Here is a 56,772-nt window from a genome sequence, read left to right as displayed (position 1 = left end):
CGCGACCACAACGCCGATGATGGCGCCCGTTGACATGGAAAACCTCCAAGACAGGCAAACTCTCTGGCTGTCCGGGAGGCTTCCCGTTCACTCACAAGGGAAACATCAACCCTTGATACAAACCACCTGCTTGAGCTTGGCGACCACCTCGACCAGGTCGGACTGGTTCGCCATCACGGCGTCGATGTCCTTGTAGGCGCCCGGAATCTCGTCCACGACGCCGGAGTCCTTGCGGCACTCGACACCACTTGTCTGGTCGGCGAGATCCTGCGTCGTGAACGTCTTGCGGGCCTTGTTGCGCGACATCCTCCGGCCGGCACCGTGCGACGCCGACTCGAACGAGTCGGGGTTCCCGAGCCCGCGCACGATGTACGAACCGGTGCCCATGGAACCCGGGATGATGCCCAACTCACCACGGCCCGCGCGGATCGCACCCTTGCGCGTCACCAGCACGTCCTCGCCGAAGTGGTTCTCCTCCGAGACGTAGTTGTGGTGCGCCGAGATCGGCTCCTCGAAGGCGATCCGCGGGAACTCGACCCGCAGCACGTCGCAGACCAGGCGCAACATGACCGCGCGGTTGCGTCGCGCGTAGTCCTGAGCCCAGTACAGGTCGTGACGGTACGACGCCATCTCGGGCGTGCCCGAGAGGAACACGGCGAGGTCCGGGTCCGGCAGCTCGGCGTTGTGCGCGAGCGTGCGCGCCACCGCGATGTGGTGCTGCGCCAGCTCGTTGCCGATGCCACGCGACCCGGAGTGCAGCATGACCCACACCCGCTGGTCGCCGTCCAGGCAGACCTCGAGGAAGTGGTTGCCGCCCCCGAGCGTGCCCATCTGGTGCATCGCCTTGTCGGCGCGCGCCTTCACGACGGGCGTGAGGTCGTCGAACTTCCTCCAGAACGTGCCCCAGTCGGACGCGTCCCTCTCGGTGAACGCGGTCGCCTTGTGCTGGCCGAAACCGACGGGGACCACGGCCTCCATGCGGGACCGCAGCCCGCGCAGCGTGGCCGGCAGGTCGCTCGCCGTGAGCGAGGTGCGCACCGCGGTCATGCCGCAGCCGATGTCCACGCCGACGGCCGCGGGGGAGACGGCGTCGCGCAACGCGATCACCGAACCCACCGTGGCGCCCTTGCCGTAGTGCACGTCGGGCATGACCGCGATGTGCTTGAACGCCCACGGCAGCGAAGAGATGTTCTGCAACTGCCGCATGGCGAACTCCTCGACCTCGTCCGGTCGAGTCCACATTCGGATGTCCACGTTCTGGCCGCGGACCACGGTTGCTGCCATGCCCACGAGGTTAGGCGGCGTTCACCTTGCTCCACAAAGGAGTTTCGCGGGGAGTTTCCGCGCCAACGAACTCCCACGCGCCCTTGCGCACCTTCGCCTTGCGCATGTCGCCACCGATGTTCGTGACGAACGCCCTCACGGTCGGCAGGTCGTCGACACCAGCGATGAGGATCGCCTTGTCCTGCAACGTGACGCTGCCGCCACCGAGCTTCTCGCGCGCGACGGCGTCGTTGAGCAGGCCGGTGCGGACCTGCTGAGCGGTGATGCCGTCGACCTCGACCTGCACGGCGTCGACCGCGGGCGAGTTCGCGGGCAGGAAGCGGAACGTCAGCACCGACTCCTGCCGGAACTGCTTGCTGATCGTGGACGCGGTGTGGCGCAGGCTCTCCTCGTTCAGCGTGACGTCGAACCTGCGGGAACGTTCGAACGTCGTCTGCTGCAGGTCGCTCGACCAGAACACGCCGTCGAGCAACGTCGACCGGGTGGTGTGGCCGCCGTTGGCGCGCACGATCCCGCGGACCTCGCGGTCGAACCGCACCAGCCGGTCCCGCAGCCGAGGGTCGGCGGGGTCGGTGATGATCGCCGTGTTGTTCGTCGCGAAGATCTCCGGGCACGGCAGCGGCGCCCCTGCCGCCGTGCCGGTGGAGACCGCGAACGCCAGTACCGTCGTGACTGCCACGAGAAGATTTCGCATGGGCCACAAGGTAAGGGGCGACAGCGGCGCCCACACCCGATCCCACATGATTGACAGCCGCACTCAACGTGAAAATACTTCAGCCCATGGAGCGCGTGTGCGTCATCGGGGCGGGGTCTTCCGGCATCGCCGCATGTCAGGTGCTCGGCGCCCGAGGCATCGAGTTCGACTGCTTCGAGACCGGGTCGGAGATCGGCGGCAACTGGCGCTATCTCAACGACAACGGAATGTCGTCGGCCTACCGGTCGCTGCACATCAACACCTCGCGGCAGATGATGGAGTTCAAGTCCTTCCCGATGCCGTCCCGCCTGCCCTCGTACCCGTCGCACTTCCAGATCGCCGAGTACTTCGACGACTTCGTGAAGCACCACGGGTTCCGCGACCGCATCCGGTTCCGGACCGAGGTCACCTCCGTGTCCGTCGCGCCGGGCGGCTACTCCGTCACGACGCGCGATCGCGACACGGGCGAAGAGACCTCGGGCGTCTACCGGTCGGTGATCGTCGCGAACGGGCACCACTGGTCGCCGCGACTGCCCGAACCCGCGTTCCCCGGCTCGTTCGACGGCGAACAGCTGCACGCGCACTTCTACAAGACGCCCGAGCGGTTCGCGGACAAGAAGGTGCTGGTCCTCGGCATCGGCAACTCCGCCTGCGACATCGCCGTCGAGTCGTCCCGCGTCTCGGCGCGGACGTTCCTGGCGATGCGCCGCGGCGCGCACATCATGCCCAAGTACCTCTTCGGCATGCCGACCGACCACCTGACGACCTCGCCGCTCGCCCGCTTCGCGCCGGCATGGATGCAGGCGTTGTCGCTGCGGGTGATGCTGCGGCTGGCCCGCGGCAGGCTCACGGACTACGGCCTGCCCCAGCCCGGGCACGCCATCCTCGCCGCGCACCCGACGGTGTCCGACGACCTGCTCACGAGGCTCGGGCACGGCGACATCACCGTGAAACCGAACGTCGAACGGCTCGACGGGTCCGGGGTCGTGTTCTCGGACGGCTCCCGCGAGGACGTCGACGTGATCGTCTATTGCACCGGTTACAAGGTGGAATTCCCGTTTCTGGATGTAACGGAGTTCCCGGCGGTGTCGTCCGCCGACAACGAGGTGTCGCTGTACCGGCGGGTCGTGGACCCGGCGCACCCCGGGCTGTACTTCCTCGGCCTGATCCAGCCCCTGGGGGCGATCATGCCGCTGGCCGAGGCCCAGGCCGAGTGGATCGCGGACCTGGTCTCCGGCCGCGGCGCGCTGCCCCCGGTGCCGGAGATGAAGGCCGAGATCACCTCGTACCGGGAGGGACTGCGGCGCAAGTACGTGAAGTCGAAGCGGCACACGCTGGAGGTCGACTTCCTCGGCTACCAGCGCGAGTTGCTTCAGGAACGGCGCGCGTGGGTACGGTCGGAGCGTGTCGTCTAGCGCTCAGGTGATCGTCCTCAACGGCGGGTCCAGCTCCGGCAAGTCGGGTATCGCGCGGTGCCTGCAGGCCGTGCTGCCGCAGGTGTGGCTGGCGATCGGCGTCGACACGCTGATCGACGTGATGCCCGCGCGGTTGCGGCTCGGGTCGGAGGGCATCGGGTTCCCAGAAGACCTCGGCGGCGACGTCAGCGTCGGCGCCGAGTTCCGGCTGCTCGAGGACGCGTGGATGGCCGGCGTCGCCGCGATGGTGCGCGCCGGGGCACGGGTGATCGTGGACGACGTGTTCCTCGGCGGGGTCGAGTCGCGGCAGCGGTGGGAGAAGGCGCTGGACGGCCTCGCCGTGCTGTGGGTCGGGGTGCGGTGCGACGCCGAGGTCGCCGCGGGCCGGGAACTCGCCCGTGGTGACCGGGTCGCCGGGATGGCCGAGGCGCAGGCCGAACTCGTGCACCGCGGGATGAGCTACGACGTCGAGGTCGACACCGCGAAAGCCGAGTCGGTCGAGTGCGCGAGGGTGATCGCCGCCCGAGTCGTCTGACGACGAAGAACGGGGCCGCCGACATCGAGTCAGCGGCCCCGCTCATCCAGGAAACTCTCAGTGCACGCCCAGCACTCCGTCGATCCGGCGCGGGATGCCCAGCGGGTTCGCGTCCTGCAACTCCGCGGGCAGCAACGCGTCCGGCCACGACTGGTACGTCACCGGCGCGATCCAGCGGCGGATCGACGTGGCGCCCACCGACGTGTGCAGCGGGTTCGTCGTCGACGGCCACGGGCCACCGTGGTGCTGACCCCACGCCACGGCGACACCGGTCGGCCAGGCGTTGAAGATGATCCGGCCCGCCACGCGCCGCAGGACCTCGGCGACCTCACCGGCCTCCGCGTGGTCCGACTCGGCCGCGTGCACCGTGCCGGTCAGCGTGCCCGGCAGCTTCGCCAGCACCGAGTGCAGCTCCGCCGGCGACGAGTACGTCACGACCAGCGCGGCCGGGCCGAAGTGCTCCTCGGTGAGCTTCTCGAGGTTCTCCTCGAACACCTTCACCGACGTGCTGAACAGCAGCGGCGCCACGGCCCACGCCTCGTCCGGGCGGGTACCCGTCGACACCACGGAGACGAGGTCCGACGCCGCCAGCGCGTCCGTGCCCGCCTTGTAGGAGTCGCACATCCGCTCGTTCAGCATCGCGCCACCCGACGACGCGGCGACCGCCTCGCCCAGTGCGGGCACGATCGACTCCGGCGCGAACACGAGACCGGGGTTCGTGCAGAACTGCCCGACACCCATCACCAGCGACTGCGCGAAACCGGCGGCGATGTCCGGGGTGGCCGCGCCGGGCAGGATCACCGTCGGGTTCACGCTGCCGAGCTCGCCGTAGAACGGGATCGGGTCCGGCCGGCCCTGCGCCAGGTCGAACAGCGCCCGGCCGCCCCCGGTGGAGCCGGTGAAACCGACCGCGCGCACCGCGGAGTGCTTCACCAGCGCGACACCGGACTCGGTGCCGTACACGATCCCGAACACGCCTTCGGGCGCACCGGCCTCGCGCAGCGCGTCGATCACGACCCGCGCGGTCTCGCGCGACGTCGACGGGTGCGCCGAATGCGCCTTCACCACGACGGAACAACCGGAGGCCAGCGCGGACGCCGTGTCGCCACCGGCCACCGAGAACGCGAACGGGAAGTTCGACGCGGAGAACACCGCGACCGTCCCCAAAGGACGGAGAACGCGCCGCAGCACCGGCCGCGGCGGGATGATGTCCGGGTTCGCCGTGTCCAAAGTGGCCTCGACGTAGCTGCCCTCGCGCAGCACCTCGCCGAACAGCCGCAGCTGGTTCGTCGTGCGCTTGAGCTCGGTGGTCAGCCGCGGCACACCCAGCGCCGTCTCGCCGTCCGCCGTCTCGACGAGCAACGCCGACTCGGCGTCCAGCGCGTCCGCGACCTTCTCCAGCACCACGGCACGATCCGCCGCCGGAACGACCGACCACGCCGAGAACGCGATGGCCGCCGCCGTGGCGATGCGGTCCACCTCGCTGTCGGGGGTCTTCGCGACCGGTTCGCCGTACGGCTCACCGGTCCGCGGGTTGTATCCCTGCACGCCGTGGCTCAACGCCCTGCCTCCTTGACTGCCGTGTCGAAATCGGGGCCGCACCAGACCCCGCCCACGTACCTCGCCGCGGGCGACGAGGGGTCGAGCTCGCCGTGCTGCTCCAGCACGGCGGCCGCGTACACCTCGGAGTCGTCCTGCGGCTCGTAACCGAGAGCGCGGGCCTCGTCGAGCGAGAACCAGCCGCGCTTGTTGTCCGAAACACCCCACACCACGCGGAAACCGGGTGACGGGGCGGAAAGACACGCCTCGAACAGGCGCGCGCCGTCGTCCGGCGACATCCACGTCGACAGCATCCGCACGTCCTTCGGCTTCTCGAAGCACGAACCGATGCGGATCGCGATCACGTCCATGCCGTAGCGGTCGGCGTACAGCGAGCCGAGCGCTTCCAACGCCACCTTGGACACACCGTAGTAGGTGTCCGGGCGGGGGAACGCGTAATCACCCGCCTCGCCATCGGCCCGTTCGACGTAACCGACGGCGTGGTTCGAGCTGGCCAGGATCACCCGGCGGACGCCGGAACGCCGTGCGGCCTCCAGGACCGTGTGCGTGCCGTCGATGTTGACGCGCAGGATCTTGTCCCACGACTCCTCGAGGCTGTGGCCACCGAGGTGGATCACCGCGTCGACGTCCTTCAACGCCGCTTCCATCGCGGCCATGTCGGTCACCGACGCCTCGACGAGTTCGACGTTCTCGCCGTCGGCGGCCGCGGGGAGCTCCGCGATGTCCAGCAGCCGCAGGAGACGGCCCTCCGCGGCGAGACGGGAACGCATTAGCGTTCCCACCCCGCCACCGGCGCCGGTGATCAGGATGCGTGCGGTCACGGGTGGGAACCCTCCGTCTTCGTTCGGGTGTGTCTGCACAAGCTCAGCGACCGAACTGGCGGAGGAGTTCGGTGATGGTCCTGGCGGCGTCGAGCAGGGCGGAGATGACCTGCCGCTCGTGCTCCGGGGTGAGCCTGCCCAGCGGGACCGAGCAGCTCATGGCGTCGAGAACGGGGTTGCGGTAGGGCAGCGCCACCGCGAAACAGCCCAGGCCGGGAGTGTTCTCCTCGCGCTCGTGGGCGTAGCCGACGTTGCGGAACCCGGCGAGCTGCTCGTGCAGCGCGGGCCGTTCGACCACGGTGTTGGGCGTCAGCGGCGCCAGCACCTCGGGGAGGAGCAGGTCCACCTCCTCCGGCGTGCGCGTCGAGAGCACGGCCTTGCCCAGCGACGTGGAGTGCGCGGGCAGCCGGCGGCCGACGCGCGAGACGACGCGCAGGTGGTGCTCGGACTCGCGGCTCGCGAGGTAGACGACGTCACCGCCGTCCAAACGGGCAAGGTGCACGGTCTCGTTGATGTCCTGGCGGACCTGTTCCATCACGCGGATCGCCGCCCGCACAACGGGGTCGTGGTCCAAATAGGACGTACCGACGAGCAGCGCGCGCACGCCGATGCCGTAGGTGCCCCGGTCCGCGTCGACCTCCACCCAGCCGCGCGCCACCAGCGTCTGCAACAGCATGTACAGGCTGGACTTCGGATAGCTGAGCTCGCGGTGCAGCTCGGTGAGCGTCAGCCTGCGGTCTGACGCGGACAGCACTTCGAGCAGCTCCACCGTGCGGTCGGCCGACTTCACCGCGCCCGGACGAGCTGTGCCCTTGTCGATCGGCGACGCCACCTGACCTCCTCGAAACAGGAAAGCAACTTGCCCTTGACACGTTGCTGTCCTGATTCTTACAGTCCTGCACCAGGTTCACAAGTACGACCCAGGTTCACATATCTGAACGCGAAGGGCTTCGACGATGCGCCGTAGAACTGCCACAACACTTGCCACGCTGGGCGTGGCCGCGCTGCTCGCAGGCTGTGGCAGCAGTGGCAACACGGCGACGTCGAGCAAGGACCCGAACAAGCCTCTGGAGGTGTGGACCCGCTCCACCGAGGCCACCGCGAAGGTCTACGAGAAGATCTTCAAGTCGTTCACCGAGAAGACCGGTGTGCAGGTCGACTACAAGCCGATCTTCAACGACTTCGACAAGCAGGTGCAGCAGCGCGCCGCGTCGAAGGACCTCCCCGACGTCGTCATCACCGACACCGGCTCGCTCGGCAACTTCGTCAAGCAGGGCTGGACGACCGAGGTCAACCGCGACGACATCGCGGGCGGCGCCGACGTCGTCGACCGCGCGTGGAACAACGGGAAGGGCTCGGATGGCAAGTTCTACGCCATCCCCTACTCCACCCAGGCGATGGTGACGCTCGTCCGCAAGGACTGGCGCGAGAAGCTCGGCAAGCCGATCCCCACCACGTGGGAGGAGCTCGACGACCTCGCGAAGGCCTTCACCTTCGGCGACCCCGACGGCAACGGGCAGAACGACACCTACGGCATGCTCGTGCCCGGCACGACCGACCGCGGCTACCTCGCGTGGTGGGCGTCCAGCTACATCTGGCAGGGCGGCGGCGACATCCTCGAGGACGAGGGCGACGGCAAGTTCCGCGTCGGCATCGACTCGCCGGAGTCGACCAAGGCCGTCGACCGGCTGCGCAAGCTCTTCTGCGAGGACAAGGTCATGCAGCCCGGCTCGCTGACCCTCGGCACGAACGACGCGCACCCGCTGTTCGAGTCCGGCAAGAGCGGCATCTACCTCACCGGCCCGTACATGATCGGCCGCTTCGACAAGTCGATCGGCAAGGACAAGTACGAGGTCATCGCGTCGCCGAAGGGCCCGGCCGGGGCCACGGTGCTCGGCGAGGGCGAGAACATCTACCAGATGGCCGGCTCCGCGAAGACCGCCGACCAGAAGAAGCTCGCCGAGTACCTGATCACGTCCGAAGCGCAGCAGGCCGGCATGAAGGGCGACCCGCAGCCGGTCGTGCGCCTGCCCGTCAACAAGACCGTCGACGTCAACGCGACGTACAAGGACCCGCGCTGGGCGACGGTGGCGGGTGTGTACTCCAGCGAGGCGCGGCCGTTCCCCAGCGTCCCGAACTTCGCGCCGTTCCGGCAGAAGACCTCGGAGACCCTCAACTCCATCTTCGCGAAGTGCCCCGCTGACTCCTCGGCCGAGCTGAAGGCGCTGGCGGAGTCGCTCAAGAAGGAACTCGAGAACCAGAAGGCGTCGAAGTGACGGCTGTTCAGTCACTCGGCGACACCCGAGACGTGGGCTCGACGGCTAGTGGCGGCGGTGCCGTCGAAACCCACCCCGTGAGGCGGCGCCGCCGGCGCCGCCTCACGGGAGCCAACTTCATCCCCTGGCTCTTCCTGTTCCCCGCCGCGCTGATCTTCCTGGTCTTCAAGTTCATCCCGATGGCCGAGGGCATCCGGCTCTCCCTGTTCGAGGTCCGGCCGTTCCTCGGGGACATCTTCGTCGGGTTCAAGAACTACGCGACGATCCTGCAGGACGAGAAGTTCCTGACCGCCAGCTGGCACACCCTCGTGCTGGCCGGCGGTCAGACGATCGGCGCGATGGTGATCGGCTTCTTCCTGGCGTTGCTGCTCGAAGGCCACACCAAGTCGCTGTGGTTCGTCCGGTCCGCGGTGTTCCTGCCCGTCGTGGCGGCCACCGCGGTCATCGGTGAGATCTGGCGGCTGTTCTTCTACCCGGCACCGGAAGGCTTCCTCAACGAGCTCATCTCGTGGATCGGCCTCGGCCCCTGGGAGTACATCCACAGCACCGACACCTCGCTGGTGTCGGTCATGTTCGTCGGCATCTGGAAGCACGCGCCGTACGACATGGTGCTCATCCTCGCCGGGCTCGCCGGCATCGACCGCCAGCAGTACGAGGCCGCCGCGATCGACGGGGCCTCGACGCCGCAACGGATCTGGAACGTCACACTGCCCGCTTTGCGCCCGGTCATCACGATCCTCCTGACCCTGGCGGCGATCCGCGGCCTGCGCGTCTTCACCGAGGTGTACGTGCTCACCGGAGGTGGCCCGGCCGGATCGACCGACGTCTGGATGACCCGCGTCTACACCACGGCGTTCGAACAGTCCGAAGCCGGACTCGCATCGGCTGGTTCTGTGCTGTTGTTCCTGGTTACCTTGATTCTGACGGTCAGCGTGCAGTGGTACCGCCGCAGGAGGGAAGCGCGATGAGCACCGTGAACTCAAGCCGCTTCGACAGCGCCATCGGCTGGTCCGCCCGCCCGGACGCGTGGGTCAGCAAGGGCATCCGGTTTCTTTTCAGCGCCCTCGCTGTAATCCTTTTCTGTGGCCCGCTGCTGGTCATCTTCTCCGGCGCGTTCGACCACAACCCGGACCCGACCAAGCTGTCGGTGATCCCGGAGAACCCGTCGCTGATCAACTTCCAGGTCGCGGCGGAGAACAAGATCTGGCACTACCTGATGAACTCGTTGATCATCGCCGGTGGTGCGCTGCTGTTGCAGCTGTCGGTGAGCGTTTTCGCCGCATACGCGTTGGCGCGCAAGAAGTTCCGCGGTCAGGCCATCGCACTGTTGGTCATCCTCGCCACGATGATGTTGCCGGAGGAGGTCATCGCGATCCCGCTGTCGCTGGTGATCGGAGACCTACCGCTGGTGCACGTGAGTCTGAAGGGCACCCTGCTCGGCGTCATCCTCCCGCTGGGGGCTTGGGGATTCTCCATCTTCGTCATGACGGAGTTCATGAAGGAGATCCCCAACGAACTGGAGGAGGCGGCCAAAGTGGACGGTGCAGGGGAGCTGCGCCTCTTCGCGCAGATCATCCTCCCACTGTGCAAGCCCGCGCTCGGCGTCATCGCCGTGTTCGGCTTCAACATGATTTGGGAGCAGTACCTGCTCCCCCTGATCGTCGCCGCTGACCCCTCCGATTACACGCTCACGGTCGCACTTCTCGCGCTTCGGTCCGACGACATGGTCGGAACGGGCATCGTGCTGGCCGGTGCGTTGCTGGCGCTGGTACCGAGCTTGGTCGTGTACCTGTCGCTGCAGAAGTCCTTCCTGCGTGGGATCACCACCGGAGCGATCAAGGGATGAGTCTGGTTATGCAACTCGATGGTGTGCTGTTCTTTCCGGTGACCCCGTTCGACAGCGAGGGGAACATCGCGTACGACGTGCTCGCCGAGCACGTCAAGCACGGTGTCTCCGCCGGGCCGGGCGCGGTGTTCGCGGCCTGCGGCACCGGCGAGTTCCACGCGCTGGAGCTGGGCGAGTTCGAGCGGGCGGTCGCGGTCGCGGTCGAGGCGACCGCGGGCAAGGTGCCGGTGTTCGCCGGCGCGGGCGGCTCGGTCGCGCAGACCAAGCAGTTCGTGCAGGCGGCGGAACGCGCCGGTGCCAACGGCATCCTGCTGCTGCCGCCGTACCTGGTGACCAACCCGGCCGCCGGCCTGGTGCGGTACGTGGCCGAGGTCGCCGGCATCACCGAACTGCCGATCATCGTGTACCAGCGCAACAACGCGCGGTTCACGCCGGAGACCGCCGTCGAGGTGGCGCGGATCCCGAACGTCGTGGGCCTCAAGGACGGCCTCGGCGACCTCGACCAGATGCAGCGCGTCGTGCTGTCGGTCCGTGCCAACGTTGACAAGCCGTTCCAGTTCTTCAACGGCCTGCCGACCGCGGAGATGACGCAGCTCGCGTACCGGGCCATCGGCGTCGAGCTCTACTCGTCGGCGGTGTTCTGCTTCGCGCCGGAGATCTCGCTCGGCTTCTACAACGCCGTGCAGTCCGGTGACACGAAGCTCGTGAACCGGTACCTGTACGAGTTCTACAAGCCCCTGGTCGAGCTGCGGGACAAGGTTCCCGGCTACGCGGTCGCCCTGGTGAAGGCCGCGGTGCGCGCGAACGGCCTCGAGGTCGGCGGCGTGCGCCCGCCTCTGGTCGACCCGGCCGACGAGCACCTGGCCGCCCTGGACGAGATCATCGCCGCGGGCAAGGCCCTGCTGAGCTGAGAGGGCGTTCGGAATGAAGATCACCGAGATTGTCCTGACACCGATCGCGTTCCGGGACCCGCCGCTGCTCAACTCGGCCGGCGTGCACGAGCCGTGGGCGCTGCGCACGATCGTCGAAGTGCACACCGACGAGGGCATTTCAGGGCTGGGGGAGACCTACGGCGACCTCGGGCACCTGGAGCGCTCACGGTCCGTTGTGGACTCCCTGATCGGCCTCGACGTGTTCGCGCTCAACGAGATGCACGCGCGCGTCGCCGCGGTGCTCGGCGGTAAGGCGGGACCGGACAAGCACGGCCTGACCGGCAAGATCACGGCGGAGAGCACCGTCGACCGCGTGTACTCGCCGTTCGAGGTCGCGTGCCTGGACATCCAGGGCAAGGCGCTCGGACGTCCGGTGCACGACCTGCTGGGCGGCGCGGTTCGTTCCTCGGTTCCCTACTCCGCCTACCTGTTCTACAAGTGGGACGGGCACCCCGGCGCCGAGCCGGACGAGTGGGGCGAGGCGGTCGACCCCGCGGGCATCGTCGCGCAGGCGACGAAGATGATCTCGCGGTACGGGTTCGGGTCGATCAAGCTCAAGGGCGGTGTCTTCCCGCCGGAGCAGGAGATCGAGGCGATCCGGGCGCTGCGCGAGGCGTTCCCGGACCACCCGCTGCGGCTCGACCCGAACGCGGCCTGGTCGGTCGAGACGTCACTTCGGGTCGCCGCCGAACTCGACGGCGTGCTGGAGTACCTGGAGGACCCGACGCCGGAGATCTCCGGGATGGCGGAGGTGGCCGCGAAGGCGCCGATGCCGCTGGCCACCAACATGTGCGTGGTCGCGTTCGAGCACCTGCGGCCGTCGGTGGAGCAGGACGCCGTGCAGGTGTTGCTGTCGGACCACCACTACTGGGGCGGCCTGCAGCGGTCGCGTCAGCTGGGGATGATCTGCCAGACGTTCGGCATCGGCCTGTCGATGCACTCGAACTCGCACCTCGGCATCTCGCTGGCCGCGATGACGCACCTGGCCGCGGCGACGCCGAACCTGAACTACGCGTGCGACACGCACTACCCGTGGAACGCGGCCGACGAGGTCGTGGAACCGGGCGTGCTGTCCTTTGTGGATGGTGCGTTGCAGGTGCCCTCCAGTCCTGGGCTCGGTGTGTCGCTGGACCGCGACGCGCTGGCACGCCTGGCGGAGAACTACGTTCGTTGCGGCATCACGTCTCGTGACGACACGGGCTACATGCAGAAGTTCGACCCGAGCTACGAGAGGAAGCGTCCCCGGTGGTGAAGTCGGTTGTCCACGCCTACCCGTGGGACCTGATCGGAGATCCCGAGGCCGTCGCGCGGTACCGGGACCTGGGGGTCGGCGCGATCGCCCTGGCCGCGTCGTACCACACCGTGCGGGCGGCGACGCCGCTCCACCCGTCGCATCGTCTCGTCGACGCCCGGCACGCCGCGTTCTACCTGCCGGTGCGCCCGGAGAAGTACGGCCGGCTGGTGCCCGCCGAACCGTCCTGGGTGGACGGTCCGGACTCGTTCGGTGACGCGGCGGCCCTGGTTCGCGCCGCCGGGCTGCCGGTGTACGCGTGGACCGTGCTGACGCACAACTCGCGGCTGGGTGACCTGCACCCGGACGTGACCGTGGTGAACGCGTTCGGGGATCGCTACCCGTACGCGTTGTGCACCGCGCAGCCCGACGTCGTCGAGTACACGTCGGTGCTGGTGTCCGAGGTGCTGGAACTCGGCGCGCCGGACGGGATCGTCCTGGAGGCCTGCGGGCCGCTGGGGTTCTTCCACGGCGGGCACCACGAGAAGACCGACGGCACGGACTGGAACGCGGTGCAGCAGAAGCTGTTGTCGCTGTGCTTCTGCTCTGCCTGCACCGCCCTGTACGCCGACCCGGATGCCCTGCGTGAAGCGGTCCGGGCCGGGGTCGATCGCGGTGCACCCAGCGTTGAGGAAGCGTTGGGTGCTCTCGCGGACGACGTTCAGGCCGTGCGCACCGGCGTGGTGCGGTCGTTGCGGCAGAGGCTGGTCGGCGAGATCCGTGCCGCCGCGCCTTCGGTCCGGGTCGGCATGCACGTCACCGCGGACCCCTGGGGCACCGGGCCGTTCGCGACCGTGGCCGGTGGTGTCGGCGCGGACGTCGACGTGCTGACGACGATGTGCTGGCCCGGCCCCGACGTCGCCGTGCCCGGCATCGAGGCTCTTCGCGCGGCCGCTCCGGACACGCGGATCGCCGCGTACGTGCTGGGGTTGCCGCCGAAGCCGGCCGACGGTGCGGCGTTGTCGAAGGAGTGGCTCGCCTACGCGGACGCCGGTGTGGAGGAGTTCCACCTCTACCACGGGGGTCTCGCGTCCGCTGCACGGCTGGAAGCTTTGCGAGAGGCTGTAACTGCCGTTAGCCGGTAACTGTGAAGAGAAGTCCCAAGAGAGTCACTGCAACCCGTTGTGACCGCGGTTCCGTCCTCTTCACATGAGGCACATAGGAACCGTAGTTGGCACTGGCGCCCTGCTGCTCGTCCTCTCGGCCTGTGGCAGCGCGCAGAACGCGGGCACCGGAGCAGGTGGCGGTCAGGAACTGCCGACCGCCACCTCGTCCTCCGAGATCCCCCCGAACACCGCACCCGGAGAGATGCCGCCGGACGGCAAACCGGTGACCAAGCTCGACGCGAACGCCCTGCTGCCGGACCAGCCGCGCACGGTGTGGACAGTCGGCGACGGGAAGACCGTCGGAGTCATCGCTCAGGAGGGCGGCTGCGGCAAGGCGAGCGCGTCCGTGCTGGAGCAGAACGCTTCCACGGTGAAGATCGAGCTTCTCGAGACGCTGCCGCTGACCAAGCAGATGTGCACGATGGACATCCGCTTCCCCGCGGTGACGGTGCAACTGTCCGAGCCCCTCGGTGAGCGCACGGTCGTGCTGACGTCGCGGCAGGAACAGAAGTAGACCTTCCTCCCCCCACGGTGCCCGGCCGGCATCTGCCCCCGCCGGCCGGGCATCTCCCTTCGGTGCCCCGCGCGGTCCGCGAACATTCGACCGGACAAGCCGCAGGACATTTAACAGGGACTTCTTGTCCCGGTTTGCGAGGATGGAGCGCATGAGAAACGCCGTCGCTGCCGTTGCTCTCGCCGTCGTGCTCGTCGGCTGCTCGTCCGGCACGCAGTCGAGCGCGCCCGGCTCCAGTTCGTCGGGCACCTCACCCACGGCGACCACCGCGCCGGGCTTGAGCGGCACCCCGGGCTCGTCCGGCGCCAACCCCACCGCGCCCGTCCAGCCCCCGGTCTCCATCTCGGAGGAGAAGCCGGTCGTCCCGCCCAACGTCACGCCCGTGGCGAAGGAGAAGGTCGACACGACATCGTTGTCAGACACCTACCGCGACGAGGCCTACGTCTTCGGCGACGGCCGCGACATCGAGGTCTTCGGCGTGGGCGGCGGCTGCAAGGAAGCACGCGCCGAGATCGCCGGCCAGTCCGCCGACGTCGTCCAGATCACGCTGGTCACCATCACCAAGCAGCCTCCCGGCACCGTGTGCACGCAGGAGGTCCGCCAGGTGCCGCTGACCGTCCGCCTGGACGCGCCGCTGGGGAACCGCCGCCTCGTGCTGGAGGCGCGTGAGGAGACCGGCTGACCCGTCGCTTCCGGCAGGGCCTGGCTGCGCACCACACGCCCTCGCGCGCAGCCAGGCTCCCGGACCGGTCGACCGATGCTCACCATCGGTGGGCAGAAGTTCAGGACCACGCTGAGTTCACACACAATCAGTTGTTTTCGCCGTGGCGAGGAAAACACTCGCCGATGAAGCCGTGTGGGCTGACTGGTCTATTGTCCGAAATGAGACCTTCCGCGACCATGGTGCGGCACGCGTTTGTACGTGACTCGGGTCTGGGGGACCATGAGAAACATCAAGCCGGTTCATTTGGCGATTCCAGTCGTGTTGGTATTGGTCGCGGGCGGCACGCCCGCGTCGGCGGACATCACGGAGATCGGCGAGAAAGATCGAGCGCATCTGCTCTCGCTCTCCGGTCGTTATCTGCAGGATCGGGCCGATCGGCTCGCACAAGACGTTCGGAAGGCGGACCTGACCTCTGTTCCGGTCTCCGTTTCGCTCGACTCGAGACTGGCGGCGGACCGTGACGCGATCGATGAGCGCCGCGCGTTGTTGAAGCACGCCAACGGCGGGCACAAAGCGGCCGAAGTGGCGGTTCTCGCTCCGCGGGTCGACAGGAGCGGGGTGCGCGCGACGGTCCGGTTCACCGAACACACCAAGCTGTATTTCACCGCGCCCTCGCCGGGCGGTCCGCTGTACGAGGAGTACGGCCTGGGCCGGGAGCTGACCTTCGCGCTCGAGTCCGGTGAGTGGCGTCTGGCAGGGCTCGCCTCCGGCATCCGTCCTGGTTCGCTCGCTCCGGACACCGAGCCCAACGCGCCGGGAGCGATCAGGTCGACCGCGCCGAAGATCGGCAGTGTGGGCCCGCGCTCCTCCGCCACGACGCGGCCGAGCGCGGCGCAGCTCGCGGAGGCGGGGACGAAGGTGGTGGCGAAACCCGGCCTGGACGGGTCCGGCGTTTCCGCCTCCTACGACTACGCCGCGATGCTCAACTACGCCGTCCGCTACTGGGGGCCGACGAACAACGAGTACAACCAGGCTTACCGCACATATGGCGGCGTCGGTGGCGACTGCACGAATTTCCTTTCCCAGATCATGGGTGCCGGCGGATGGACCACAGTGGGTTCCTGGCCCGGTGACGACCGCACGGATGATTCGAAGTGGTTCTACGGAGACTTCACGTGGACGACGAGTTACACGTGGGCGGCTGCGGAGAACTGGTACTGGTTCGCATTGCACCGCTCGCAACGGACGTCGTTCGTCGACAACGTCTGGAAGCTGCTCGTGACCGACGTGCTGCAGGTCGACTTCGACCGCGACGACAACATCAGTCATTCGATGTTCGTGAGCGACCGGGTCGGCAATGGTGAGTGGGCGAGTGAACTCTGGCTCACCTACCATTCCAGCAACGATCACAACGAGCGTGCGAAGCCGCTCAGTTCCTTCATCGCGACCTATCCCGACTCCTGGTACTACGCACACCGGACCTGAGAATCGAGGACCATGCGCGCACGCGCCGGCCGGAGCCTGCAGGGGGTGATCGTCGCCCTCGCGGGCTTCGGCCTGCTCGCCGGATGCGGCGGACAGGAGACGGGAGCGGAGTCGCCAGGTGCCGCGGTCGACGCCTACGTGATCGCTCTCAACACGAAGGACGCCGCCGCGCTGGAGAAACTGGCGACGCCCGGCAACAACGCGGCCGCCGACATCAAGCAGCGGTTGGACGCCTACGGGGGCAAGGACATCAGGCTGGAGGAGAAGAACATCTCGTCCGACGTCGCCCAAGACGTCGCGAGCGCCCAGCTGCGCGGACGAACGGCGAGCGGCGCGTACGAGGAGAGGCTGACCCTGACCGTCAAGGACGACCGCTGGCACGTGGTGCTCGGCTCGGCGCGGCCCGATCCGGCCAAGCCGACGGCGGGGACGTCCCCGGGCTAGGGACGTCCCCGCCGTCGTGACCTACTTGCGGAAGCTGATCTGCAGGGTCGGGGTCGACGTCTCCGCGAAGAAGTCGTTGCCCTTGTCGTCGACCACGACGAACGCGGGGAAGTCCTCGACCTCGATCTTCCAGACCGCCTCCATGCCCAGTTCGGGGTACTCGAGCACCTCGACCTTGCGGATGCAGTCCTGCGCCAGCCGCGCCGCCGGGCCACCGATCGAGCCCAGGTAGAAGCCGCCGTGCGACGAGCAGGCGCTGGTGACCTGCTTCGAGCGGTTGCCCTTGGCGAGCATCACCAGCGAGCCGCCCGCGGCCTGGAACTGCTCCACGTAGGAGTCCATCCGGCCTGCGGTGGTCGGGCCGAACGAGCCGGAGGCGTAGCCCTCGGGCGTCTTGGCCGGACCGGCGTAGTAGACCGGGTGGTCCTTCATGTACTGCGGCATCTCCTCGCCGGCGTCGAGGCGCTCCTTGATCTTGGCGTGCGCGATGTCGCGTGCCACGACCAGCGGGCCCGTGAGGGACACGCGGGTCTTCACCGGGAGCTTGGTGAGGATGTCGCGGATCTCCGTCATCGGGCGCGTCAGGTCGATGTTCACGACCTCGTCGGACAGGTCCTCGCCCTCGATCTCGGGCAGGAACTGCGCCGGGTCGCGCTCCATCTGCTCCAGGAACACACCTTCGGCCGTGATGCGGGCCTTGGCCTGGCGGTCGGCCGAGCACGAGACCGCGATGCCGACCGGCAGCGACGCGCCGTGGCGGGGGAGACGGATGACGCGCACGTCGTGGCAGAAGTACTTGCCTCCGAACTGCGCGCCGATGCCGAAGTTCCGCGTCAGTTCCAGGACCTGCTGCTCGAGGTCCGTGTCGCGGAACGCGTGGCCCAGCGCCGACCCCTCCGACGGCAGGTTGTCGAGGTAGCGGGCGGACGCGAGCTTCGCGACCTTCAGGTTCTGCTCGGCGGACAGGCCACCGACGACCACCGCGAGGTGGTACGGCGGGCAGGCCGCGGTGCCGAGTGAACGCAGCTTCTCGTCCAGGAACGTCGCGAGGCGCTTCGGGTTCAGCACCGCCTTCGTCTCCTGGTAGAGGAACGTCTTGTTCGCGCTACCGCCGCCCTTGGCCATGAACAGGAACTCGTACACGGGCTCCTGGCCGGGCTTGTGGAACACCTCGATCTGCGCGGGCAGGTTGGTGCCGGTGTTCTTCTCGTCCCAGAACGTCACCGGGGCCATCTGCGAATAGCGCAGGTTGAGCTCCTGGTAGGCCTCGAAGACGCCGCGGGCCAGCGCCTGCTCGTCGTCGCCGCCGGTCAGGACGGTCTCCGAGCGCTTGCCCATGATGATCGCCGTGCCGGTGTCCTGGCACATCGGCAGCACGCCACCGGACGCGATGGCGGCGTTGCGCAGCAGGTCCATGGCGACGAAGCGGTCGTTGCCGGACGCCTCGGGGTCGTCGATGATCTTGCGCAGCTGGGCGAGGTGCGACGGGCGCAGCAGGTGCTGGATGTCCCGGATCGCTTCCTTCGCGAGCAGCGTGAGCGTCTCGGGTGCGATCTCGAGGAACTTGCGGTCACCGGCCTCGATGAGCTTGACCCCGTCGGAGGTGACGAGGCGGTACTCGGTCTCGGTGTCCTTCGCGAGGGGGAGGACGTCGGTGTACTCGAATGTGGTGGGCACGGGGTACACAACTCCAACGGTGTGCAGTTCGGATCAGAAAACCGTACCGCCATCAAAGGGACGTTCTGGTCCCCGTCCACCGTGTTCTTCGCTACGGCCCCGCGAACCACCCCGGGAACGCGGAAGGCCGGGGCGGCCCCCGGCCGTCCCGACCTTCCTTCGCGTGCGAACCCGACTCACGACGGGCGTCGCGTGGCTCTGGTAACGCCCGACCGTGCCGTGAGTTGAGTCACAAGTCAATACTGCCGACCGGGTGAGACCCGACCGTGACTACGCCTGGGACTACGCCTGGGACTACGCCTGGGACTACGAGGCGTAGGCACGCAGCTTCGCGGCGCGCTCGCCCTGGCGGAGCTTCGACATGACCTCGCGCTCGATCTGGCGCACCCGCTCGCGCGACAGGCCGAACCGCTTGCCGATCTGGTCGAGCGTGCGCGGCTGGCCGTCCTCGAGGCCGTAGCGCAGCCGGATCACGGCCTGCTCGCGCGGCTCCAGCGTCGCGAGGACGCGGCGCAGGTCGTCCTGCAGCAGCCCGGAGATGACGGCGCTCTCGGCGTCGGTCGCGTCCGAGTCCTCGATGAAGTCACCGAGGGGAGCGTCCTCCTCCGTGCCGACCGGCATGTCGAGCGATACCGGGTCACGCGCGTGGTCGAGCAGGTCCGCGACCTTGTCCGGGTTGAGGCCGGCTTCCTTCGCGAGCTCCTCGTTCGTCGCCTCGCGGCCGAGCGTCTGGTGCAGGTCGCGCTTGATCCGCGCGAGCTTGTTCACCTGCTCGACGAGGTGGACGGGGAGGCGGATGGTGCGGCCCTGGTCGGCCATGCCACGCGTGATCGCCTGGCGGATCCACCACGTCGCGTACGTCGAGAACTTGAAGCCCTTGGTGTAGTCGAACTTCTCGACTGCGCGGATCAGGCCCAGGTTGCCTTCCTGGATCAGGTCCAGCAGCGGCATGCCGCGGCCCGTGTAGCGCTTGGCCAGCGACACGACGAGACGCAGGTTGGCCTTGAGCAGGTGGTCCTTGGCGCGGCGGCCGTCGCGGACGAGCTCCCCCATCTCGTCGCGGCGGGTCGGCGTGAGGCGCTTGGCCGTCTCCAGGACGTGCTGCGCGAACACACCTGCCTCGATGCGCTTGGCGAGCTCCACCTCCTCTTCGGCGGTGAGGAGCGCGGTCTTGCCGATTCCGTTCAGGTAGACTCGAACGAGGTCGGCTGCTGGTCCTTGCGCGTCGAGTTCGTGCTCGACGACGGCGGGCGTGTTCTCTCCGACTTCACGGTCGGAGATCCTCGTGACGGTCATGGATCTCCCTCCCCCTGGTGCGGGCGACGCTGCTGTCGGTCAGGACAGTCGCGCGTGGCGGTCAAGGCGGCGCGGCGGTGCGCCCTGGTTGCCGGTTGCGGCGGGCCCGCTCGGGATCCCATCGCTAGCTGGCTGATACCTGGGTAACGAAGACGATTCCGAATTCGTTCCCGACTTCCATGACCTGAAGACGTCACCACTGTCACAGCGGTTGCGCGACTAATCTGAGGATTGGCTGAGAACCGTTTAGTCAGAGCTCGACGATCACCGTGAACGGACCGTCGTTCACGCTCCGTACCTTCATCTCCGCCCTGAATCGTCCCGTTTCGACGCGCGCGCCCTTTTGGCGTAGTTCCTGCACAACGGCGTTCACCAACGGTTCCGCGTGCTCGGGCCGGGCGGCCGCCGTCCAGGACGGACGGCGGCCCTTGCGAGTGTCCCCGTACAGGGTGAACTGGCTGACGACCAGCAGCGGAGCACCTGTCGACTCACACGACCGCTCGTCGTCGAGGATGCGCAGGCCGTGCAGCTTCTGGGCCATTTTGCGAGCGTGCTCGTCCGTGTCGTCGTGATGGACGCCGAGCAGCACCAGCAATCCGGGCTCGTCGATCGCGCCGACGATCTCCCCTTCGACTTCGACACTCGCTTCTGTGACGCGCGCCACAACTGCTTTCACGCGGGAATCAACATTCCGTGCCGGATGAGATCACGAACGATCGGCAAGGCGGCTTCGGCGTCGATTTCCCCGTAAGCGAACTCGAGCAGTGCGAGCAGGTCTTCCAGCGGCAGGGCGCCGTTGCAGCCGGCGACGAGCTTCGCGGTCGCCTCGTCGACCTCGTGCTGCCAGCCGGGCCCGTCGGTGCGGTGCAGGCGCGCCACGACCTTGCGCCAGCCCTCGTCGCCCGGCTCGGACACCTCTTCGAGCAGCACGGTGTCGGCGACCCGGAACCGCTGCCCCAGCAGATCGGGGTTCGCGCGGAGCCACGCGACGTTGTCGAGCCAGCGCGCCGCCTCCGGGCCCAGCGGGTCGTCGTAGGCGTGGCGCAGGTCCTCGCAGATGACCTGCGAGTGCATCTCGTCGGTGCGTCGCAGCGTCACGTAGCCGAAGCCGACGCCCTGGACGTCGTTCTCCTCGAACCAGTCCAGCCACGCCGCGGCCTTCTGCCGGCCCTCGGGGCTGCGCGGGTCGACGCCCGCGTCCTTGAGCCACGTGCCGACGTACAGGGCGGGCTCGGCGATGTCGCGCTGCACGAACCACGCGTCGATGCCACCACGCGGCAGCCAGCCGGAGACGCGCTCCTCCCAGTCCTCACCCTTGCGGTGGACCCAGGACGCGAGGAGCTGGCCGACGCCGCCCTCGTTGAGGAACGCGGGCAGCTGCCGGACGACCAGCGCCGACGCGTCGTCGCCGCCGAGGCCGGAGTCGCGGTAGACGAAGTCCACGCGCGGCGGGCCGACGACGAACGGCGGGTTGCACACGACGTGGTCGAACCGCCGGTTGCGGACCGGCCCGAACCACTCGCCCTGCAGCGTCTCGACGTCGAGTTCGTTCATCCGGAACGTGCCCTGCGCGAGCCGCAGCGCCCGCTCGGACAGGTCGGTCGCGGTGATCTTCTGAGCGTGCGTGCTCGCGTGCAGCGCCTGGACGCCGCAGCCGGTGCCGAGGTCGAGCAGCGTGCCGACGGGCGTGCGCTTGGTCGCGCGGGCGAGGCTGATCGACGCGTGGCCGACGCCGAGCACGTGGTCTTCGGGGACGGCTCCGCCGCGCAGGTCGGAGTCGAGGTCGGCGACGACCCACCAGTTGTCCTCGTACGGCCGCACGTCGAGACCGGCCTTGAAGTCCTTCCCGTCAAGAACAGGGGTGAGGATCTCGTTCTTGACGGCGTCGTCGATGTCGACGCCTGCCAGCGCGGTGCGGACGTCCTTCTCCGGCTCCTGGTCGCCGAGCAGGAACAGGCGGATCAGCGTGCCGAGCGACCCGGCGTCCTTGCTCGCCCGGCGGGCGGGCTCCGGTTCGCCGCGGCCGAGCGCGGCGTGGGCCTGCGGGCCGAGCGCGTCGACGACGCCGTCCGCGGTGTAGCCGGACTCGAGGAAGGCCTCACGCAATCGAGCGCAGAGATCAACAGAAAGATCGGGGTGCACGGGTGGAGATGCTTTCACGCCCTGCGATTCACCGTGAGTTCTGGAGGGTGATCTGCAGGGCGATGGCCATCGCGAGCCGTTGGTCGGGATCGTCGAGGGGGAGTGGCGTCACCTCGGACATCTTCTGCATGCGGTACCGCAACGTGTTCGGGTGCACGTTGAGCGCCTTGGCCGCCGCCCGCGCGTCGCCCTGAGCCGCGAGCCACGCCCTCAACGTCGCCGCGTACTGCGTCCCGAACTCGGCGTCGTGCCGCAATATATTGGATATCGGTCCGCGGGTGGGCAGTCGTCCGGCCTCGGCGACGGCGGCGAGCCGGAGCAGCAGGACCTGCGCCCACGCGTCGTCGTATACAACCGGTGTACCGGTGGAGAGCGCGAGGCATTCATCGGCTTCCTGCCGTGACAAGGGCAGCTGCGTCGCCTCGGCCGGACCTCCGATGCCTGCCAGCACCGTCGCTTCCGCTGGAAGCTCTCGCACCAGTGAACGCACCCACGCGACGGCGTCGTCGGAGGCCGGGATGACGGTGTAGAGGACGTTGCCGAACAACGCGCTGCGCCCAGGCCGCGACCAGCCGAAGCCAGCGGTGGCCCGTTGGAACGCGAGCACCGCCGCGCCGTGCTCACCCTCGCCCGCGTGCGCCTGCACCGCGATCACCCGCAGGTCGGCCGACGGGAGCCCGAGGCGCGCGACGTCGGCGGACTCGGGCTGGTCGAGAAGCCTGATCACCAGATCGGCCTCGGCCTGGCGTTCGAGGTCCGTCGACGCCCGCGACCGCAACAGGTGCAACGCCGCCGTGCGCGCGCCGTCGACCAACGCGGCACTCCGAGCGGCGTCGACGGGCCCCGTCACCTCGACCCAGACCGACCCGAGCAGCTCACGACCCGCCCGCACCGCGGCGACGAGCCGGTTGCCCAGCTGCGGGGTCAGCTTGGGCACGAAGATCGGCTCGTCCGACGACGCGAGGTGCGTGAACACCCCGAACTCGTCCAGCGCCCTCCGGGCCTCCTCCGGCACCCGCCGCCCGAGGATGGTCTGCACGCGCACGGGGTCGACGTCCTCCTGCCGGTAGGAGTACGCGAGCACGCGGGACTGCTGGTCCTCGATCGTCACCGGCCCGCCCACCACACCCGCGATCACGTCGGCGAGCCCGAACAGGTCCCCGGTTCGAGTGCCGCCGTTGACCAGCGTCTGCGTGACGTTCGCCAGCTGACTCCACGGCACGGACGGATCCACGAGCAACACGGCCGCACCGGACTTCTTGGCCGCGGCGATCACCCGCTCGTCCAGCGGCGGCCTGCCGTGCAGCACCACCGCGGACGCCACCGTGGAAGACACCAGACGCACCGCCGCGGCGACCGACGGCGTCCCGAGCCCGAGAAGTACGTCTCCCGCGGCCGCCGGCGTGTTTTCCGCCGGATCGTTCAGGGCAACCCCGCGGAGTTCGGCGTCGCGTCCCCTCGGTGCGCAGGCCAGATGCGTGCCCAGACTGCCGAGCACGTCCACGAGGCGATCAAGGGCGACCACCCGCGGATGTTAACCGCCGACCGGCTGTCCCGGGCGTCACTCGGACGTGGGACCATAGGGCACGTGGAGGTGGTGTCGTGAGCAGTCCCGACCGGAACGACACCCCGGTGTTGATCACCGAGGCGGCCCCGTCCTACGAAGAACAGCACGCCGCCCGGCGCAAGAAGTACGCGATCATGATGAGCCTGCGCTTCCCGTGCCTCATCCTCGCGGCTCTGTTCGCACACACCTGGTGGCTCGCCCTGTTCTTCATCGTGCTGTCCGTGCCGTTGCCGTGGATGGCCGTGCTGATCGCGAACGACCGTCCGCCGCGCAAGGCCGAGAAGGCCAGCCGGTACGAGGTCGAGCGCCGCGCCATCACGCAGAAGAGCACCACCGTCATCGACGGCTGACCGCCGAACCCACCCGAACCGGACCGGCGTCCCGCGTCGTCCACACCTTTGCAACGACTCTTTGGACTTCGTCTGCAAAGACTCGTTGCAAGGGCACACGCCCGCGCCCGTCTCGCCTTTGCAATGAGTCTTTTGACTTCGTCCGCAAACGTTTTTTGCATCCGGCTGAACGGTCAAAAGCTCACGAGCTGCGGCGATGAGCGGAGCGGACGTGCGGCGAGCGAAACCGATATATCAGTTGGGGCTGATATATCGGCTCACGTCGAGCTAGCGAGGCGGTTGGGCGCCCACGACGCTGACCGCGCGAGATCCCGCCCGGACACCGCCGAGAAGGGCGTCGTGCTTGGACGCCCCGGACAGCCAGGCCGCGAGGAAGCCCGCGTCGAAGGCGTCACCCGCACCCGTCGAGTCGACGCACTCGGTGACTTCAGCGGGGACCGAGACCAGCTCGTCCGCGTCGATCCACGTAGCGCCGTCGGGCCCCGAGGTCATCACCACGGCGCCGACGTGGGAGAGCAGCGACTTCGCCGCGGACGGCTCCGAGGAACCGGTGAGGGCGAGGAGTTCGTCGGCGTTGGGGAGCAGGAAGTCGACGCCGCGCACGTCCTCCAGGAACGCCTCCGCCGAGTGGATCAGGGCGGCGGCCTGGGGGTCCACGGACGTCGTCCAGCCCGCGCCACGGGCAGCTTCGAGCACGGCCAGACCGGCGGGCCGCGACGTCGCGTCGAGCAGCACGTAGCCGGAGAGGTGCAGGTGGCCGGAGGGTGCGGCGAGCAGGCCCGGGTCGAGGTCGGCGGGGGAGAAGCGAGCGTTTGCGCCCCGATCGGGGAGCATCGAGCGCTGGCCCTGCTCGTCGACCAGGACGACCACGCAGCAGGTCGCGAGGTCCGGGTCCACCGCGAAGGCGCACTGGACGCCCGCCGACGTCAGTTCGGCGTGGACCTGACGGCCCGCCGAGTCCGCGCCCACGCGGGCCACCAGGACCGGCGAAGCGCCGCAGGCCGCGAGCCAGACGGCCGTGTTGGCGCCGGCGCCGCCCGGCTCGATGGTCACCTTGGCGCGGACGTCGCCGCCGTGGGCGATGGGGCCGGTGTGGCGGGCCACCACGTCGAGGCCCGCGTCACCGACGACGACCACCGGCCTCACTGGAAGCGCTCGCCAGAGAGTGCAACGGCGACCGCGGCGGCCACCGAGACGTTGCTGACGACGAGTTCCTCGTTGGCGTCGAGGCTGACGCCCTCGCTCGCGGTGTGGAAGTGCTCCAGCAGGACGGGGGTGACGTCCTTGCCGCGCACGTCCCGGTCGACGAGCTTCTGCAGGCCCTCGGCGAGCAGGCGGTCGTGCAGGTCCGCGTCCATCTCGTACGCGGCGGGGATCGGGTTCGCGAGCAGCATGCCGCGACCACCTGCCGCGAACACCGCGGCGGCCTCGGCCGGGGTCTCGACGCGCCACGAGAGGTCGAACTCCGACTCGCGGCGGTAGAAGGCCGGGAAGCGGGAGGTCTGGTAGCCGACTACCGGCACCGAACGGGTCTCGAAGACCTCCAGGGTCGCGCCCATGTCCAGGATCGACTTCACGCCCGAGCAGACGATGAGCACCGGAGTCGTGGCCACCACGTCGAGGTCGGCGGACACGTCCCACGTCTCACGCGCGCCGCGGTGCACGCCACCGAGGCCGCCGGTGCCGAACACGCGGATGCCGGCCTGGTGGGCCAGCGCCGTGGTCGAGGCCACGGTCGTCGCGCCGCTGCGGCCCAGTGCGTAGGCGGGGCCGAGGTCGCGCAGCGAGAGCTTCACGAGGTCGCCCGCGGTGCAGACGCGGTCGAGCTCCGAGGAGGACAGACCGATGCGCGGCACGCCGTCGAGCACCGCGATCGTCGCGGGAACCGCACCGGCCTCCCGCACCACCTTCTCCAGGCGTGCGGCGACCGTCAGGTTGCGCGGCGCGGGCAGGCCGTGGGACAGGATGGTGCTCTCGAGAGCGACGACGGGCCGGTTCTCGGCCAGCGCGGTGGCAACTTCATCAGCGATCTGCAGCGTGGTCACGAGGGGACATCATCCCAGGTACCCTGGGCGCGTGAGCACCCAGACTCTTCCTGAGGTCGACGTACGGCCGGACGAGACCGACCAGTCCTCGGACGACGCGCCGAAGATGTTCCACTACGTGCGCAAGGCGAAGATCGCCGAGAGCGCCGTGATGGGCACGCACGTGGTCGCGCTGTGCGGCGAGGTCTTCCCGGTCACGAAGTCGCCGAAGCCCGGTTCGCCGGTGTGCCCGGACTGCCAGAAGATCTACGAGAGCCTTCCTCCCGGCGGCGACGAGTAGGTCGGGCCCGCCAGCTTGCCGACACCCGCCGTCTCGGGCTCACCCGAGACGGCGGGTGTCGCTGTCTCGAAACGGCCTAACCGCGCTGCTTCTCTTCCTCGGACTCGGGCGAGGGCTTCTGGATCGGCAGCGGCGAGGTCAGCTGCGTGTCCGCGGGGGAGGGCGCCGAGTAGCCGTTGCCGCTCTCCTGCTTGGGTGCGGCGGCCTCGGAACGGATGCGGGACGCCGCGCGCTCCATCTCGAGCCTGCGCCAGCGGCGGCGCTGGCGCCGCGTCATGCGCGCGGGCCACATGTCCTGGATGGCGCTGTTGAAGTACGCGCCGATCGTGATCGCCAGGCCGATGAAGAACACGAACAGCAGGAACGCGATCGGGGTCGCCAGCGCGCCGTAGGTGTAGCCGGTGGTGGTGATCCACTGGATGTACAGGCGCAGGCCGATCGACGACAGGATGAAGAACAACATCGCGAGGACCGCGCCGGGCAGCACGCGGTGGTACGGCAGCCTTCGCGGTAGCGCGACCTTGTAGAGCAGCGACAGCGAGAGCACCAGCAGCAGCGCGACGCCGGGGTAGTAGAAGCGTCCGACCCAGGTCTCGATGTAGGGCTGCCACGACGTGGGGAAGAACTGCGGCAGGACGTCCGGGCCCAGCGCCAGCACCGGCAGGCCGATCACCAGCGCCACCAGCGACACCAAGTAGAGCAGCAGCGCGAAGAACCGTTGCCACACCTCGTTGCGCACGCCGTACTGGCCGTGCGCGACCGTGATCGCGTCGACGAACGACGACATGGCCGACGAACCCGCCCACAGCGAGATCAGGAAGCCGATGGAGACGATCTCGCCCTTGCCGGTCGAGAGGATCTCCGCGACGGTCGGCGCGATCACGCCGTTGACGACGTCCGCGCTGAAGATCGTCCGGGTGAACCCGATGATCTTCTCCTGGACCGAGAGGACGATCTCGGGACCGAACCAGGTGCCGATCCAGCCCATCGATCCCAGCACGCCGAGCAGCAGCGGGGGGAACGACAGCGTCTGCCAGAACGCGGCCTCGGCGGCTTCTGAGAAGATGTTGCCCTGCCACGCCTTCGACAGTGTGCGCGCGAGTAGGCGCAGCGGCCCCTTGCGGCCGGACCTGCGTGGTGCGTCGTTGTCGGAAGGCGAACCCATCGCAGTGACAAGCATGGTGCATACCGCCACGTTTCGCGGCATCGACGCTCGGAACAGGTACAGTCGCAGTGCCCTCGGCCACGGTCCGCCTGAGGGTATTGCCATGTTTGACCTGCATAAATGAGGAGAAACACGTCTGTGACAGCGACAGCAGCAATGCGACCGCTGCGGGCATGGCAGCGGCGCGCGCTGACCAAGTACCTCGCCGTCAAGCCCAAGGACTTCCTCGCCGTCGCGACGCCGGGAGCGGGCAAGACGACCTTCGGGCTCCGGGTCGCCGCCGAGCTGCTGGCCGACCGGACGATCGAGACGATCACGATCGTCACGCCCACCGAGCACCTCAAGCACCAGTGGGCGAAGGCCGCCGCCGAGCAGGGCATCCACATCGACTCGAACTTCCGCAACACCAACGCGATGACCTCCCGCGACTACCACGGTGTGGCCGTCACGTACGCGCAGGTCGCCGCTCATCCGACGCTGCACCGGGTGCGCACCGAGAACCGCAAGACGCTCGTGCTGCTCGACGAGGTGCACCACGGAGGCGACGCGAAGTCGTGGGGCGACGCGATCCGTGAGGCGTTCACGCCCGCGGTGCGCCGTCTGTGTCTCACGGGCACGCCGTTCCGCTCGGACGACTCGCCTATCCCGTTCGTCACCTACGAAGAGGGTTCCGGCGGCTTCAAGACGTCCAAGGCCGATCACACGTACGGGTACTCCGACGCGCTGCGCGACGGCGTGGTGCGGCCCGTGCTCTTCCTCGCGTACTCGGGCGAGGCGTCGTGGCGGACGAGTGCGGGCGAGGAGTACACCGCCCGTCTCGGCGAGCCGCTGACCCAGGAGCAGACCACGCGGGCGTGGCGCACGGCGCTGGACCCGGCCGGCGACTGGATGGCGTCCGTCCTGCGCGCCGCCGACCAGCGACTGACGCAGAAGCGGGAGAACGGCCTGCCCGACGCGGGTGGCCTGGTGATCGCCACCGACCAGACCGTGGCGAAGGCCTACGCGCAGGTGCTCGAGCGGGTGACGGGCCAGATCCCCACGCTCGTGCTCTCCGACGACCCGAAAGCGTCCGGCAGGATCGCCGAGTTCGCCGCCACGAACGAACGCTGGATGATCGCCGTCCGCATGGTGTCCGAGGGCGTCGACGTGCCCCGGCTCGCGGTCGGCGTGTACGCGACGTCGTCGTCGACCCCGCTGTTCTTCGCGCAGGCCATCGGACGCTTCGTGCGCAACCGGAAGCCCGGCGAGACCGCCACCGTGTTCGTGCCGTCGGTGCCGGTGCTGCTCCAACTCGCGTCCGAGCTGGAGGCCGAGCGCGACCACGTCCTGGGCAAGCCCCACCGCGAGAAGGACGGCTGGGACGACGAACTGATGGCCGCGGCCAACGCGGTCAAGGACGAACCGGGCGAGGACGAACGCGCGTTCACGGCCCTGGGCACCACGGCTGAGCTCGACCAGGTGATCTTCGACGGCTCGTCGTTCGGCGCCCCGACCCAGGCGGGTTCGGAGGAGGAGCAGGAGTACCTCGGCCTGCCCGGCCTGCTGGAACCCGACCAGGTGCGCACCCTGCTGCTGCAGCGGCAGGAGGAGCAGATGGCCATCGCGGCCAAACGCCCCAAGCCCGAGGTCGCGGTGCGCGAGGCGAGGCCCGTGGGCGTGCAGGAACGCCTCACGGCCCTGCGCAAGGAGCTCAACACCCTCGTCGCGATGCACCACCACCGCACGAAGAAGCCGCACGGCAAGATCCACAACTCGTTGCGCGAGTACTGCGGCGGACCGCCGACCGCGATGGCCACCATCGAACAGCTCGAGGAACGGATCGCGACCCTGCGCTCCTGGTGACCGACGTGTCAGGAGCGGGTGACTGCGACGGCCAGCGTGTCGTAGGGAGTGGTGAACCCGCCGCCGAGTGCGTCGATCGCGCCGCCGACGGCCCCCAGGAGCCTGGCCGTCTGGTCGGCGCCGAGCAGTGAGATCGGGGCCATGGTGAGGATCAGGTCGAGGTACTCGGCGGTCGTGTAGGCCTGCTGCCAGCTCGCCCGCCACTGCTGGGCGTCGGTGAACGCGCCGGTGGCGACGAACGCCTCGCCCGTGCGCACACACCCCGCCCGGTAGAACTCGAACGCCTCGTCACGGGAGTGGCCGACGCGCAACGGGGCGTTCGGCTCCACCTCCTGGTAGGCGTCGGCGAAGGCCTGGGCGATCGGGTCCGGCGGCGCGAACACGTGCCACAGCGCCACGAACACCCCGCCGGGCCGCAACACCCGCGCGACCTGCGCCGGACCTGCCTCGGGGTCGACCCAGTGCCACGCCTGCCCGGCGACGACGGCGTCGAACTCGCGGCCGGCCGGGTCCCAGGCCTCGAACTTCGACACCTCGGCGCTCACCCCCGTCGAACGGGCGAACTCGGCCATGCGCTCGTCGTGCTCGATCCCGAGCACGTCCAGCCCCGCGGCCTGGAGCTGGCGTGACAGGACGCCGGTGCCGCAGCCGACCTCGGCGATCCGCGGCCCGGGGCTCGCGGCGACGAGCTTCTCGATCAACGCCTGCGGATAGGCCGGGCGGGTGCGGTCGTAGCGCGCGGCTTCCGCGCCGAAGGAGTTCGCCAGCCTTTCGGCGGCTTCCTTGTCGACGGTCATGCACCCAACCTAGGGGTGTCCAGCAGGTAGCCGTCGAGTGTTCGCCGCGGGCGACATCCGATCTGTCGCCGCTGTAATCGGTAGCGCGGTGGTAACGCTCTCACGACTCTCAGTGACTAAATTTCGCCAGGGTTACCGCATCGTTGCGACTTAATCGATCCAGTGTGGTTCCGGTCACGCATATGTCGGGCATACGTTGTGCGCCACAACATTCTCTGTGACACAGCGCAGTGAAAGGGATGGCGGATGCGCAGCAAGACTCTCGCTTCCATCGCCGTGACCGCGGGCCTCGCCCTGGCAGTCTCGGCATGCGGCGCCAACACGTCCTCCAACACCGGAGGCAGCACCAACACGAGCACTGGCAGCGGCACGGGCGCGAAGGTCGGCGTGATCCTGCCCGAGACCAAGACCTCCGCCCGCTGGGAGAGCTTCGACAAGCCCCTCCTCGAGGCCGCTCTGAAGGCCGAGGGTCTCGACCCCGACATCCAGAACGCCCAGGGTGACGTCCAGAAGTTCAGCACCCTCGCCGACGGCATGATCAACAACGGCGTCAAGGTCCTGATCATCGCCACGCCCAACAGCGAGGTCGGTGCCTCCGTCGCCAAGAAGGCGCAGGCCCAGGGCATCCAGGTCATCGACTACGACCGCCTCAACACCGGTGGCACCTCGTCCTACTACGTGTCGTTCGACAACGTGAAGGTCGGCGAGCTGCAGGGCCAGGGTCTGGCCGACGCGCTCAAGGAAGCCCCGCAGGGCGCGAACGTCATCGAGATCGAGGGCGCGCCGACGGACAACAACGCGACCCTCTTCGCGGACGGCCAGAAGAAGATCCTCAAGCCGCTGTACGACTCGGGCAAGCTCAAGCTCGTCCAGTCGCAGCCGATCGACGACTGGGACAACCAGAAGGGTGGTCAGGTCTTCGAGCAGATCCTGACCGGCAACGGCGGCAAGGTGGACGGCGTCGTCGCCGCGAACGACGGCCTCGCCGGCGCGATCATCACCGTGCTGAAGAAGGTCGGCCTCAACGGCAAGGTGCCGGTCACGGGTCAGGACGCGACCCCGGACGGCCTGCAGGCCGTCCTGCTCAAGGACCAGTACATGACCGTCTTCAAGCCGATCAAGGAAGAGGCCGAGGCGGCTGCCAAGCTGGCCGGTTTCCTCGCCAAGGGCGACACCGCGGGCGCTGACAAGCTGGCCTCCGGCGTCACCAAGGACACCAAGGCGAGCCGCGACGTGAAGTCCGTTCTCCTCACGTCGCAGCTGATCACCCGCGACAAGGTCAAGGTCGTCGTGGACGCTGGCTTCGTCAAGGCCTCCGAGATCTGCGTGGCCGCCACCCAGGCCGCCTGCACCGAGCTCGGCATCAAGTAGGACCGCTCGTGACGAGGGCGGGGTGCGCTTCTGCCGCACCCCGCCTCTCGTCACGTGTAACCACGGAGGAAACCCAGTGAGCGAGCCGATTCTCGAGCTGCGCGGCATCAACAAGAGCTTCGGCCCCGTGCACGTCCTGCACGACATCGACCTCGACGTCAACCCCGGCGAGGTCACGGCCCTCGTCGGCGACAACGGCGCGGGCAAGTCGACGCTGGTCAAGTGCATCGCGGGCATCCACCCGACCGACTCGGGTGAGGTCCTGTTCGAGGGCCAGCCGGTGCACATCAAGGGCCCGCGCGAAGCCGCGGAACTCGGGATCGAGGTCGTCTACCAGGACCTCGCGCTGGCCGACAACCTCGACATCGTCCAGAACATGTTCCTCGGCCGCGAGCGCACCAAGGGTGGCCTGCTCGACGAGACCGACATGGAGCAGGCGGCGCGCAAGACGCTCGCGTCGCTGTCGGTGCGCACGGTCAAGTCGGTGCGCACGCCGGTGTCGTCGCTGTCCGGCGGTCAGCGCCAGACCGTCGCGATCGCCAAGGCCGTGCTGTGGAACAGCAAGGTCGTGCTGCTCGACGAACCCACCGCCGCACTCGGCGTCGCGCAGACGCGCCAGGTCCTCGACCTGGTCCGCCGCCTCGCGGAGCAGGGCCTGGGCGTCGTCCTGATCAGCCACAACATGAACGACGTGTTCGAGGTCGCCGACAAGATCGCGTGCCTTTACCTCGGCCGCATGGCCGCCGTCGTGTCGACCAAGGACGTCACGCACGGACAGGTGGTCGAGCTGATCACCGCCGGTCGTTCCGGTGACCTGGGCATCGCGCGCGCCGAGGCGGCGACGATCTGATGAGTACCGAAGAGGCGAGCAGCATGACCGACACCACCGAAACGCACGAGGCGGAGGCTCCGCAGGGCGCCATCTCCGACTTCGGCATCGACACGACCTCCCGCTCCACCAGCGAAGCGATCCGGGACTACTGGTCCAGTGTCCGCGGCGGCGAGCTCGGCTCACTGCCCGCTCTGCTCGGACTGATCGTGCTGCTCATCGTGTTCAGTTCGCTGTCCGACTCGTTCTTCACCCTCGGCAACCTCGCCAACCTGCTCCAGCAGGGCGCCAGCATCACCATCATCGCGATGGGCCTGGTGTTCGTGCTGCTGCTCGGCGAGATCGACCTGTCCGCTGGCACGGCGTCCGGCGTGACCGCCTCGGTCATGGCGCTGGATCTGATCCACGGCGGCAACCTGCTCGGCGGCATGGGCGACGGCGTCTTCTACGTCTTCTGCGGCTGGCTGGTCCTGGCGGTCGGCCTCTCGCTCCTGATGCGCCTGTGGACCGGCGCCGCGCTGTCCGGCATCGCGCTGGTCATCGCTCTGCTCGGCGTACCGGCGAACGCGTGGATCGGCATGCTGCTGGCCGTCTGCGTCGGCGCGTCGATCGGCTGCATCACCGGCTACCTCGTCGCGAAGGTCGGCATCCCGTCGTTCGTCGTGACCCTGGCGCTGTTCCTCGTGTGGAGCGGCGTCGTGCTGCAGTTCATCGGCACCGGTGGCACGCTCGGCCTGCGCGACGACACGATCTTCCAGGTCGCCAACGGCAACATCGGCACCGCCGGGTCGTGGATCCTGTGCGTGCTGGCGGTCGGCGGCTACGCGGCCGTAGTGCTCAACCGGCACTTCACCCGGCTGCGCAAGGGCCTCGTGGCCCAGCCGACGGCGCTGATCCTCGCCAAGATCGGCGGCCTCGCACTGCTCGCCGCGGTCGCGACGTTCGCGCTGACGCAGAACCGGTCGCAGAGCACCCTCGTGGTGATCGCGGGCGTGCCGTACGTCGTGCCGCTGGTGCTCGTGCTGCTGGTGATCGGCACGTTCGTGCTCGACCGCACCAGCTACGGCCGTCACCTCTACGCGGTCGGCGGCAACAAGGAGGCCGCGCGCCGCGCCGGCATCAACGTGGAGAAGATCCGGATGAGCGTCTTCGTGATCGCCTCCTCGGCGGCCGCGATCGGCGCCATCGTCTACTCCTCCAAGGTCGGCTCCGTCGACCCGAACGCCGGTGGCGGCAACACCCTGCTGATGTCGGTCGGTGCGGCCGTCATCGGTGGCACGTCGCTGTTCGGCGGCAAGGGCCGGCTGCGTGACGCCGTCATCGGTGGTGCGGTGCTGGCGGTCATCGCGAACGGCATGGGCCTGCTCAAGCAGCCCTCCGCCGTCGTGTTCATGGTGACCGGTCTCGTCCTGCTGCTCGCCGCGAGCGTCGACGCGTTGTCCCGCCGCCGGGCGGCCACCGCGGCTCGATGACGCGGTGACAGGACCTACGTCCGGCACTCGTCCCGACGAGATCCGCAGGCACAACAGGACGGCGCTGCTGCGCCGCCTGCACATCGACGGACCGTCCACCAGGGCGTCGCTCGCGGCTGAGCTCGGCCTCAACCGCAGCACGATCAAGGCCCTGGTGGACGGCCTCGCCGAAGCCGGTGTGGTCGCTGAACGCGTGCCCGCTCTGCGCAGCGGAGCGGGCCGTCCGTCGCTGCTGGTACTGCCCCAGCCGAACGCCGCCGTCGTCATCGCGATCGACGTCCGCGTCGAGCACGTGGCGATGGGGTTCGTCGGCCTCGGAGGGGAGATCCTCGGGCGGGACAGCTGGAACCTGCATCGGACGCGTGATCCGGGGGAGGTCATCACGCACATCGTCGAGTCGGCGCGCCTCATGGCCGACGACCTCGACGCCACCGCCGTCGGGGTCGGGGTCTCGGTGCCCGGCGTCGTACGGCGCGCCGACGGGCACGTCCACGAGGCGCCCAACCTGCACTGGACCGGTGTCGCGCTCGGCAAGCGCCTGGAGGCGGTGCTGAAGCTGCCGGTCCAGGTCGGCAACGACGCGGAGCTCGGCGCTCTGGCCGAGCACGTGCGCGGCGCCGCCCGTGCGTCCTCGGACATGGTCTACATCTCCGCAGACGTCGGCGTCGGCGGGGGAGTGATCCTGTCCGGGCAGCCGTTGCGCGGGTCCGCCGGCTACGTCGGCGAACTCGGGCACATGGTGGTCAATCCGCGCGGCCTGCGGTGCTACTGCGGCTGCGACGGCTGCTGGGAGACCGAGGTCGGCGAACCGGCGCTGTGCCGGGCGCTGGGCCTTCCCGACGACGCCCCGCGCGGTGCCGTCGTCGCGGCGTTGCGGGCCCTCGACGACCCGTCGGTGCTCGACGAGTTCGCCGGCTGGCTCGCACTGGGGCTCGCGAACATCGTCAACGTCCTCGGCCCGGAACTGGTCGTGCTCGGCGACCTCTACACGGCGCTGCCGCCGTCCGTCGTGGACGCGGTGAGCGCGGCCGTGCAGCAGCGGAGCATGGTGTCCCGCGCGGTCGGCGGGACCCAGGTGGTGACGTCACCACTGGGGCGCGACGCGAAGCTCATCGGTGCCGCCGAACTGGCCTTCGAGCCGGTTCTGGACGCCATCTAGAACGCTCTGGAAAGCGAGAGGGGCGGAGATCCGTACGGATCTCCGCCCCGAGCGGCTAGGTGGGGTGGAAGTCAGCCCTGCTGAATTTCAGCAGCGAGTTCGCGCAACTTCTCACTGTGCGCGCGAGCGTGGTGCCCGCAGAACAGCAGCTCGCCCCCGGACGGGAGCAAGGCGCGAACCTGGGCAGCAGCCCCGCAGCGGTCGCAGCGGTCGGCAGCGGTCAACTCGGGGCGGGTGAGTGCTGCAGTCATGATGAATCTCCCTCCGTCCCGGCAACGGAACTGAAGTGTTCCGGTGCCCTCTTACCAAGCTGCGACCACAGCGCCCCTGGACGGTGCGCGGTGCTCGCTGGCTCCACTCTGACAGACGTTTCGGCGATAGTCAGTGTTCCCGTGTACGTGGCGACTCGCGTCACTATGCGATTTACCCGCCTGCAGCAGGCTTACACCTGAGTTCGCCACCGGTTCACCGTCTTGACACGCACGCTGAGCTACCGGAAACCCGCTGGTGGAGCAGTGGGTTCGGGCCATCCGGTCGGTTGCGTGCGACCGGGAGTGTGATATCGGTTGCCCTTGTCCGCCCGCAGCGAACAGGTCACGAACGTCCCACGATTCGGACGCGGGACCGTGATCATTCGGCTCGCCAGGGCCGCCCTGAGACGGTCGGAAGTCCTCTGAGTACGGACTTCTGGAAACACGACAGCCCCGCACCGAACCGGTGCGGGGCTGTGTGCGTATGACTCGGTAAGACCTAGTCGAGGTAGTCCCGCAGGACCTGCGACCGCGACGGGTGACGCAGCTTCGACATCGTCTTGGACTCGATCTGGCGGATGCGCTCACGCGTGACGCCGTAGACCTGGCCGATCTCGTCCAGGGTGCGCGGCTGGCCGTCGGTGAGGCCGAAGCGCAGCCGGACGACGCCCGCCTCACGCTCGGACAGCGTCGCGAGCACGGACTGCAGCTGGTCCTGCAGCAACGTGAACGAGACGGCGTCGACGGCGACGACGGCTTCGGAGTCCTCGATGAAGTCGCCGAGCTGGCTGTCGCCCTCGTCACCGATCGTCTGGTCCAGCGAGATGGGCTCACGCGCGTACTGCTGGATCTCCAGCACCTTCTCGGGCGTGATGTCCATTTCCTTCGCGAGCTCCTCCGGGGTGGGCTCGCGGCCCAGGTCCTGGAGCAGTTCGCGCTGGATGCGACCGAGCTTGTTGATGACCTCGACCATGTGCACCGGGATGCGGATGGTGCGGGCCTGGTCGGCCATCGCGCGGGTGATCGCCTGACGGATCCACCAGGTGGCGTACGTGGAGAACTTGTAGCCCTTGGTGTAGTCGAACTTCTCGACGGCGCGGATCAGACCCAGGTTGCCCTCCTGGATCAGGTCCAGGAACGCCATGCCACGGCCGGTGTAGCGCTTGGCCAGCGACACGACGAGGCGGAGGTTCGCCTCGAGCAGGTGGTTCTTGGCGCGCTCGCCGTCACGGACGATCCAGCGCAGGTCGCGGCGCAGCTGCGGCGTGAGCTTCTCCGCTTCCTCCTCGGAACGGCGCACGCGCTCGGCTGCGTAGAGACCCGCCTCGATGCGCTTGGCGAGCTCGACCTCCTCCTCGGCGTTGAGGAGGGCGACCTTGCCGATCTGCTTGAGGTAGGCGCGGACCGAGTCGGCCGAGGCGGTGAGCTCCGCGTCCTTGCGCGCCTGGCGCAGGGCCTCGGACTCCTCCTCGTCCCAGACGAAGTCGCCCTCTTGCTTGGGGTCCTCCGCCTGCTCGGGCTCGTCGACGACCGGCTCGTCAACGATCTCGACGTCCTCCAGGTCCTCGGCGCCCGGAGCGCCTTCGATGTCCTCGGCGTCCTCGCCGTTCTTGGCGGTGCCCTTCGCGGCAGGATCGGCCTTGCCGGCCGTCTTGCGCGGGGCCTTGGCGGCGGCGGGCTTCTTCGCTGCCGCAGCGGTCGTCTTGCGCTTCGGCTTCTCCTCGGCCTCGCCGGCCGCCGTCGCCTTGGTCGTCTTGGCGGCGCTCGCGGCGGAGCTGGAGCGTCGGGTTGCGGTTTCTGCGGCTGCCACGTACGCCCTTTCGCGACGGTCGTTCAAAGGCGGACCAGAGGGCGCGAAACCTCGGTCGCCAGAGTTCAGGGGATCTCCCCGCCGATCTTGCTTGGCGGGTGTGCGTTCCATTGTAACGACGTCGGTGACGCGGTGTTGCGCCCCGAGGTGCTTCGGGGCGCTCTCACCTGCGTTCCCGCAGCTAGATCGAGTCGGACACGTTTCGGTGTCGAACGCTCACTAGGGCCTGACGCCGTGCGCGGCAGCCCATGCGGCGCCCACGATGCCGGCGTCGTTCTTCAGTGCGGCCGCAACCACTTCAGTGCGAACCTTGAGCAATGGCAGCCACTTGTGCGCCTTCTTGCTCACACCGCCACCGGCGATCACCAGGTCCGGCCAGATGAGGTCCTCGAGCACGTTGACGTACCGCGAGACCCTGGGCGTCCACTCCTCCCAGGACAGGTCCTTCTCCTCCTTCACGGAGGCGGCCGCGCGCGACTCGGCGTCGTGCCCGTCGACCTGGAGGTGGCCGAACTCGGTGTTCGGGACGAGCTTGCCGTCGAGGAACACCGCGCTGCCGATACCCGTGCCGAACGTCAGCAGGACCACGGTGCCGTTCTTGCCCACGCCCGCGCCGAACGACATCTCCGCGATGCCCGCCGCGTCCGCGTCGTTCATCACGACGATGTCCTCGGGCCTGCGCTTGAGACGCTCGGCGAACAACTTCTGGGCGTCGCAGTTGATCCAGCCCTTGTCCACGTTCGCGGCGCTGAGGGCGACACCGTGCTTGACCACGCACGGCAGCGTGACGCCCACAGGGCCGTCCCACTGGAACTTCTCGACGATCTCCGCGACGACCTCCGCCACCGCCTCCGGTGTCGAAGGCTGGGGCGTGGGGATCCGCAAGCGTTCGCCGTCCAGTGCTCCTGCTTCGAGGTCGACCAGACCGCCCTTGACGCCAGAGCCGCCGATGTCCACACCGAACCCGCGGGTGATGCCCATCCCCGTGGTCCCTCCTACTAGATCCTGCTGGCTTCGATTCAGTAACCGTGGTGCGCAGACATTAGCCTGACGTTGTCCGATAGTCCCGTGCTAGTGACGCAGGAGGGAACCGGTCGTGTTCGATCCCCGGCCGCTCGTCGACATCGCCACAGCCGTCGGACGGGAAGCGGGCGCTCTTGTTCAGCGCATGCGTGCTTCCGCCGTCGTCTCGTTCGACACCAAGAGCACTTCGACGGACGTGGTGACCGCCGCGGACCGCGCCTCAGAACAACTCGTCCGGACGCGTCTGTCCGAGTTGCGCCCCGGCGAGCCGGTGCTCGGCGAGGAGGAGGGCGCCCCTGACGGCCGTACCGGTGCCGAAGGGCTGACCTGGGTCGTCGACCCCATCGACGGCACCGTGAACTACCTCTACGGAATCCCCTGGTACTCGGTGTCGATCGCAGCGCAGCTCGACGGCGAGTCCGTCGCCGGCGCCGTGTTCGAGCCCGCGACCGGCCGCATGTGGACCGCCGCGCGCGGGTACGGCTCGTTCCTGGACGGCACCCCGTTGCACGTGTCCTCGACCTCAGAGCTGTCTCTCTCGTTGCTGGGGTACGGGTTCGCCTACCGGGCGGAGCGGCGGCAGCGTCAGGCCGACGCCTGGGCGCGGATGTCGGCTCGGGTGCGCGATCTGCGCCGGGCCGGGGCGGCGTCGCTGGACCTCTGCTCGGTGGCCGCCGGGCGGCTCGACGCCTACACCGAGCACGGCCTCGGGCGGTGGGACTGGGCGGCCGGCGGGCTGATCGCGGCGGAGGCCGGCGCGGTCGTGCGGTTGCCGGGGTCGTCGCCCGAACTGGGGGAGGACGCGACGTTCGCCGCTGCCCCCGGCATCGCCGACGCCCTGTACGACGCTCTCGTCGAGTCCGGCTACGGCAAGGTCTGAAGCTGCTGGTCAGAGCGCTAATATATTGGTTGTGCACAAGACGTTTGCGGTCGTCCGCAAACGTCTTTTGCATAAGGGCCTGACGTGAGGTCGACCAGTCGACGTCGATGTTGACGAATCAATGTTGCTTCGCGGGCTGTCCTGTCAGCTCCGAGAGCAGGGCTACGACCTCGCGGACGGCCGGGACGTGGATCAACTCGCCGACCGTTCCGTTGCCGTAACCGTCGGGCATGACCCGCCGCTCGAGCTTGATGTACCCGGAGCCGTCCGGTTCCTCGGCGAAGGACAGGACGTCGAGATCGGTGAGTTTCACCGACCGCGCACGCTTTCCGGGAACGGAGACGACCCGTTGGTCGGTGACGTAGTAGGTCGTGCGGCGCAGGGTCCGGTGGCGCCAGATGAACGGTTCGGCCAGGTACAGAACGTCGAGCGCGACCAGCGCAGCCAAGGCTGCCGGCCAATGATCGGACAAGTCGCCGGTCAGGAGGACCAGCGTCACCAGGAGCGCGATCTTGACGGCGTTGAACGTGAGGCTGAACCTGATCCACCTCAGGTCCAGCCTCATGAAGACCGAGTGATGTGCCGGTCTGCCCTGCCAGAGGACGTGCTCGTCCGGAAGAAGATCAACCCCCATGCGCGCAAAGTAGTGGGGGAGGGGCGAGAAGTCAGCAGGTCACTTCGCGGGCGCCGGCCAGGTTGTCGGCGTTCAGGGTCGGCGGGGCGGCCGCGGCGACCTGGCCGCCCTGCTGCTCCGGCTGCTGCTCGGCCCACTCCTTGAGCTGGTCGAGCACCTTGCGGGCGTCGCTGTTCGGCTTGACCTCGTCGAACTTCTTGCCGATCGCGATGTCGACGGTGGCGTCCTGGCGGTCGTCGCGCACGAGTTCCAGGCACGGCTCCAGCAGCGACAACGTCCTCGCGGCGGCGGCGCCGGGCGCGCCGAAGCGCAGCTGGCCGCGGCAGTTCATGTCGCCCGCCGGGTAGATCGGGTCGTTGCCGGGCTCGGCCGCCTGCTTGAGGCCGAGTTCGGTGAACATCGTCGCCACGGCCTTGGCGTGGTTGCGCTGCGTCGAGGCGTTCATCGCCTTGAAGTTCACGTCGCCGACCGGCACCGGGTTCGTGCGGTCGAGCGCGTCGTGCTCCAGCACGGTGCCCAGCGCGGGGGGCGGCGGCGTCGCCGGCGCCGCGGGATCGGCCGGGGCCGACTCCGACGTCACCACGTTGCCCGGTGCGTTGCACCTGATCGCCGCGTCCACGTCACTCGCGTTGCCGAGCACCTTCACCCACACGAACACGGAACTGACCAACAGCACCGCGAACAGGACGAGCGCGGGCACGGGCCGACGCCTCTTGTAAGGCGTCAAGCTTCCCGATGCGGATCCCACGTTCGAAGCCCTCCCCGTGATCCGTCCCCTGAGATCAGCCTAGGCCCAACCCGGCTGATGCGCGCCCTGACGGGCGTGACCCACTGCACCGTCCTGATTGCTCACAGTCAGGACGGTACCGGCCCGGCGTCAGGTTGCACGCCGGAGCACGCGTGCTCCCGCACAGGGTATCGGTCCAGCGTAGAAAGGTTGTGTCACCCGTCCGGTCGGTAAGGGGTAACCCGATGTGGAGGCACTCGGGCAATGAGCTACCCTCTGCGCGCTCCGCACACATTTCGATCAAGCCGACGGTCACGTCAAGGGGGTTGGCTTGCCCGCCGGGTGTGGGAGACCTACGTCACCTTGACGTGGGGCACAAAAGAGGTCGCTGGAGCGTTAACCAGCGACACGAACAGTCTCCGTAGACCGCAGGGGTGAAGAAGATGGCGACCGACTACGACGCGCCGCGTCGCAGCGAGGCGGACGAACTCGCTGAGGACTCCCTCGAGGAGTTGAAGGCCCGGCGGAACGAGACGCAGTCCGGCGTCGTCGACGTCGACGAGGACGCGAGCGCGGAGAACTTCGAGCTCCCGGGTGCCGACCTGTCCGGTGAGGAGCTCACGTTCAAGGTCCTGCCCAAGCAGGCCGACGAGTTCACGTGCTCGAAGTGCTTCCTGGTGCACCACCGCAGCAGGCTCGCCGAGGACAACGGCGGCACGTACATCTGCCGCGACTGCGCCTGATCCGCATCAGCACCAGTCCGCCGGAGAAAAACTGGGCGCTCACCCTCACGGGTGGCGCCCAGTTGTGTTTCTCACGACTTGATAGCGGCGGCGAGCTCCTCCGGGTGCCGCGTGCTGATCACCCAGTACGGCGTCGGGTCCTCCGGGTCGGTCACGTGCACCCGCACGAGCGGCTTGACCCAGCCCCGGTGCACGACGAACGCGGCGGGGTCGAGCTCGCGGCCCATGATCCGGCGGCGGTCCTCGGCGGCGATGATCTCGACGGCGCCCAGCAGCTCCAGCGGGATGTGCGCGTCACCCGCGCGCAGCTCGCCCTCGGCGACCTCCACCTTCGTGGAGCCCATCTTCGCGATCAACGCGACCGTCAGCGGCAGCAGGATCACGTACGGCAGCCACGAGCGGACGCCGGGGAAGCCCATGTGCACCTCGGCGGCCAGCAGCGCGGCCGCGAGCAGCGGCAGCGGCCAGATCCACCACGTCACGTACAGGCGTTCGCGGAAGGTCGTAGTGGCGGTCACGGCAGTCTCACTCACGTCGTCAGGGTAATCTCGGCCGCCGTGTCCAGCGTCGAGGTGTTGCTGACCCGGCTCGATCCGGGGGTTCCCGTGCCCGCCTACGCCCGCTACGGCGACGCGGGGGCGGATCTGGTCACCACGTCGGACGTGGTCATTCCACCAGGAGAGCGTGCCGTCGTCGGCACCGGTGTCGCCATCGCGCTGCCGGACGGGTTCGCGGGCTTCGTCCACCCGAGGTCGGGACTGGCCGCACGGGTCGGGCTGAGCGTCGTGAACACACCCGGCACGATCGACTCCGGCTACCGCGGTGAGATCCGCGTTTGCCTCGTGAACCATGATCTTCGGGAGCCGATCGCGCTGTCGCGTGGCGACCGGATCGCCCAGCTCGTCGTGCAACGCGTCGAGCACGCGGTGTTCCGCGAGGTCACCGAGTTGCCGGAAACGGAACGCGGTGCGGGAGGCTATGGCTCGACCGGCGGGCACGTGGTGCTCGCCCGGATGAAGGCGGAGGGGTAGGGGCATGTTCGGAAGGCGCCGCAAGCGCGGTCGTCACTCCTCGGGGGCGGTCGAGACCGGTCCCGAGCACGACGAGGTCTTCGACGACGTCGACGGCCCGTGGGACTCGACGGTCGCGCCCCAGGACGGTGTGGAGCGGCTCGACCTGGGATCGGTGCAGCTGCCGATGCCGGACGAGGCCCAGCTGCAGGTCGAGATGGACCAGCAGAACGGCTCCGTGCGCGCCGTGCACGTCCTCACGTCCGTCGGCCAGCTCACGGTCAGCGCGTTCGCCGCGCCGAAGTCGGGCGGTCTGTGGCGCGAGGTCGGCGCCGAGCTGATCGACGGCCTCAAGGAGGACGGCGCCCGCATCAACCGCGAGAACGGCGAGTGGGGCGAGGAGATCACCGCGCGCAACCAGGGCGTGCAGATCCTCTTCGTCGGCGTCGACGGCCCGCGCTGGATGCTGCGCGGTGTCGCGGCGGGCCCCGAGGAGCACTTCGAGCAGAACTCGCAGGCGCTGCGGGAGATGCTGCGGGGCACCGTGGTCGTGCGCGGTGATCAGCCGATGCCGCCCCGCACCCCGCTGCCCGTCGAGCTGCCGGAGGCGATCGCCCGGCACATCCAGCAGCAAGAGGGCTAACGAGCCTGCTGCCACGCCTGCACCGCACGCCCCAGAGCGTGCGGGTAGGCGTCCAGCGTCGTCGTGACGAGCACGGCGCGGGGGAGGGCGTCCGCCCATGCCCGCGCGACCGCGATCGGGTGCACCGGGTCGTCGGTGCACCCGACGATCCCCGTCGGCACGTCCAGCGACCTCAGCTCGTCGAGCGTCGGCGCCAGCGACTCGGCGGCTTCCTCGAGGTGCGGCACGAGCTGGTCGCCGTAGCCGTGCCACGCCCTCGTCAGCTCGTCGTGCAGCCAGCCGGTCGTGCCGGCCAGCGCCGCCGAGAGCCCCTGCGACCGGACGACCTCCGCGCTCGCCCTGGCCGCGAGCGCCGCCGGTGCCCCGTCCGGCGCGCCGGTCCACGCCGGCAGGGCCAGGACGAGGCCCGCGCACCGGTCCGGGTTCGCCACCGCCCACCGCGCGGCGACGTGCGCGCCCAGCGAGACGCCACCCACCACGATCGGGTGGCCTGCACGGGCATTTTCGAGGGCCGTCAACCGTTCACGGAGTGTGCGGACACGTGGTGCGGCGAGAACGGCACCGACCTGCGACAACGGCTCGGTGAACACGGAACGGACGAAAGCCTCGTCGGAGGCGGTTCCGGGCAGGAGAAGCACAGTCTCGGCAGGCACGCCCGGGATTGTCGTCGCCCGTGCGTACCCTCACTGTCAGACGGTCCACACCACGGGGCCACCTGAGCAATGCAGGAGTCGGGGATGAGCGGCTATTGGCGCCGCTTGGTGCGTCGCTTGACCAGCGACGTCACCGAGCTCGACGCGGACGACCTGTCGCGAAAAGCGGAGGCCGTCGGCGCGGTGAAGGCCTGCGACTGCAAGTCCGGTGAGGAGGTCACCGTCCTCGGAAGGCTCCGCAGCGTGGAGCTCTGCCCGCGGGACGCGGCGGCCACCCTGGAAGCGGAGCTCTACGACGGCACCGAGGGCGTCACCCTCGTCTGGCTCGGCCGCCGTCGCATCGCGGGAATCGAGCCTGGTCGCACGATCAAGGCCCGAGGCCGCATCGCCGTGCGCGACGGGCGCAAGGTGCTCTACAACCCCTATTACGAGTTGCAGAACGCTTCATGACCTCAGTCAAGACCGAAGAAAAGCAGCCCACCGTCCTCGAGCAGATGGGCGGCGTGAGCGGAATGCTCTACTCGTCGCTGCCCGTGCTCGTCTTCGTGATCATCAACTTCACGACCAAGAACCTGATGGCCGCGATCATCAGCTCCCTCGCGGCCGCCGTCGTCATCGGCGTGGTCCTGGCCATGCGCAAGGGCACGATCCAACCCGCGATCTCCGCTGTCTTCGGCGTGGGCGTGGCGGCGTTCATCGCCTACAAGACAGGCGAGGCCAAGGGTTTCTTCCTCTTCGGCATCTGGCAGAGCGTGGTGTACGGCAGCGCGTTCCTGCTGTCGATCATCGTGCGCTGGCCGCTCGCCGGCGTGCTCTGGACGTTCCTCAACGGCAGAGACCGCTCCTGGCGCGAAGACAAGGCCACGGTCCGCGACTACGACATCGCGACCTTCGTGTGGGCCCTGGTGTTCTTCGCCCGTTTCGCGGTCCAGCGCTGGCTCTACGACGAGGACCAGGTCGGCTGGCTCGCCGTCGCCCGCCTCGGCATGGGCTACCCGCTGATGGCCATCGCCCTGCTCGCCACGGTCTGGGCGGTCCGCCGCGCGGACAAACGCCTCAAGGCGGCGGAAGAGGCCGCCGAGGCCAAGGCCGCGGCAGCCGTGGAAGCGGAGACCGAGGCCGTGCTCACCCGCACCGCCGACGACCTGCTCACCCCGGACATGGACGAGCTCAAGCGCGTCGTCGACGCGGAGTCCCGCGACAAGTCCAGAGACTGACCGTTCCACCGACTCTCTCAGGGGTCTGTCCAGCAGGACAGACCCCTGAGAAACGTCGGTCACCCAAGGCCGCTCACGCGCTGTGGCCGAACAACTCGCGCAAGCCATCCCGTCCGGTCACGCTCACTGCCGCGTAGGTCGTGTGCAGATGGTTGTCCACGGTGCGCTTGGCGATTGCCAGCCGTTCGGCGATCTCCACGTTCGTCAGCCCGGCCGCGGCCAGACGCGCGATCTCCAGCTGACGTGGGGTCAACGCGACGAGAGTGCTCGTCACCACCAGACCGGGCGTGGTCGCGCCGTCGAACGACTCCGCGAGCGCCGACGCCTGCCGCTCCAGCCGATCCGCGTCACGAGGCCGGTCGTGCAGCCGCGACAGCCTGCTCGCCTCCGCGAGCGCCTCGGCCGCGTACAACGTCACACCGCACGCGGTGAACGCCGCCGCCACCTCCTCCAGCCCCGCCGGGTCACGCAACGCGCGCGCCTGGGCGTGCGAGGAGTACGCGGTCGTGAGCGGGTCCTTGCGCGACTTCGCGAGCTCCAGCAGACGTGGCGAGGTATCCGCACCGAACCGTGCGGCGTCGTGCAGCGACTCGATCTCCGCAGAGTTCGCGCCATGCTCACGAGCCATCGCCGCGTTGTCCAGAGCGGTCTGCATCGCCTCGTTGACGCGTCCAGCGCTCGCGAGCACCCACGACCGTGCGGCTCCCACCGCGAACTGCGCGATACGCCACGCGGGCCGCAGTCCGGCTTCTGCCCGTGCCAATGCGCGGAAAGCGCGATCCGACTGCCCCTGCAACGCCGCACCGGCCGCGAACTCGGCCAGCAGCAGCACGTCCCACATCATCGGCGGCACGGCCGGGTCCGGCACGCCCTCGGCGGTGATCCGCACGGCCGACGCCGCCTTCCCGCGCAACCGCGCGCTCCGGCTCAGCAACACCCGCGGCGGCACCTGCGTGACCGACCAGCGGTCCTCCTCGATCACCTCGGCCAGCGCCTGCGCGGCTCGCACCTCCGCACCCACCAGGTCACCGCTCCGCAGCATGCTCTCGTTGCGCACGCCGTTCGCCGCGTTCATCAACGACGGGAACCGCCCGGCTGTCGCCAACACGGCCTGATAGTTGTCCTCGACCCGTGCGATGGCCTCGGCGTAGCGGCCCGCGAACTGGTCCGCGAACGCCAGCACCTGCCATCCCGCCGTCGCAGCCCAACCGCCTTCCGCGAGCAACAGTTCACCGCCGAGCCGCGCGATCCCCAACGGCGAGGCCTCCAGCGCGAACGTCAGCGCGAAGAACAGCACGGCGTGTTCCAGGGCGGCCGGCAACCCCTGTGCGGTCACGAGATCGAGCACGGCCACGGCGGCGTCCTCGTCACCGAGGCCGAAGAACAGGTTGAACGCGCGCGTACAGCCGACCTGGGTCACCGTCAGCACGTCGCCGTCCGCCGCCATGGTCCCGGCGAGCACTTCCTCGGCCTCCACGTACCGACGTTGGTACATCAGCACAAGGCCCAGCACGAGCCCCACGCGCGATGACGCCCCACGGGCCATGGCGGCGCGCGAGAGCCGTTCGGCGAGTTCCCAGTCCTGAGCGGACAGCGCCTGCTCGGCTGCCCGCGCCAGCACGTCCGGTGACTCGGCCGTCCCGCTGTCGAGCCGCCACATCGCGACCCGCACCGCGTCACCGGGCCGATCCAGAGCGCCCAGCCGATCGGCCAATGCACGGCGGTGCCCCTGTGCGCGCACCGCCGGGCAAGCCGCACGAAGGCGCGCGCTGTAGAGCGGATGAGCGACGCGCGCGCATCCGTCGTCACCGACGCGCACGAACCCCATGTCCACGAGGTCCTGTGGCACGGGCATCAACGAAGATTCGAGCGGTTCGCCGTACGCGAGCACCTCCAACGCCCGCCGCTGCGACTCCGCGAGCCGCCCCAGAGTCAGGTCCACGAGTTCGGCCAACTGCTCGGGCGGCTCCGGGGGCCCACTCCAGTTCCACCCGCTCAGGGTTTCGGTCAACGCGCCGAAGTGCCGTCCCACCGCCACGAGTTCCTTGAGGTACAACGGGTTTCCCCGGCCGTTCGCCCACACCAGGTGCCGCGTCGAGGCATCGGCCGGACCGCCTAGAGCCGTCGCCAGCACCGTGTCCGCGTGCTCCCGATCCAGCGCCTCGACCCCGACAACGGTCAGCCCCTTCATGCCCCAACCAGGCCGTGCAGTGCACATGACCCGCATCAGCCTGTGACGCACAAGGTGCTGCAACACCAACAACGACGCGTTGTCGAGCAGGTGCGCGTCATCGACCGACAACACCCGCCGCCCGCCGCGAGAGAGATGCTCGGCGGCCGCGCGCACGGACAACGACGGCAGGATCGGCCCCTGCGAAGCAGGCAGGTCGGGGGGCATCAGTGACGCGATCGCGCCGAGAGGAATCCGGGATGTGGCGACCTTGGCACGACAACGCACCACCGGATGCGGCACGGCGGAGAGAGTCTCGAACGCCAGCCGTGTCTTCCCCACGCCCGGAGGACCGGACAGCAGCACGGCGCCGTCCACGGCCAACGCCCGCAGTGCGGTCCGCAGCTCTGCCTCGCGCCCGACCAGGGGCAGCTGATCGCTCACAGCTGGTAGGTGCCCGCTTCCGCAGCGCAGATACCCGGCAGACCGAGCCTGCCGGGCATCGGACGGGAAGCGTCAGTAACCCAGAGCCGTCTTGATGTCCTGCTCGACGGCGGCGGTCGTGACGAACAGGAGCTCGTCGCCGCCCTCCAGGGTGTCGTCCGGCTGCGGCACGATGACCCGGCCGCCGCGCAGGATCGTCACCAGGGCGGCGTCCCGCGGCAGCGACAGCTCCGAGACCGCACGACCGGCGAACGGCGTCGCCTCGTCCAGCGTGATCTCCACGAGGTTCGCCTGACCCTGCCGCAACGTCATCAGGCGCACGACGTCGCCGATCGTCACGGACTCCTCGACCATCGCGGCGAGCAACCGTGGCGTCGACACGGCCACGTCGACACCCCACGACTCGGTGAAGAGCCATTCGTTCGTCGGGTCGTTCACGCGCGCGATGACGCGACGGACCGCGAACTCCGTCTTGGCGAGCAGCGACACCACGAGGTTGACCTTGTCGTCACCGGTCGCGGCGATCACCACGTCGCACAGCTGCATGCCCGCGTCCTCCAAAGAGGACAGCTCGCACGCGTCGGCCTGCACCCACTCGGCCTGCTCGACGGAGTTCGGGTCGAAGTGCGCCCGGTCCCGTTCGATCAGCATCACCTGGTGCCCGTCCGAGACGAGCTCCTGCGCGATGGACCGCCCCACCGCTCCCGCACCAGCGATAGCGACCCGCATCAGCTCTCCTCCGGTGCCTGCAGCGCCGCCGCCGCGACGTCGGTGATCGTGCCGGACAGCGCCGCCACGTAGATGGTGTCGTCGGCCTGCACGACGGTCGAACGCTCCGGCAGCACACCCGTGCCGAAGCGCATCACGAACGCCACCCGCGCGCCGATCGCCTCCTCGAGCTCGCGCACCGGCCGGCCGACCCACTCCTCGGAGACCTCGATCGGCAGCACCGCCACGGTGCCGGACGGGTCGCGCCACGCGGTCGAGGCCCCTTCGGGCAACAGCATCCGCAGAAACCGGTCCGTCGACCACGGCACCGTCGCCACGGTCGGGATGCCCAAGCGCTCGTACACCGCCGCGCGCTTGTGGTCGTAGATGCGCGCGACGACGTGCTCGACACCGAACGTCTCGCGCGCGACCCGCGCCGAGATGATGTTCGAGTTGTCCCCGCTGGAGACCGCCGCGAACGCGCCCGCGCGCTCGACACCGGCCTCGATCAGGACATTGCGGTCGAAACCGTTGCCGATGACCTGCTGTCCGTGGAAGTCGCTGCCCAGCCTGCGGAACGACTGCGGGTCCTTGTCGATCACGGCGACCTGGTGGTCGAGTCGCTCCAGAGCCCTGGCCAGGGACGCCCCCACCCGGCCACACCCCATGATCACCACGTGCACGACATGCCTCCTCAGGCGAACTCTCCGCAGAACCTACCCAGCATTAGCCCGTCCCGGTGAGTGGACCCCTTACGCTCTGGCCGTGTCCAAGCTCGCCACCGCTGCCAAACGCCTCCTGGTCGGACGGCCGTTCCGCAGTGATCGCCTCGCTCACACCCTGCTGCCCAAACGCATCGCCCTCCCCGTCTTCGCCTCCGACGCCATGTCGTCGGTCGCGTACGCGCCGGAGGAGATCTTCCTGATGCTGTCGGTGGCCGGCCTGAGCGCCTACGCCATGGCGCCGTGGGTGGGGGTCGCGGTCGTCGTGGTCATGCTCACCGTGGTCGCCAGCTACCGGCAGAACGTGCACGCGTACCCGTCCGGCGGCGGTGACTACGAGGTCGCGACGGTCAACCTGGGACGCAGAGCGGGGCTCACCGTGGCGAGCGCCCTGCTCGTCGACTACATCCTCACGGTCGCGGTGTCGATCTCGGCGGCGGCGGCGAACATCGGCTCCGCCATCCCGTTCGTGGCGACCCACAAGGCGGAGTTCGCGGTCGCGGCCATCGTGCTGCTGACGGCGGTGAACCTGCGCGGCATCCGCGAGTCCGGGAGCGCGTTCGCCGTCCCCGTCTACGCGTTCATGATCGGCGTCTTCGGCCTGATCGGCTACGGCCTGTTCCGCGGCTTCGTGATGGGCGACGACATGCGCGCCGAGAGCTCGGGCCTCGAGATCCACGCCGAGTCCGACCACCTGATGGGGCTCGCGTTCGTGTTCCTCGTGCTCCGTGCGTTCTCCTCGGGCTGTGCCGCCCTCACGGGCGTCGAAGCGATCAGCAACGGTGTGCCCGCGTTCCGCAAACCCAAGTCCCGCAACGCCGCGACGACGCTGCTGCTGATGGGCACCATCTCGGTGGTCATGCTGATGGGCCTGATCATCCTCGCCCAGCTCACCGACGTGCGGATGGCCGAGTTCCCGGCGCAGCAGATCACCAACGCGCCCGCGGGCTACGAGCAGAAGACGATGGTCGCGCAGATCGCGCACGCCGTGTTCGACAACTTCCCGCCCGGCTTCTACTTCATCGCCGGCGTCACCGCGCTGATCCTCGTGCTCGCCGCGAACACCGCGTTCAACGGCTTCCCGGTGCTCGGCTCGATCCTCGCCCAGGACCGCTACCTGCCGCGCCAGCTGCACACCCGCGGCGACCGGCTCGCGTTCTCGAACGGCATCCTGTTCCTGGCCGGCTTCGCGGTCGTGCTGGTGATCGCGTTCGACGCCGAGGTCACCCGGCTGATCCAGCTCTACATCGTGGGCGTGTTCGTGTCGTTCACGCTCAGCCAGCTCGGCATGATCAAGCACTGGCAGCGGCTGCTCAAGACCGAGTCCGATCCCCAGGCGCGCACCCGGATGCGGCGCTCGCAGGCGATCAACACGTTCGGCCTGGCCCTGACCGCGACCGTGCTGATCATCGTGCTGATCACCAAGTTCACCAAGGGCGCGTGGATCGCCATCGCCGCGATGGCCGCCATCTACGCGTTGATGACGGCGATCCGCAAGCACTACGACACCGTCGCAGAGGAACTGCGCAAGCAGGAGCGCGTGCGCACGATGCCCGCGCGCAACCACTGCATGGTGCTGGTGTCCAAACTGCACATGCCGACGCTGCGGGCGTTGTCCTACGCCAAGGCCACGCGTCCGGACGTGCTGGAGGCCGTCACGGTCAACGTCGACGACGGCGACACCCGCAGGCTCGTGCAGGAGTGGGAGAAGGAGAACTTCAAGATCCCGCTCAAGGTGATCGAGTCCCCCTACCGGGAGATCACCAAGCCCGTTCTCGACTACGTCAAGAGAGTCAGGACGGACAACCCGCGAGACGTTGTTACGGTGTTCATCCCCGAGTACGTCGTCGGCCACTGGTGGGAGCAGCTCCTCCACAACCAGAGCGCGTTGCGGCTCAAGGGAAGGCTGCTTTTCCAGCCGGGTGTGATGGTGACCAGCGTTCCCTGGCAGCTGGAATCTTCGGTGAAGGTCAAGGACAAGGACGTCATCGCGCCCGGCGCTGTCCGAAGGGGACTTGACGACCGATGAGCACGACCAAGGAAGACTGGACCGGACGCAAGTTCGAGGTCGAGGTGGGACCCGTCGCACACGGCGGGCATTTCGTCGCACGGCACGAGGGCCGCGTTCTGTTCGTGCGTCACGCACTGCCCGGCGAGCGCGTCGTGGCGTCGGTGTACGAGGACAACGGCGGCTCGTTCTGCCGTGCGGACGCCGTGGAGATCCTGGAGGCGTCACCCGACCGGGTCGAGGCGCCGTGCCCGTTCAGCGGGCCGGGGATGTGCGGAGGCTGCGACTTCCAGCACGTCTCGTGGGACGCGCAGCGGGAGCTGAAGGCCCAGGTCGTCCGCGAGCAGCTGGCACGCATCGCCAAGGTCGACCGCGACGTGGTCGTGGAGGCCCTCCCGGGCGGGCCGCTGGAGTGGCGGACCCGGATCCGGATGGCCGTCGGCCGCGACGGGAAGCCGGGTTTCCGGGGACTGCGTTCCCACGATGTGATCCCGGTCGACCACTGTGTGATCAGCCGGCCGGGCATGGTCGAGGCCGTGACCGACCGAAAGTGGCGGGCGCAGGAGCTGACGATCGTCCAGGACGGTGACGGCAACCGTCATGTGGGTGAGGTGCGCGGCCGACACACCACGCGACGCGCCGGATCCGGTACGGCCGTCGAGACCGCCGCCCAACGAAAGTGGCGAATTTCCGCGGAGGGCTTCTGGCAGATCCATCCGGCCGCCGCGGACACGTTCGCGTCGGTCGTGAAGGAGTGGGCCGCGGCCGAGCCGGGGCAACGCGCGTGGGACCTCTACGGCGGTGCTGGGCTCTTCGCGTCCGTCCTCGGACGGCAGGTCGGCGAAAGCGGATCCGTGCTGGTCGTGGAGTCCTTCCCCGGTGCCGTGGAGGACGGCCGGCGCAACCTCGGCCGCATGTCCCAGGTCGAGTGGGTGGCGGACAAGGTGGAGCACGCCGTGACACGCCGTCTGCCCGTCGAGGACCCTCACGTCGTGGTGCTCGACCCCCCTCGCAAGGGTGCGGGCAAGGTCGTTGTGGCTGAAGTCGCACGACGCCGTCCGCAGCGGGTCGTCTACGTCGCCTGCGACCCCGCCGCACTGGCCCGCGACCTGGCCGAATTCACAGTTCAGGGGTACCGGCTCGCCGACCTGCGGGCGTTCGACGCGTTCCCGATGACACATCACGTGGAGTGCATCGCCCTGCTCGTGCCTGAGACGAGCTGAGGCAGCGTCTCAGTCGCGTCTCCGTAGACTGAGCCGAAGTCTTCAGGAGTGAGGTGGGCGTGGTGACCCTGCTGGAGTCCGTGCACGGACCAGCTGATCTGAAACGGATGGACGAGGCACAGCTGTCGCAGCTGTGCGAGGAGATCCGGCGTTTCCTGGTCGACAAGGTGTCCAAGACGGGCGGGCACCTGGGCCCGAACCTGGGTGTCGTCGAACTGACCGTGGCACTGCACCGGGTCTTCGACTCGCCGCAGGACCCGATCGTGTTCGACACCGGTCACCAGTCGTACGTTCACAAGATCGTCACGGGCCGCCGCGACGGGTTCGACCGGCTCCGCCAGCGCGGCGGGATGTCGGGCTACCCGTCGCGGTCGGAGTCCGAGCACGACGTGCAGGAGAGCTCGCACGCCTCGACGGCGTTGTCCTACGCGGACGGCCTGGCGAAGGCGAAGCAGATCAACGGCGCCCACGGCCACGTGGTCGCGGTGGTCGGCGACGGCGCGCTCACCGGTGGCATGTGCTGGGAGGCGTTGAACAACATCGCGGCGGACAGGACGCGTCCGGTCGTGATCGTGGTCAACGACAACGGCCGCTCGTACTCGCCGACGATCGGTGGTCTCGCGGACCACCTGTCGTCGCTGCGGCTGCGTCCCGGCTACGAGCGCGTGCTGGAGAAGGGCAAGAGCGTCCTCGAGCAGACGCCGTTCTTCGGCAAGCCGCTCTACGCCGCCCTGCACGCCGCCAAGCGCGGCATCAAGGACGCGCTCGCGCCGCAGGCGATGTTCGAGGACCTGGGCCTCAAGTACATCGGCCCGGTCGACGGCCACGATCTCGCGACGCTGGAGTCCGCACTGCAGCGCGCGAAGTCGTTCGGCGGTCCGGTGATCGTGCACGCGGTCACTCGCAAGGGCATGGGGTTCGCGCCGGCCGAGAACCACGAGGCCGACCAGATGCACGCCACGGGCATCATCGACCCGATCACCGGCGAGGACGTCAAGCCGTCCAAGCGCACCTGGACGCACGTGTTCTCCGACGCGCTGGTGGACGTCGGCCGCGAGCGTTCCGACGTCGTGGCGATCACCGCCGCGATGCAGGGACCGACCGGCCTCAACGCGTTCGCCAAGGCGTTCCCGGAGCGGTTCTTCGACGTCGGCATCGCCGAGCAGCACGCGCTGACCTCCGCCGCCGGTCTGGCGATCGGTGGCCTGCACCCCGTGGTGGCCGTCTACGCGACGTTCCTCAACAGGGCGTTCGACCAGCTGCTGATGGACGTGGCACTGCACAAGCAGGGCGTCACGGTCGTGCTGGACCGAGCCGGCGTCACCGGCCCGGACGGCGCGTCGCACCACGGCATGTGGGACATGTCGATCCTCGGGGTCATCCCCGGTGTCCACGTGGCGGCGCCTCGTGACGCCGGAACGCTCGTCGAGGAGCTGCGCGAGGCCGTGGCGATCTCGGACGCGCCGTCGGTCATCCGCTACCCGAAGGCCTCGGTCGGCCCGGACCTGCCCGCGTTGGAGCGCGTGGGTTCCGTGGACGTGCTCCGGCGGTCGGGCAACGACGTGCTGTTGGTGACGGTCGGCGCGTTGGGCGAGCTTGGTCTTGATGCCGCGCAACGGCTGGAGGATCAGGGCATCGGCGTGACCGTCGTTGACCCGCGGTGGATCTACCCGATGTCCTCCGACCTCGTGGAGATGGCCGCGTCGCACAAGCTCGTGGTGACGGTCGAGGACGGTGGCCGCCACGGTGGCTTCGGTTCGTCGTTCGCCGCCGCACTGCGCGACGCCGACGTCGACGTGCCGTTGCGGGACATCGCGATCCCGCAGCAGTTCCACGACCACGGAGAGCGTGGCGAGGTGCTGGCGTTGTGCGGCATCACGGCGCAGGACGTCGCACGGCGCGTGACGGAGTGGGCCGCTCGCCTGGAGTGCCTGCCCGTCGAAATTGACGAGCACGTCGAGAAGTAGGTCGGCTAACCTCCGCCCTGAGAGCGTTCGCTTCCTGCGGCCCGGCAGGTCTTCCTGACTCGGGTCCCGCGAATCGGGCGAGCGCGTTGGTGCTGTAAAGACCAGGTTCGAACCCTGACGCCACGACCCCGGCCGCACACGGGGACGAGGAGCTCTGCGAGTCCCTTGTGGACTCCCGCTCCCCGTCTCGCCGGCCGGGGTCGTGGCCTGTCCGGACCAGGGGGTGGAGACGATGAAGAAGACGTTGTACCCGTGGGAGCGGGGTGTCCGGTTCGATCACGGCGTGCTGATGGGCGAGCTCGGCCCCGGACGTCATCGGACGCGGTTGCGCACTGTGCTGCACCGCGTCGACATCCGTCCGCGCACCATGACTCCGGCAGCACAGGACGTGCCGACCGCTGATGGGGTCCTGGTCCGTGTGACCGTTGTGGTCCGGTGGGCCGTGTCGTCGGCGACCAAGTTCGTCGTGGAGTCGGCAGCTCCTGCTGATGAGCTCTACACGGCTGTGCAGCTGGCGTTGCGCGGTGCAGTGGTCACGCGCGCACACTCCGCGGTTGATCCTGAGCGCGAGGCCATCTCGGCCGAGGTGCTGGCCGCTGTGGCCGGGCGTGCCGCCGATCTCGGCATTTCCGTTGACGAGGTGGCTGTGCGCGATGTCGTGATGCCCGGTGAGCTGCGCCGGGCGGCGTTGGCCGAACTGGTGGCGGCATCCGAGGGACGTGCTGCCCTGGAGCGGGCGCGTGGGGAGACGGCGGCGCTGCGGTCGTTGCTCAACGCGGCTCGGCTGGCGGAGGAGCACCCGGCGTTGCTGGAGCTCAGGGCACTGCAGACCGCCTCGACGGTCGTCGTCGATCGGCCTGCACGCAGGTAGTGAAGGTGTCGTTAAGCGCCTTCTCAGGTCGGTATGGCACCTTTGAGGCGTGCGGATTCTGGTAGTCGAGGACGAGGCGCCTCTGGCCGACGCGATCGCTCGCGGCCTGAGGCGCGAAGGCATGGCCGTGGACGTCGCCTACGACGGCGAGACCGGGCACGAGAAGTCGACCGTCACGCGGTACGACGTAGTCGTGCTCGACCGCGACCTACCCGGGATGTCCGGCGACGAGCTGTGCAAGGAGATCCTCAGCTCCGGCGCGCTCACCAGGGTCATGATGCTGACGGCGAGCGGATCCATCGAGGACCGCGTGTCCGGGCTGTCGCTCGGCGCGGACGACTACCTCGCGAAGCCGTTCGCGTTCCCCGAACTGGTCGCGCGCGTACGGGCGTTGGCCCGGCGCGCGACTCCGGCGACACCGCCCGTGCTCGCGGCACAGGACGTGGAGCTGGATCCCGCGCGTCGCACCGTGGCGCGCGGTGGGCAGCCCATCGAGCTGACGCGCAAGGAGTTCGGCGTCCTCGAAGTGCTGCTCGCGGCCAAGGGCTCGGTCGTCAGCAGCGAGGAACTGCTCGAGCGCGTGTGGGACGAGAACGCCGACCCGTTCACCACGACCGTGCGGGTGACCGTGATGACGTTGCGCAAGAAGCTCGGCGAACCGGGCATCATCGACACCGTCGTGGGCTCCGGTTACCGGGTGCCGAGTGCTTCGAACGGATCTGCTGAGGACTGACATGCGCCGGCGCGGGCCAGGACTGCGTCTCCGGATCACGCTGCTCACCACCGCGCTCGTCGCCGTGGTGAGCGCTGTGCTCCTGTTCTTGGGGTGGACGCTGGTCGGGCGGGTCTTCGACTCGTCGCCGTCGTTCCCCTCCGACAGCCAGGTCACGGTGGACGGCGTCACCGTCACCGTGAAGGTCCTGACCGACGCGTTGACCGCCTCCGCCCGTCAGGACCTCCTGCGTGCCGGGCTGATCGCGTTCGCGTGCATGGTCGTCGCCGCCGCCGTGCTGGCGTGGACGTTCACCGGCCGTGTCCTGCAACCCCTGCACGACGTGACAGGCGCCGCTCGCCGGTTGTCGGCGGAGTCGCTGGGGGCGCGGTTGCGGCTGGAGGGCCCGCGCGACGAGGTCGCCGAACTCGCGGACACGTTCGACTCGATGCTCGACCGCCTGGAAGCGGCCTTCGACTCGCAACGCCGCTTCGTGGCGAACGCATCGCACGAACTGCGCACTCCTCTCTCGGTGATACGCACGGAGCTGGACGTGACCCTGTCCGATCCGGATGCCGACGTCGAAGAGCTGCGCCGCATGGCTGGTGTCGTGCGTTCCGCAGGGGAGCGCGCCGAACAGTTGGTGTCCGCGCTGCTGCTGCTCGCGCGCACGGATGGGATCGGGCTCGCTGTGCGGGAGCCGGTCGACCTGTCCGCTGTGGTCGAGTCCGCGTGGAGGGCCACGCGTGCGGACGCCGAGGCGCGCGACCTGCGCACGGTGTTCCGGTGCGCGCCGGCGTTCGCGGTCGGGGATCCCGCACTGCTGGAGCGCATCGCCGGCAACCTGCTGGAGAACGCCATCCGCCACAACCACGTCGGTGGGTGGATCGAGACCGTGGTGGAGCCGGGACCGCAGTGGTCCGTTCTGCGGGTGTCGTCGTCCGGTCAGCTGATCCCGCCGGACCGCGTCGAGGAGCTGTTCGAGCCGTTCCGCCGCGGGGGGAAGGACCGGACCAGCCAGTCCGGCACCGGACTGGGGCTCTCCATCGTGCGGGCCGCGGTGTCCGCTCACGGCGGGTTTGCGCAGGCAGTGGCCGTGCCGACCGGTGGTTTGTCGGTCGCCGTTCACCTGCCGAGCGCCCCCCGTTGACCCGGATTCAAGATTTTCGACGTGGCCCCGGTCACACTGCGCGTCGATCTTGGCGGGTTTGAGCTGTCCGCGTGGCGTCTGACCTGCGGTTACTCCGTACGTGACCCCCGATTTGGATCTCGTGAGACGCCCGTGTAAATTTCTCCATGTCAGCACGGAACGGGCCGGGAAACACAGCCGGAACGGAGTGCGGCACAAGACTTCTAAGCCTGACACAGCCCCGGAAGCGACGTCTCTTCGGAGATTAGCTGCGGTGTGCGCGTGTTCTTTGAGAACTCAACAGCGTGCCGAAACACAGCCAGTAATATATGAATTACCTCCTCGTCGAGGTAGTTCCTTTGAGGCAA

At 68.8% G+C, this 56,772-nt stretch carries 55 protein-coding genes and 1 pseudogene (1 of these 56 only partly in view); 31 read left to right on the top strand and 25 right to left on the bottom strand.

Translation table 11 applies throughout. The features are described 5' to 3' along the window. The 3 genes from PV646_RS43100 to PV646_RS43090 all read right to left on the bottom strand — a co-directional run. Window positions 1-36 carry the 5' end (the start) of a hypothetical protein gene (locus PV646_RS43100; protein WP_500348785.1) on the bottom strand. Its footprint begins 552 nt before the window's first position, so only the first 36 of its 588 coding nucleotides appear in the window; the start codon lies at window positions 34-36; its stop codon lies beyond the left edge, outside the window. Window positions 37-105: 69 nt separating this feature from the next. Further along, entirely contained in the window at window positions 106-1,284 is a 1,179-nt protein-coding gene (locus PV646_RS43095; RefSeq protein WP_500348783.1) for an RtcB family protein, read from the bottom strand. A 10-nt stretch (window positions 1,285-1,294) separates the two neighbouring features. Further along, the gene (locus PV646_RS43090) at window positions 1,295-1,978 is read right to left on the bottom strand and encodes a hypothetical protein (protein ID WP_500348781.1); all 684 of its coding nucleotides are present in this window, start codon (window positions 1,976-1,978) and stop codon (window positions 1,295-1,297) included. Window positions 1,979-2,064: 86 nt separating this feature from the next. Here PV646_RS43090 and PV646_RS43085 point away from each other — a divergent pair, with 86 nt between their 5' ends. Together PV646_RS43085 and cpt are read left to right on the top strand one after the other, a co-directional pair. Then, window positions 2,065-3,393: an NAD(P)-binding domain-containing protein gene (locus tag PV646_RS43085; protein WP_500348780.1), complete on the top strand. Its 1,329-nt coding sequence runs from the start codon at window positions 2,065-2,067 to the stop codon at window positions 3,391-3,393. Continuing rightward, a complete protein-coding gene (gene cpt / locus PV646_RS43080; protein ID WP_500348778.1) occupies window positions 3,383-3,928 on the top strand; it encodes a chloramphenicol phosphotransferase CPT in 546 nt (181 codons plus the stop codon). The genes PV646_RS43085 and cpt overlap by 11 nt, the downstream gene beginning before the upstream one ends. A gap of 57 nt (window positions 3,929-3,985) precedes the next feature. Here the strand turns inward: cpt and PV646_RS43075 are convergent, their stop codons facing one another. From PV646_RS43075 to PV646_RS43065, 3 genes are read right to left on the bottom strand one after another with little or no spacing between them, the layout of a single operon-like run. After that, window positions 3,986-5,488, bottom strand: coding sequence for an aldehyde dehydrogenase (NADP(+)) (locus PV646_RS43075; protein WP_500348776.1), 1,503 nt, complete (start codon window positions 5,486-5,488; stop codon window positions 3,986-3,988). Continuing rightward, window positions 5,485-6,309 carry an NAD-dependent epimerase/dehydratase family protein gene (locus PV646_RS43070; protein WP_500348775.1) on the bottom strand — a complete coding sequence of 275 codons (825 nt, stop codon included), beginning with the start codon at window positions 6,307-6,309 and terminating at the stop codon, window positions 5,485-5,487. Before PV646_RS43070 ends, PV646_RS43075 begins: the two co-directional genes overlap by 4 nt. Window positions 6,310-6,352: 43 nt before the next feature. Next, window positions 6,353-7,141 (bottom strand): IclR family transcriptional regulator, encoded by a 789-nt coding sequence (locus tag PV646_RS43065; RefSeq protein WP_500348774.1) that lies wholly within the window; start codon window positions 7,139-7,141, stop codon window positions 6,353-6,355. Between the two features lie 124 nt (window positions 7,142-7,265). On the opposite strand from PV646_RS43065, the gene PV646_RS43060 reads away from it, so the two are divergent. From PV646_RS43060 to PV646_RS43015, 10 genes are all read left to right on the top strand, one after another. Beyond that, entirely contained in the window at window positions 7,266-8,585 is a 1,320-nt protein-coding gene (locus tag PV646_RS43060) for a sugar ABC transporter substrate-binding protein (RefSeq protein ID WP_500348772.1), read from the top strand. Continuing rightward, entirely contained in the window at window positions 8,582-9,553 is a 972-nt protein-coding gene (locus PV646_RS43055) for a carbohydrate ABC transporter permease (protein ID WP_500348770.1), read from the top strand. The genes PV646_RS43060 and PV646_RS43055 overlap by 4 nt, the downstream gene beginning before the upstream one ends. After that, the gene (locus PV646_RS43050) at window positions 9,550-10,431 is read left to right on the top strand and encodes a carbohydrate ABC transporter permease (RefSeq protein WP_500348769.1); all 882 of its coding nucleotides are present in this window, start codon (window positions 9,550-9,552) and stop codon (window positions 10,429-10,431) included. Before PV646_RS43055 ends, PV646_RS43050 begins: the two co-directional genes overlap by 4 nt. 8 nt (window positions 10,432-10,439) lie before the next feature. Then, on the top strand, window positions 10,440-11,342 hold the full coding sequence (locus PV646_RS43045) for a 5-dehydro-4-deoxyglucarate dehydratase (RefSeq protein WP_500348767.1): 903 nt from the start codon (window positions 10,440-10,442) through the stop codon (window positions 11,340-11,342). Window positions 11,343-11,355: 13 nt separating this feature from the next. Next, window positions 11,356-12,615: a glucarate dehydratase family protein gene (locus PV646_RS43040; RefSeq protein ID WP_500348765.1), complete on the top strand. Its 1,260-nt coding sequence runs from the start codon at window positions 11,356-11,358 to the stop codon at window positions 12,613-12,615. Continuing rightward, the gene (locus PV646_RS43035) at window positions 12,612-13,739 is read left to right on the top strand and encodes a hypothetical protein (protein WP_500348764.1); all 1,128 of its coding nucleotides are present in this window, start codon (window positions 12,612-12,614) and stop codon (window positions 13,737-13,739) included. The genes PV646_RS43040 and PV646_RS43035 overlap by 4 nt, the downstream gene beginning before the upstream one ends. A 64-nt stretch (window positions 13,740-13,803) precedes the next feature. Next, a complete protein-coding gene (locus tag PV646_RS43030; RefSeq protein WP_500348762.1) occupies window positions 13,804-14,274 on the top strand; it encodes a hypothetical protein in 471 nt (156 codons plus the stop codon). 151 nt (window positions 14,275-14,425) lie between these two features. Beyond that, entirely contained in the window at window positions 14,426-14,956 is a 531-nt protein-coding gene (locus PV646_RS43025) for a hypothetical protein (protein ID WP_500348761.1), read from the top strand. 300 nt (window positions 14,957-15,256) lie between these two features. After that, window positions 15,257-16,423 carry an amidase domain-containing protein gene (locus tag PV646_RS43020; protein WP_500348759.1) on the top strand — a complete coding sequence of 389 codons (1,167 nt, stop codon included), beginning with the start codon at window positions 15,257-15,259 and terminating at the stop codon, window positions 16,421-16,423. Between the two features lie 12 nt (window positions 16,424-16,435). After that, the gene (locus tag PV646_RS43015; protein ID WP_500348757.1) at window positions 16,436-16,867 is read left to right on the top strand and encodes a hypothetical protein; all 432 of its coding nucleotides are present in this window, start codon (window positions 16,436-16,438) and stop codon (window positions 16,865-16,867) included. Between the two features lie 21 nt (window positions 16,868-16,888). On the opposite strand, the gene PV646_RS43010 is transcribed toward PV646_RS43015, so the two are convergent. From PV646_RS43010 to PV646_RS42990, 5 genes are all read right to left on the bottom strand, one after another. After that, window positions 16,889-18,544, bottom strand: a complete 1,656-nt coding sequence (locus PV646_RS43010; protein WP_500348756.1) for a fumarate hydratase — start codon at window positions 18,542-18,544, stop codon at window positions 16,889-16,891. 306 nt (window positions 18,545-18,850) lie between these two features. Beyond that, entirely contained in the window at window positions 18,851-19,840 is a 990-nt protein-coding gene (locus tag PV646_RS43005; protein ID WP_363854964.1) for a sigma-70 family RNA polymerase sigma factor, read from the bottom strand. 250 nt (window positions 19,841-20,090) lie between these two features. Further along, window positions 20,091-20,516 carry a D-aminoacyl-tRNA deacylase gene (gene dtd, locus PV646_RS43000; RefSeq protein ID WP_500348754.1) on the bottom strand — a complete coding sequence of 142 codons (426 nt, stop codon included), beginning with the start codon at window positions 20,514-20,516 and terminating at the stop codon, window positions 20,091-20,093. Then, the gene (locus PV646_RS42995) at window positions 20,513-22,000 is read right to left on the bottom strand and encodes a DUF7782 domain-containing protein (RefSeq protein ID WP_500348753.1); all 1,488 of its coding nucleotides are present in this window, start codon (window positions 21,998-22,000) and stop codon (window positions 20,513-20,515) included. The genes dtd and PV646_RS42995 overlap by 4 nt, the downstream gene beginning before the upstream one ends. A gap of 10 nt (window positions 22,001-22,010) precedes the next feature. Further along, a complete protein-coding gene (locus tag PV646_RS42990) occupies window positions 22,011-23,507 on the bottom strand; it encodes a PucR family transcriptional regulator (RefSeq protein WP_500348751.1) in 1,497 nt (498 codons plus the stop codon). 77 nt (window positions 23,508-23,584) lie between these two features. Here PV646_RS42990 and PV646_RS42985 point away from each other — a divergent pair, with 77 nt between their 5' ends. Then, window positions 23,585-23,899, top strand: coding sequence for a DUF3099 domain-containing protein (locus PV646_RS42985; RefSeq protein WP_500348749.1), 315 nt, complete (start codon window positions 23,585-23,587; stop codon window positions 23,897-23,899). A 267-nt stretch (window positions 23,900-24,166) separates the two neighbouring features. On the opposite strand, the gene PV646_RS42980 is transcribed toward PV646_RS42985, so the two are convergent. Together PV646_RS42980 and PV646_RS42975 are read right to left on the bottom strand one after the other, a co-directional pair. Further along, window positions 24,167-25,036: a carbohydrate kinase family protein gene (locus PV646_RS42980; protein ID WP_500348748.1), complete on the bottom strand. Its 870-nt coding sequence runs from the start codon at window positions 25,034-25,036 to the stop codon at window positions 24,167-24,169. A 5-nt stretch (window positions 25,037-25,041) separates the two neighbouring features. Then, window positions 25,042-25,944, bottom strand: a complete 903-nt coding sequence (locus PV646_RS42975; protein ID WP_500348747.1) for a pseudouridine-5'-phosphate glycosidase — start codon at window positions 25,942-25,944, stop codon at window positions 25,042-25,044. 31 nt (window positions 25,945-25,975) lie between these two features. Here PV646_RS42975 and PV646_RS42970 point away from each other — a divergent pair, with 31 nt between their 5' ends. Next, a complete protein-coding gene (locus PV646_RS42970) occupies window positions 25,976-26,224 on the top strand; it encodes a DUF3039 domain-containing protein (protein ID WP_500348746.1) in 249 nt (82 codons plus the stop codon). Between the two features lie 76 nt (window positions 26,225-26,300). Here PV646_RS42970 and PV646_RS42965 read toward each other — a convergent pair whose 3' ends face one another. Next, window positions 26,301-27,404, bottom strand: coding sequence for a YihY/virulence factor BrkB family protein (locus PV646_RS42965; protein WP_500348744.1), 1,104 nt, complete (start codon window positions 27,402-27,404; stop codon window positions 26,301-26,303). A gap of 123 nt (window positions 27,405-27,527) precedes the next feature. On the opposite strand from PV646_RS42965, the gene PV646_RS42960 reads away from it, so the two are divergent. Continuing rightward, window positions 27,528-29,231, top strand: a complete 1,704-nt coding sequence (locus PV646_RS42960) for a DEAD/DEAH box helicase (protein WP_500348743.1) — start codon at window positions 27,528-27,530, stop codon at window positions 29,229-29,231. A gap of 8 nt (window positions 29,232-29,239) precedes the next feature. On the opposite strand, the gene PV646_RS42955 is transcribed toward PV646_RS42960, so the two are convergent. Next, complete coding sequence (locus PV646_RS42955) at window positions 29,240-30,028, bottom strand: class I SAM-dependent methyltransferase (RefSeq protein WP_500348741.1); 789 nt, start codon at window positions 30,026-30,028, stop codon at window positions 29,240-29,242. A 246-nt stretch (window positions 30,029-30,274) separates the two neighbouring features. On the opposite strand from PV646_RS42955, the gene PV646_RS42950 reads away from it, so the two are divergent. The 4 genes from PV646_RS42950 (at window position 30,275) to PV646_RS42935 (ending at window position 34,859) form a co-directional block, all read left to right on the top strand. Continuing rightward, complete coding sequence (locus PV646_RS42950; protein ID WP_500348739.1) at window positions 30,275-31,399, top strand: sugar ABC transporter substrate-binding protein; 1,125 nt, start codon at window positions 30,275-30,277, stop codon at window positions 31,397-31,399. Between the two features lie 76 nt (window positions 31,400-31,475). Beyond that, the gene (locus PV646_RS42945; RefSeq protein ID WP_500348738.1) at window positions 31,476-32,249 is read left to right on the top strand and encodes an ATP-binding cassette domain-containing protein; all 774 of its coding nucleotides are present in this window, start codon (window positions 31,476-31,478) and stop codon (window positions 32,247-32,249) included. Window positions 32,250-32,272: 23 nt separating this feature from the next. After that, the gene (locus tag PV646_RS42940) at window positions 32,273-33,700 is read left to right on the top strand and encodes a sugar ABC transporter permease (RefSeq protein ID WP_500348737.1); all 1,428 of its coding nucleotides are present in this window, start codon (window positions 32,273-32,275) and stop codon (window positions 33,698-33,700) included. Window positions 33,701-33,704: 4 nt separating this feature from the next. Beyond that, on the top strand, window positions 33,705-34,859 hold the full coding sequence (locus PV646_RS42935) for an ROK family protein (RefSeq protein WP_500348736.1): 1,155 nt from the start codon (window positions 33,705-33,707) through the stop codon (window positions 34,857-34,859). Between the two features lie 71 nt (window positions 34,860-34,930). On the opposite strand, the gene PV646_RS42930 is transcribed toward PV646_RS42935, so the two are convergent. The 3 genes and pseudogenes from PV646_RS42930 to ppgK all read right to left on the bottom strand — a co-directional run bounded on the left by PV646_RS42930 (window position 34,931) and on the right by ppgK (window position 37,901). Beyond that, window positions 34,931-35,110, bottom strand: a complete 180-nt coding sequence (locus tag PV646_RS42930; protein WP_231642793.1) for a DUF7455 domain-containing protein — start codon at window positions 35,108-35,110, stop codon at window positions 34,931-34,933. Window positions 35,111-35,609: 499 nt separating this feature from the next. Further along, window positions 35,610-36,938, bottom strand: a pseudogene (locus PV646_RS42925) (RNA polymerase sigma factor); the annotation flags it as partial. Window positions 36,939-37,139: 201 nt separating this feature from the next. Beyond that, on the bottom strand, window positions 37,140-37,901 hold the full coding sequence (ppgK, locus tag PV646_RS42920; protein ID WP_500348733.1) for a polyphosphate--glucose phosphotransferase: 762 nt from the start codon (window positions 37,899-37,901) through the stop codon (window positions 37,140-37,142). Between the two features lie 115 nt (window positions 37,902-38,016). Here ppgK and PV646_RS42915 point away from each other — a divergent pair, with 115 nt between their 5' ends. Continuing rightward, window positions 38,017-38,823 carry an inositol monophosphatase family protein gene (locus tag PV646_RS42915; RefSeq protein WP_500348732.1) on the top strand — a complete coding sequence of 269 codons (807 nt, stop codon included), beginning with the start codon at window positions 38,017-38,019 and terminating at the stop codon, window positions 38,821-38,823. 118 nt (window positions 38,824-38,941) lie between these two features. On the opposite strand, the gene PV646_RS42910 is transcribed toward PV646_RS42915, so the two are convergent. Next, window positions 38,942-39,457, bottom strand: a complete 516-nt coding sequence (locus PV646_RS42910) for a hypothetical protein (RefSeq protein WP_500348730.1) — start codon at window positions 39,455-39,457, stop codon at window positions 38,942-38,944. A gap of 31 nt (window positions 39,458-39,488) precedes the next feature. Continuing rightward, complete coding sequence (cei, locus tag PV646_RS42905; protein ID WP_500348728.1) at window positions 39,489-40,205, bottom strand: envelope integrity protein Cei; 717 nt, start codon at window positions 40,203-40,205, stop codon at window positions 39,489-39,491. A gap of 422 nt (window positions 40,206-40,627) precedes the next feature. Between cei and PV646_RS42900 the strand changes: the two genes are divergently transcribed. After that, a complete protein-coding gene (locus PV646_RS42900) occupies window positions 40,628-40,927 on the top strand; it encodes a DUF4193 domain-containing protein (protein WP_030474775.1) in 300 nt (99 codons plus the stop codon). A 71-nt stretch (window positions 40,928-40,998) separates the two neighbouring features. On the opposite strand, the gene PV646_RS42895 is transcribed toward PV646_RS42900, so the two are convergent. After that, window positions 40,999-41,460 carry a DUF3093 domain-containing protein gene (locus PV646_RS42895; protein ID WP_500348726.1) on the bottom strand — a complete coding sequence of 154 codons (462 nt, stop codon included), beginning with the start codon at window positions 41,458-41,460 and terminating at the stop codon, window positions 40,999-41,001. A gap of 24 nt (window positions 41,461-41,484) precedes the next feature. On the opposite strand from PV646_RS42895, the gene dut reads away from it, so the two are divergent. Both dut and PV646_RS42885 read left to right on the top strand, forming a co-directional pair. After that, the gene (gene dut, locus PV646_RS42890) at window positions 41,485-41,958 is read left to right on the top strand and encodes a dUTP diphosphatase (protein WP_258950577.1); all 474 of its coding nucleotides are present in this window, start codon (window positions 41,485-41,487) and stop codon (window positions 41,956-41,958) included. 4 nt (window positions 41,959-41,962) lie between these two features. After that, entirely contained in the window at window positions 41,963-42,580 is a 618-nt protein-coding gene (locus PV646_RS42885) for a DUF3710 domain-containing protein (protein ID WP_500348724.1), read from the top strand. Here PV646_RS42885 and PV646_RS42880 read toward each other — a convergent pair. After that, window positions 42,577-43,233 carry an alpha/beta fold hydrolase gene (locus tag PV646_RS42880; protein WP_500348722.1) on the bottom strand — a complete coding sequence of 219 codons (657 nt, stop codon included), beginning with the start codon at window positions 43,231-43,233 and terminating at the stop codon, window positions 42,577-42,579. The two genes, PV646_RS42885 and PV646_RS42880, sit on opposite strands and share 4 nt — an antisense overlap. Window positions 43,234-43,317: 84 nt before the next feature. On the opposite strand from PV646_RS42880, the gene PV646_RS42875 reads away from it, so the two are divergent. Together PV646_RS42875 and PV646_RS42870 are read left to right on the top strand one after the other, a co-directional pair. Then, window positions 43,318-43,683 carry an OB-fold nucleic acid binding domain-containing protein gene (locus tag PV646_RS42875; RefSeq protein WP_036013248.1) on the top strand — a complete coding sequence of 122 codons (366 nt, stop codon included), beginning with the start codon at window positions 43,318-43,320 and terminating at the stop codon, window positions 43,681-43,683. After that, window positions 43,680-44,450, top strand: coding sequence for a DUF3159 domain-containing protein (locus tag PV646_RS42870; protein ID WP_500348720.1), 771 nt, complete (start codon window positions 43,680-43,682; stop codon window positions 44,448-44,450). Before PV646_RS42875 ends, PV646_RS42870 begins: the two co-directional genes overlap by 4 nt. A 73-nt stretch (window positions 44,451-44,523) precedes the next feature. Here the strand turns inward: PV646_RS42870 and PV646_RS42865 are convergent, their stop codons facing one another. The 3 genes from PV646_RS42865 to PV646_RS42855 all read right to left on the bottom strand — a co-directional run bounded on the left by PV646_RS42865 (window position 44,524) and on the right by PV646_RS42855 (window position 48,455). Next, a complete protein-coding gene (locus PV646_RS42865; RefSeq protein WP_500348719.1) occupies window positions 44,524-47,064 on the bottom strand; it encodes a LuxR C-terminal-related transcriptional regulator in 2,541 nt (846 codons plus the stop codon). 72 nt (window positions 47,065-47,136) lie between these two features. Then, window positions 47,137-47,793, bottom strand: a complete 657-nt coding sequence (locus PV646_RS42860) for a potassium channel family protein (protein ID WP_500348717.1) — start codon at window positions 47,791-47,793, stop codon at window positions 47,137-47,139. After that, window positions 47,793-48,455, bottom strand: a complete 663-nt coding sequence (locus tag PV646_RS42855) for a potassium channel family protein (protein WP_500348716.1) — start codon at window positions 48,453-48,455, stop codon at window positions 47,793-47,795. The genes PV646_RS42860 and PV646_RS42855 overlap by 1 nt, the downstream gene beginning before the upstream one ends. 82 nt (window positions 48,456-48,537) lie before the next feature. Here PV646_RS42855 and PV646_RS42850 point away from each other — a divergent pair, with 82 nt between their 5' ends. The 6 genes from PV646_RS42850 to PV646_RS42825 all read left to right on the top strand — a co-directional run bounded on the left by PV646_RS42850 (window position 48,538) and on the right by PV646_RS42825 (window position 56,425). Further along, complete coding sequence (locus PV646_RS42850) at window positions 48,538-50,523, top strand: APC family permease (RefSeq protein WP_500348714.1); 1,986 nt, start codon at window positions 48,538-48,540, stop codon at window positions 50,521-50,523. Next, entirely contained in the window at window positions 50,520-51,725 is a 1,206-nt protein-coding gene (locus tag PV646_RS42845; RefSeq protein WP_500348712.1) for a class I SAM-dependent RNA methyltransferase, read from the top strand. The genes PV646_RS42850 and PV646_RS42845 overlap by 4 nt, the downstream gene beginning before the upstream one ends. A gap of 62 nt (window positions 51,726-51,787) precedes the next feature. Then, a complete protein-coding gene (dxs, locus tag PV646_RS42840) occupies window positions 51,788-53,692 on the top strand; it encodes a 1-deoxy-D-xylulose-5-phosphate synthase (protein ID WP_500348710.1) in 1,905 nt (634 codons plus the stop codon). A gap of 232 nt (window positions 53,693-53,924) precedes the next feature. Continuing rightward, window positions 53,925-54,563 (top strand): slipin family protein, encoded by a 639-nt coding sequence (locus PV646_RS42835; protein WP_500348708.1) that lies wholly within the window; start codon window positions 53,925-53,927, stop codon window positions 54,561-54,563. Between the two features lie 49 nt (window positions 54,564-54,612). Then, complete coding sequence (locus PV646_RS42830) at window positions 54,613-55,296, top strand: response regulator transcription factor (protein WP_086667432.1); 684 nt, start codon at window positions 54,613-54,615, stop codon at window positions 55,294-55,296. Between the two features lies 1 nt (window position 55,297). Further along, window positions 55,298-56,425, top strand: a complete 1,128-nt coding sequence (locus PV646_RS42825) for a sensor histidine kinase (protein WP_500348706.1) — start codon at window positions 55,298-55,300, stop codon at window positions 56,423-56,425. Window positions 56,426-56,772: the final 347 nt, after the last annotated feature.

The sequence above is a fragment of the Streptomyces sp. ID05-26A genome (genome assembly GCF_033794685.1).
Taxonomy (GTDB): domain Bacteria; phylum Actinomycetota; class Actinomycetes; order Mycobacteriales; family Pseudonocardiaceae; genus Lentzea.
The sequence above is the reverse complement of the archived record's forward strand: the minus strand, read 5'-3'. Positions and strand labels throughout refer to the sequence as shown.

Bases quoted from the DNA above. Each gene is read 5' to 3' on its own strand.
- PV646_RS43045 (WP_500348767.1), top strand. From the start codon at position 10,440: ATGCAACTCGATGGTGTGCTGTTCTTTCCGGTGACCCCGTTCGACAGC.
- PV646_RS43030 (WP_500348762.1), top strand. From the start codon at position 13,804: ATGAGGCACATAGGAACCGTAGTTGGCACTGGCGCCCTGCTGCTCGTC.
- PV646_RS42835 (WP_500348708.1), top strand. From the start codon at position 53,925: ATGAAGAAGACGTTGTACCCGTGGGAGCGGGGTGTCCGGTTCGATCAC.
- PV646_RS42845 (WP_500348712.1), top strand. From the start codon at position 50,520: ATGAGCACGACCAAGGAAGACTGGACCGGACGCAAGTTCGAGGTCGAG.
- PV646_RS43025 (WP_500348761.1), top strand. From the start codon at position 14,426: ATGAGAAACGCCGTCGCTGCCGTTGCTCTCGCCGTCGTGCTCGTCGGC.
- PV646_RS43040 (WP_500348765.1), top strand. From the start codon at position 11,356: ATGAAGATCACCGAGATTGTCCTGACACCGATCGCGTTCCGGGACCCG.
- PV646_RS42870 (WP_500348720.1), top strand. From the start codon at position 43,680: ATGACCTCAGTCAAGACCGAAGAAAAGCAGCCCACCGTCCTCGAGCAG.
- PV646_RS43015 (WP_500348757.1), top strand. From the start codon at position 16,436: ATGCGCGCACGCGCCGGCCGGAGCCTGCAGGGGGTGATCGTCGCCCTC.
- ppgK (WP_500348733.1), bottom strand. From the start codon at position 37,901: ATGGGCATCACCCGCGGGTTCGGTGTGGACATCGGCGGCTCTGGCGTC.
- PV646_RS42940 (WP_500348737.1), top strand. From the start codon at position 32,273: ATGACCGACACCACCGAAACGCACGAGGCGGAGGCTCCGCAGGGCGCC.
- PV646_RS43060 (WP_500348772.1), top strand. From the start codon at position 7,266: ATGCGCCGTAGAACTGCCACAACACTTGCCACGCTGGGCGTGGCCGCG.
- PV646_RS42860 (WP_500348717.1), bottom strand. From the start codon at position 47,793: ATGCGGGTCGCTATCGCTGGTGCGGGAGCGGTGGGGCGGTCCATCGCG.
- PV646_RS43090 (WP_500348781.1), bottom strand. From the start codon at position 1,978: ATGCGAAATCTTCTCGTGGCAGTCACGACGGTACTGGCGTTCGCGGTC.
- PV646_RS42955 (WP_500348741.1), bottom strand. From the start codon at position 30,028: ATGACCGTCGACAAGGAAGCCGCCGAAAGGCTGGCGAACTCCTTCGGC.
- PV646_RS42910 (WP_500348730.1), bottom strand. From the start codon at position 39,457: ATGGGGGTTGATCTTCTTCCGGACGAGCACGTCCTCTGGCAGGGCAGA.
- PV646_RS42875 (WP_036013248.1), top strand. From the start codon at position 43,318: ATGAGCGGCTATTGGCGCCGCTTGGTGCGTCGCTTGACCAGCGACGTC.
- PV646_RS42900 (WP_030474775.1), top strand. From the start codon at position 40,628: ATGGCGACCGACTACGACGCGCCGCGTCGCAGCGAGGCGGACGAACTC.
- PV646_RS43095 (WP_500348783.1), bottom strand. From the start codon at position 1,284: ATGGCAGCAACCGTGGTCCGCGGCCAGAACGTGGACATCCGAATGTGG.
- PV646_RS42965 (WP_500348744.1), bottom strand. From the start codon at position 27,404: ATGCTTGTCACTGCGATGGGTTCGCCTTCCGACAACGACGCACCACGC.
- PV646_RS42930 (WP_231642793.1), bottom strand. From the start codon at position 35,110: ATGACTGCAGCACTCACCCGCCCCGAGTTGACCGCTGCCGACCGCTGC.
- PV646_RS43085 (WP_500348780.1), top strand. From the start codon at position 2,065: ATGGAGCGCGTGTGCGTCATCGGGGCGGGGTCTTCCGGCATCGCCGCA.
- PV646_RS43005 (WP_363854964.1), bottom strand. From the start codon at position 19,840: ATGACCGTCACGAGGATCTCCGACCGTGAAGTCGGAGAGAACACGCCC.
- PV646_RS42825 (WP_500348706.1), top strand. From the start codon at position 55,298: ATGCGCCGGCGCGGGCCAGGACTGCGTCTCCGGATCACGCTGCTCACC.
- PV646_RS42950 (WP_500348739.1), top strand. From the start codon at position 30,275: ATGCGCAGCAAGACTCTCGCTTCCATCGCCGTGACCGCGGGCCTCGCC.
- PV646_RS42885 (WP_500348724.1), top strand. From the start codon at position 41,963: ATGTTCGGAAGGCGCCGCAAGCGCGGTCGTCACTCCTCGGGGGCGGTC.
- PV646_RS43050 (WP_500348769.1), top strand. From the start codon at position 9,550: ATGAGCACCGTGAACTCAAGCCGCTTCGACAGCGCCATCGGCTGGTCC.